We start from the raw sequence: 57,476 nt of genomic DNA, 5'->3' as shown, positions 1-57,476 counted from the left end.
CCGGACGCCGTCGCGGCGGCCGTGCGGTACGGCGCTGTCGTGCTCTCCCCCGTGGTCCGGATCCACTGCGCGGTGTCCCGGGTCCACTGCGACAGGGTGCGGACCCGGGCGGCGGCGTCGGCGAGGCGTTCCTCGGGGAGGTCGCCGGAGCGCACGGCGTGCACGAGGGCGTCGCGGAGGCGGAGGACGGTGTGCTCGTCGGCGAGGCCGCCGCCGACGCAGATGGCGTCGGCGCCCGCGGCGATGGCGAGCACGCTGCCGCGTTCGATGCCGTAGGTGGCGGCGATGGCCTGCATCTCGACGGCGTCGGTGACGATCAGGCCGTCGAAGCCGAGGCCGCCGGCCGCCGCGGGTGCGCGCAGCAGGCCGTGCAGGGCGGCCGGGCTGAGGGTGGCGGGCAGGTCGTCGTCGAGGGCCGGTACGAGGATGTGGGCGCTCATGACGGCCTTGGTGCCGGCGTCGACGGCGGCCTTGAAGGGCACGAGTTCGCGGGCGTGCAGGGTGTCCAGGCCGGCGTCGATGCGGGGCATGTCGTGGTGGGAGTCGACGGCGGTGTCGCCGTGCCCGGGGAAGTGCTTGGTGCAGGCGGCGACGCCGGCGGACTGCATGCCCCGGACGTAGGCGGCGGTGTGCCGGGCGACGAGGCCGGGGTCGGCGCCGAAGGACCGTACGCCGATGACGGGGTTGCCGGGGTTGGAGTTGACGTCGGCGCTGGGGGCCCAGTTGAGGTTGACGCCGCACTCCGCGAGGCGGCGGCCGAGTTCGCGGGCGACGGCCTGGGTGAGCGCTGGATCGTCGACGGCACCGAGGGCGAGGTTGCCGGGGAAGGAGGAGCCGCCGCGCACTTCCAGGCGGGTGACGTCGCCGCCTTCTTCGTCGATGGCGATGAGGATGCCGTCGGTCTCGGCGCGCAGGCGGGTGTTGAGGGCGGCGAGCTGTTCGGGGGTGTGGACGTTGCGTCCGAACAGGCCGACCGAGGTGAGGCCCTCGCCGAGGCGGCGCAGCAGCCAGTCCGGTGCCTCGGTGCCGGTGAAGCCGGGCTGGAGGACGGCCAGCGCGTCGCGGGTGAGGGTGTCGGCGGAGCGGGCGAGCGTCGTCATGGGGCGGCGTGTCCCTTCACTGCGCTGGGGCGAGCAGGCGGGCGGGCGGCGGTACGGCCGGGAGTGGCCCGTACAAGGCCGGTGGCGGCCTTCATCAGACCGCATTCGGGCGGGCGCGGGCCGGAGGTCGGCGGTATCGAGCCGTGCCACGCCGACGGCGGCGTACCCGGGAGGGCCGCCCTCGTCGGTGTGCCACGGTGCGGCGGGGTCGTTGCCCTCATCCCTTGACCGCGCCCGAGGTGAGTCCGCCGACCGCCTTGCGCTGGAGGAAGAGGAAGAGGATCAGGATGGGGAGGGCGAAGAGGGAGGCGGCGGCCATGGTGGCGCCCCAGTCGTCGCCGAAGTTCGTCTGGAAGCCGGAGAGCCAGAGGGGCAGGGTCTGCGCTTCGGTCTGCTTGTTGAGGATGAGGACGAGGGGGAACTCGTTCCAGGCGGTGATGAAGCCGAAGAGCGAGGTGGCCATCAGTCCGGGCGCGAGCAGCGGCAGGATGACCTTCACGAAGGCCTGCGGGCGGGAGCAGCCGTCGACCATGGCGGACTCCTCCAGCTCCTTGGGGACGGCGGCGATGTAGCCGCGGAGGGTGAGGATCGTGAAGGGCAGCACCATCACCATGTAGAAGAAGGTGAGCGGTACCAGGCTGTTCAGCATGGCGCCGTCCCGGACGATCATGTAGATCGCGATGACCATGACTTCCCAGGGCGCCATCTGGGCGATCATGAAAGTGATGATGACGCCACGGCGTCCCTTGAAGCGCATCCTGGCGATCGCGAACGACGCGAGCAGCGCGATGACGAGGGACATGCCGACGGCGAGGACGGTCACGGTGACGGAGTTGCCGACGTACGTCCAGAAGTGGGGCGCGGTGACGGCGGTCCGGAAGTGTTCCAGGGTCGGGCTGAGCGGGAACCACACGGGGTCCTCGCTGATGATGTCGCCGGTGGGCTTCAGCGCCGTACTGAACATCCAGTAGACGGGAAAGAGGAAGCCGACGGTCAGGAACAGGGCCGTGGCGTTGGGCCAGATGCGGCCGAAGAGGGTGCGCTTCATCGCTCGTCCTCCTCTTGTCGGAGCACGATGCGGAGGTAGTACGAGGTGAGCGCGAGCAGGATGACGATGGTCAGCAGGGAGATCGCCGCCCCCATGCCGTAGTGCTGGCCGCCCATGCCCTCGATGAAGGCGTAGACGGGGAGGATCTCGGTGAGCCGGTCGGGACCGCCCTCGTTGACGGCGAACACCTGGGTGAAGGCTTTGAACACCCAGATGACTTCGAGGAAGGTCGTCGCGTAGAGGAACGGCCTGATGAACGGCAGCGTGACCGAGGCGAAGCTCTTCCACACGCCGGCGCCGTCGAGGGCGGCGGCTTCGTAGAGCTCCTTGGGGATGGTGGTCGTCGCGGCGTAGAGGTTGATCGCGACGAAGGGGACGGACTGCCAGACGATCAGCACGATGATGACGAAGAAGGTGGAGAACTGGCTGCCGGTCCAGTTGAAGTCCGCCATACCGTGCCAGCCGAGGCGGTCCAGTACCCAGTTGACGACGCCGAACCGCTGGGCGAAGAGCCACTGGTAGACGGTGGTGGCGGCGATGGGCGGCATGGCCCAGGCGAGGACGAGGCCGAAGAGGAGCGTGAGCCGCATCCGGGGGCCGAGCCGGGCGAGAAGAAGTCCGACCAGGGTGCCGACGACCATGATGAGCAGGACGTTGGCGGCGGTGAAGAGGAGGGAGCGGCCGGTGACCCGCCAGAATTCGGCGCTGCCGAGGATCTGGCGGTAGTTGTCGACGCCGTTCCACTCCGTGACGTGCTGGATGAGCTGCCCCATGTTGAGGTTCTGGAAGGACAGCACGCCGTTGGTGACCATCGGATAACCGAGGAGGGCCACGGTGACGGCGAGGGCGGGGAGCAGCAGGAGGTACGGCGCACGACCGGCCGCCCACGCGCGGGGCCGGTGCGGTGGCCGGGGCGGGCCGCCGGCCTTCTCCTCACCGACGGTGCCGGGCGGTTCCCCGGTCCGTCTGCTCTGTACTGACATGGCTGCCATCTCGTTCGCGCCCTCCCCGGCGGTACACCTGCCGGGGGCGCGGTACGTCCCCGGCAGGTGTCGGTGCTTACTGCTGCTGGCTGAGCCGCTTGTTGAATTCGCCCTCGACCTGCTGGGCGGCGTCCTCGGGGCTCTTGCCGTTGAGGACGGCGGTCATGTACGTCCTGATCGGGTTGGGCGGGTTCTCCACCGCGCCCCATTCGGGGATGAGCGGGGTGGTACCGCCGCCCTCGACGGCGGGGGCCGCCGCCTCGCCCGCGAGGTTGCCCTTCAGAGCGGTCTGCAGCGACTCCTTGTTGGGCATGACGCCGCCTTCTTCGGCGAGCTGTCCCTCGAACTTGTCGGAGAGCGCGATCTTCAGGAACTCCTTGGCGAGGTCCTGCTTCCGGCTGCCGGCGGCGACGGCGAGGTTGGAGCCGCCGAGGAAGACGCCCTCGGGCTTGTCGACGGTCTCACCGGGGATGGTGAAGTAGCCGATGTCCTTCTCGATCTTCGGGTTGGCCTTGATCGCGATGGCGGATTCCCAGCCCATGCCGATGAACGCGCCGGTCTTGCCCTTCGCGAAGACCTCGCCCTGCTGCGGGGTGGCCTCGTCCTTGTCCTTGGGGGCCTTGCTGAAGGACTGGTACTGCTTGTAGATGTCCATGGCCTTGGAGACCTTGGGGTCGGCCAGGTTGGAGACCCACTTGCCGCCCTGCTTCTTGACCAGGTCGGCGTCGGTGCCGATGGTGAGGCCGTCGAAGAAGTACCAGTTCTGGCCGGGCAGGTAGAGCGGCTCGGCATCGGTCTTCTTTTCGATCTGCGCCAGGTCCTTGAAGAACTCGGTGCGGGTCTTCGGGGTGCCCTTGATGCCGGCGTCGGCCCAGATCTTCTTGTTGTAGATGACGACGCGGTTGGCGACGAACCAGGGGGCGGCGTACTGCTTGCCCTGGTAGACGGCCGACTTGTTGATGGACGGCGTCCAGTCGGCGCCGATGTCCTTCTTCAGGTCGTCCAGTTCCGCGAGCCCCTGGGTCTTGGCGTAACCGGCGGTCTGGGTGTTGCCGACCTCGATGACGTCCGGCGGGTTCTCCTCGGACAGCGCGGTGGTGATCTTCTGCTGGATCCCGTTCCACTTCTGGATCTCGATCTTCAGCTTCGCGCCGGTCTTCTTCTCGAAGGCCGCCTTGACGTCCTTCGTCCACCCCGCCGGTGTGGAGCCGTCCATGGCCCAGACGGTGAGCGTCTTGTCGTCCGCCCCCGCCGACCCGCCGGACCCGCAGGCCGCGACACTTACCAGCATTCCCGCGACAGCTGTCGCCGCGATCAGCCCACGCTTCACAGCACACTCCCCTAATGGCTGGGTGTGGTCTTTAATGGTTTAGACCAGTGCCCGAAGCTTGGCCTAGACCTTTAGGGGTGTCAAGAGGTGTATAAGGGTCGCAGTCGGCTCCGTTACCGGACCGACATCCGGCAGGCGCGGACCTGCGAGGGAGCATCGGCACCCCACCCGTGCCACCATGTGAGCCGCTACGTACGGAGGAGCCGGTGACGACAGCACGAGTGGAGTCGGAAGGGCGGGCCATGGAGACCGACGGGGCCGGAGCGGAGCCCGGCAGCGGAGCCGCACGCACCGCTCGCGTGCCCAAGTACTACCGGCTCAAGCGGCACTTGCTGGAAATCACCGAGACCCTGCCGCCGGGCACGCCGGTGCCGCCCGAGCGCACCCTCGCCGCCGAGTTCGACACCTCGCGGACGACCGTGCGGCAGGCCCTGCAGGAGCTGGTCGTCGAAGGACGGCTGGAGCGCATCCAGGGCAAGGGCACCTTCGTCGCCAAGCCCAAGGTCTCCCAGGCCCTGCAATTGACCTCCTACACCGAGGACATGCGGGCCCAGGGCCTGGAGCCCACCTCGCAGCTGCTGGACATCGGGTACGTCACCGCCGACGACCGGCTGGCCGGGCTGCTGGACATAGCGGCCGGCGGCCGGGTGCTGCGCATCGAACGGCTGCGACTGGCCAGCGGCGAACCGATGGCCATCGAGACCACGCACCTTTCGGCCAAGCGCTTCCCGGCGCTCCGCCGCAACCTGGTCAAGTACACCTCCCTCTACACCGCGCTCGCCGAGGTCTACGACGTCCGCCCGGCGGAGGCCGAGGAGACCATCGAGACCTCGCTGGCCACCCCGCGCGAGGCCGGCCTGCTGGCCACGGACGTCGGCCTGCCGATGCTGCTGCTCTCCCGGCACTCCCTGGACCACGAGGGGCGCCCGGTGGAGTGGGTGCGCTCGGTCTACCGCGGCGACCGGTACAAGTTCGTGGCCAGGCTCCAGCGGCCCACCGGCTGACCGGCACGGGCGGGGCGACGGCCACGGCCCGAGGCGGTGGCCGCCACCCCGCGGGCGCGGGGACATCGACGAACGGAGCGGAGACGCCGGCGAACGAAGCGGAGGAGCCGGCGACTGAAGTGGAGGAGCCGGCGACTGAAGTGGAGGCGTCGGCGACTGAAGCGGAGCGGACCCGGACGAAACGGAACCGCACATCCCCGTCACCCGGGTTTTCCACAGGGTGTAGCGCACGTCACATCCCCTGTCCTACGGTCCTTCCGTCACCGTCGGGACGGGAGGACGGCCAGTGCGTACGACATCCATCCGAACGATCGTCATCTGGACAGCCGTTGCGCTGATCGGCGCGACCGGCTGGACCCTCCTCGCGCTGAGCCGCGGCGAGGAGGTGTCGGCGGCCTGGATGGTCGCCGCAGCGCTCGGCACGTACGCCATCGGCTACCGCTTCTACTCCCGCTTCATCGCCACGCGCGTCCTGCGGGTCGACAAGACCCGCGCGACGCCGGCCGAGCGGCTGAACAACGGCATCGACTTCCACCCCACCGACCGCCGCGTGCTGCTCGGCCACCACTTCGCGGCGATCGCGGGCGCCGGGCCCCTGGTCGGGCCGGTGCTCGCCGCGCAGATGGGCTACCTCCCCGGCACGATCTGGATCATCGTCGGGGTGGTCTTCGCCGGGGCCGTGCAGGACATGGTGGTCCTCTTCTTCTCCACCCGGCGGGACGGCAAGTCGCTGGGGCAGATGGCGCGCGAGGAGATCGGCCCGTTCGGCGGTGCCGCGGCACTGCTCGCCGCCTTCGCCATCATGATCATCCTGCTCGGCGTGCTCGCGCTGGTGATCGTCAACGCGCTGGCCGCGTCCCCCTGGGGCACCTTCTCCATCGGCATGACGATTCCCATCGCCCTCCTCATGGGGATCTACCTGCGCTTCCTCCGTCCCGGCCGGATCACCGAGGTCTCCCTCATCGGCATCGCCCTCCTGCTCCTCGCCCTCGTCGGCGGTCGCTGGGTCGCGGAGTCCTCCTGGGCCGACACCTTCACCCTCCAGCCGAAAACCCTGGTGATCTGGCTGGTGGCGTACGGTTTCATCGCCTCGGTGCTGCCCGTCTGGACCCTGCTCGCGCCCCGTGACTACCTCTCCACCTTCATGAAGATCGGCACCATCGGCCTGCTGGCGCTGGGCGTGGTGGTCACCCTCCCGACGCTGAAGATGGACGCGGTGACGGACTTCGCGAGCCGCGGCGACGGCCCGGTCTTCGCCGGTTCCCTCTTCCCGTTCGCCTTCATCACCATCGCCTGCGGCGCCCTGTCCGGCTTCCATGCCCTGATCTCCTCGGGTACCACACCGAAGATGGTGCAGAAGGAGACCCAGATCCGGATGATCGGGTACGGCTCGATGCTCATGGAGTCGTTCGTCGCGGTGATGGCGCTGGTGGCGGCCTCCATCATCGACCCCGGCCTGTACTTCGCGATGAACGCGCCGGCCGGCGTCATCGGCGACACGGTCCAGTCCGCCTCGCACGCGGTCGCCCAGTTCGGCTACGCGATCTCCCCCGACCAGCTGACCGCCGCGGCCAAGGCCGTGGAGGAACAGACGCTGCTGTCCCGGACGGGCGGCGCGCCGACGCTCGCCGTCGGCGTGTCCGAGATCTTCTCCCAGGTGGTGGGCGGTTCCGGGATGAAGGCGTTCTGGTACCACTTCGCGATCATGTTCGAGGCGCTGTTCATCCTGACGGCACTGGACGCGGGCACCCGGGTCGGCCGCTTCATGCTCCAGGACATGCTGGGCAACGCCTGGAAACCGTTTCGCGACATCAGCTGGAAGCCGGGGCTGCTGCTGAGCAGCGCGGCCGTGGTCGGCCTGTGGGGGTACTTCCTGTGGGTGGGCGTCCATGAGCCGCTGGGCGGCATCAACCAGCTCTTTCCGATCTTCGGCATCTCCAACCAGCTGCTGGCGGCGGTCGCGCTGGCGGTGTGTACGACGCTGCTGGTGAAGTCGGGACGGGTGAAATGGGCCTGGATCACGGGCGTGCCGCTGGCCTGGGACGCGGTGGTCACGCTGACCGCGAGCTGGCAGAAGGTGTTCTCCGGTGACCCGAAGGTCGGGTTCTTCACGCAGCGCGCGGTCTACCAGGACGCGATCGACGCGGGAAAGGTGCTGCCGCCCGCGAAGTCGATGGACGACATGCACACGGTCGTCACCAACTCCACGGTGGACGGCGTGCTGTCGGCGGTGCTCGCCCTGCTGATCGTCGTCGTCATCGCCGACGCGACCCGCGTCTGCATACGTCACCTCCGCACCCCGGACGCGACCCCGCTGCACGAGGCCCCGTACGTCGCCTCCCGCCTCGTGGCCCCGGCCGGCCTGATCACCACACGCGAGGAGAAGACGGAACTCCTGGCGGCAGCGGGAGCGGGAGCGAGGACAGCGAGGACGGGGACGGGGACGGGCGACGACCGGAGCGAGGGGTGATCAGGTGAGGACACGAGGTGAGGACACGAGGGTGCAAGGGAAGACGAGGTGAGGTCGTGAGGCGGCGATGAGTGCGACACGGGCGGCAGGTGCGACGCGGAGGGTGCGGGCCATGGCGGCAGCACAGTCGGGAGGTACGGCGCACGGGGCGCGAGCCACCGGGGCGGCACAGGCGGGACGGGCCGCCCCCCGGAGTCCTCGGTGGGTGGCCGCGGTGGCGCGGTGGGGCCGTGGCATCCGATGGTACGTACGGGAGTTGACCGGCGAGTCGGCGTACGAACGGTATGTCGGCCACCTCCGTCGGCACGACCCGGACGCGCCGGTGCCCACGCGCCGCGAGTTCGAACGCCGCCGCACGGACGCCCAGGAGGGAGACCCCGGCGCGGGCTTCCGCTGCTGCTGACGGGACTCACCCCCGCACCCCCACCCCGCACCCAAACCGTGTCCGTACCGATATGCGGACGGTGGGTGACGGACGTCGCTCGGGGCGCTTAGATTCCTGGCCATTGCATAGGTGATCGCCAGGGATGGAGCAGCGGATATGACAGAGCCAGCCGAAACACCCCGGTCCGGGCCGATCGTCACGCCCACGCGTGTGGTGGCCGGCCTGTGCCTGTTCATTCCGTTCGTGGCCATGCTCTGGGTGAGTTCGTACGCGAAGGTCGAACCGACCCTGATCGGCATCCCGTTCTTCTACTGGTACCAGATGCTGTGGGTGCTGATCTCGACGGCGCTGACGATGACCGCGTACAAGCTCGTGCGGCGTGAGCAGCGTGCGCTGCGCGCCCGCAAGGACGGGGGCTCCCAGTGATGCCCCTGGCAATGCAGGCCCCGTCGGCGTCCGGGCACGTCCTCGCGGCCGACGCCTCCGGCGGCGTGAACGGCATCGCGCTCGCCGTCTTCATCTTCTTCTTCCTCGCCGTGACGGTCATGGGCTTCCTGGCCGCGCGCTGGCGCAAGGCCGAGCAGTCCGACAACCTCGACGAGTGGGGCCTGGGCGGCCGCAGCTTCGGCACGTGGGTGACGTGGTTCCTGCTCGGCGGCGACCTGTACACCGCGTACACCTTCGTCGCCGTGCCCGCGGCGATCTACGCGGCGGGCGCCGCCGGCTTCTTCGCCGTGCCGTACACGATCCTCGTGTACCCGTTGATCTTCACCTTCCTGCCGCGGCTGTGGTCGGTGTCGCACAAGCACGGGTACGTCACCACCTCGGACTTCGTGCGCGGCCGCTTCGGCTCCAAGGCCCTGTCGCTGGCGGTGGCGCTCACCGGCATCCTCGCCACGATGCCGTACATCGCGCTGCAGCTCGTCGGCATCCAGGCGGTGCTGGACGTGATGGGCGTCGGCGGCGGCGAGAGCACGAACTGGTTCATCAAGGACCTGCCGCTGCTGATCGCCTTCGGCGTGCTGGCCGCGTACACCTACTCCTCCGGCCTGCGCGCGCCCGCGCTGATCGCGTTCGTCAAGGACGGACTGATCTACATCGTCATCGCGGTGGCGATCATCTACATCCCGATCAAGCTGGGCGGGTTCGACCACATCTTCCACGTGGCGGGCGATGCGTTCGCGCAGACGAACCCGGCGACCGGGAAGCCGCGCGGCGAGCTGGCGAGCGGCCCGAACGCGCAGTGGGCGTACGCGACGCTGGCGCTGGGCTCGGCGCTGGCGCTGTTCATGTACCCGCACTCGATCACGGCGACGCTCTCCTCGCAGAGCCGCAACGTGATCCGCCGCAACACCACGATCCTGCCGCTGTACTCGCTGATGCTGGGCCTGCTCGCGCTGCTGGGCTTCATGGCGATCGCGGCCGGGATCAAGGTGCAGAACGGGCAGCTGGCGATTCCGCAGCTGTTCGAGAACATGTTCCCCGACTGGTTCACGGGCGTGGCGTTCGCTGCGATCGGCATCGGCGCGCTGGTGCCCGCGGCCATCATGTCGATCGCCGCGGCGAACCTCTTCACCCGCAACATCTACAAGGACTTCCTCAAGCCCGGCGCCACGCCCGCGCAGGAGCACAAGGTGGCCAAGTTGGTGTCGCTGCTGGTGAAGGTGGGTGCGCTGGTCTTCGTCCTGACGATGGACAAGACGGTGGCGATCAACTTCCAGCTGCTGGGCGGCATCTGGATCCTGCAGACCATGCCGGCGCTGGTGGGCGGCCTGTTCACCCGGTGGTTCCACCGCTGGGCACTGCTCGCCGGCTGGGCGGTCGGCATGGTGTACGGCACGGTCGCGGCGTACGGCGTGGCCAGTCCGACGCAGAAGCACTTCGGCGGTTCGAACGCGGAGATCCCCGGCATCGGCGAGATCGGCTACATCGGCCTGACCGCGTTCGTGTTGAACGTCCTGGTCACGGTCGTGCTGACGGTCGTGCTGCGGGCCGCGAAGGCGCCGGCCGGGGTCGACGAGACCTCGCCCGAGGACTACACGGCGGACGCCGGCGACAAGGGCGTCCAGGTGGAGCTGCCGCCGGCCACGGCGGGGTCCGTGCACTGAGTCACGGCTGAACCTCCCGCCCGACGGGCCGCCGGTGGGAAACCGGCGGCCCGTTGTCGTACCCCCGGTGCACACTGAGGGTCATGGACCCCATGGATGTCGTGATCAGACGGATACGCACGGAGGAGCACGCGCGGCTGGGTGAGATCACCGCACAGGCGTATCTCGGTGACGGGTTGCTGACGTTCGGGGAGGACGACGCTTACCTGCCGGTGCTGCGGGACGTGGCGCGGCGGGCCGCCGAGGCGGAGGTGCTGGTGGCCGTGGCGGACGGCGAGGTGCTGGGCGGGGTGACGTTCGTGCCGGCGGGCGGGGTGTGGGCGGACATCGCGCGGCCGGGTGAGGCGGAGTTCCGGATGCTGGCGGTCGCGAAGGAGGCACGCGGCCGCGGGGTGGGCGAGGCGTTGGTGCGCGCGTGCCTGGACCGTGCGCGGGAGACCGAGGGCTGTGTACGTGTCGTGCTGTCCTCGCAACCTTCGATGCACGGCGCGCAGCGGATCTACCGGCGGCTGGGCTTCAGGCGGACGCCGGAGCGCGACTGGTCCCCGGTACCGGGGCTGGCGGATCTGCTGACGTTCGCCCTGGAGCCGTTGTCCCGGGAGGCGCCCGGCAACTGACGCCCTGTGAGGGGGGCGGTGGGGGACGGGTGAGGGACGGTGGGGCCGATGGGCCCGGCGGCCTCCGGGGAAGGTGACCATCCGTGCGCAGGGCAGCACGTACCGCAGCCTGGCGACACTAGATATAGGGATGGTCGCGAGGGGCGGCACAAGATGTATGCTCGTCCTCGCTGTCGCCGCAGGGGAATCCGGTGCGAATCCGGAACTGTCCCGCAACGGTGTGCTGAGTAGGCATTTTCCGCCCGCTCGCGAGTCCGATGACCTGCCGACGGTACGCCCGCAGCCGTCCCGGTGCGGGCGTCGAGACGTCCGGGCTCCGTGGGTTGGGCCGGTGGACGCTGCGTGGTGTGTCCGCGTGCCCGGAAGATAGTCCGGCGCGGCTGCCCGTACGCCTCCGTCGCTCCTCCCCTGGCACCGGCCGAGTGAGGGAGAGCACAAGGTGACCATCGCGCCAGCCGAGTCAGCACAACAGGCGCAGTCGGCACAGGAGGCGCGGCCCGCAGTCGCGCAGACTCACGACGGTCCCGGTACGGCCCTGCTGCGCACGCTGACCGACCTCACCGCGGATCTGCCGGCCACCGACCCGGGCAAGGTCGCGGCGGCCGCGCTCCGCGGCCGCAACGCCCGTTCGGACGAGGCGGAGCTGCGCGAGCTGGCGATGGAGGCCGCGGCGGGGCTGATCGGCGACGAACCGCAGTACTCCAAGCTGGCCGCGCGGCTGCTGACGGCCGCGATCGCCGAGGAGGCCGCGAGCCAGGGCGCGACGGGCTTCGCCGCTTCGGTCGCCACGGGCCACCGTGAGGGCCTGATCGCGGACGGCACCGCGGAGTTCGTCCGCACCCACGCCGCCCGGCTGGACGCCCTGGTGGACGAGGCCCGCGCCGGCGGCGCCGACGACCGTTTCGGCTACTTCGGGCTGCGCACGGTGTACTCGCGCTACCTGCTGCGCCACCCACTCACCCGCAAGGTCATCGAGACCCCGCAGCACTTCCTGCTGCGGGTGGCGTGCGGCCTGGCCGAGGACCACTCCGAGCGGGCGCTCGCGGACGTCGCGGAGCTGTACGGGCTGACCAGCACGCTCTCCTACCTGCCGTCCTCCCCCACACTCTTCAACTCCGGCACCCGGCACCCGCAGATGTCCTCCTGCTATCTGCTGGACTCGCCGCTGGACGAGCTGGACTCGATCTACGACCGGTACCACCAGGTCGCGCGCCTCTCGAAGCACGCGGGCGGCATCGGCCTGTCGTACTCCCGGGTGCGCGCCCGCGGTTCGCTGATCCGCGGCACCAACGGGCACTCCAACGGCATCGTGCCGTTCCTGCGCACGCTGGACGCCTCGGTCGCCGCGGTGAACCAGGGCGGCCGTCGCAAGGGCGCGGCCTGCGTGTACCTGGAGACCTGGCACGCGGACATCGAAGAGTTCCTGGAGCTGCGCGACAACACGGGTGAGGAGGCGCGGCGTACGCACAACCTGAACATCGCGCACTGGATCCCGGACGAGTTCATGCGCCGGGTGGAGGCGGACGGGGACTGGTCGCTGTTCTCGCCGGCGGACGCGCCGGAGCTGGTGGACCTGTACGGCGAAGAGTTCGACGCCGCGTACCGGAAGGCGGAGGCCGAGGGGAAGGCCGTCAAGGCGGTGTCGGCGCGCACGCTGTACGCGCGGATGATGCGCACGCTCGCGCAGACCGGCAACGGCTGGATGACCTTCAAGGACGCCGCCAACCGCACCGCGAACCAGACCGCCGAGCCCGGCCGCGTCGTCCACTCCTCCAACCTTTGCACGGAGATCCTGGAGGTCACGGACGACAGCGAGACCGCCGTCTGTAACCTCGGCTCCGTCAACCTCGCCGCGCACCTCGGCGATGAGGCCGCCGGCTGGGAGGAGGCGATGGACTGGGACAAGCTGGACGCCACCGTCCGTACGGCCGTGACCTTCCTCGACCGCGTCGTGGACATCAACTTCTACCCGACCGAGCAGGCCGGCGCGTCCAACTCGCGCTGGCGCCCGGTGGGTCTGGGCCTGATGGGCCTCCAGGACGTCTTCTTCCGCCTCCGCCTGCCGTTCGACTCCCCCGAGGCGCGCGAGCTGTCCACCCGGATCTCCGAGCGGATCATGCTGGCCGCGTACGAGGCGTCCGCCGACCTCGCCGAGCGGCACGGACCGCACCCGAACTGGTCCGCGACCCGGACCGCCCGCGGGGTGCTGCACCCGGACCACTACCCGAACGCCGAGCCGCGCTGGACCGACCGCTGGGCCGCGCTGCGCACCCGTATCGCGGCGACCGGGATGCGAAACTCACTCCTCCTGGCGATCGCCCCCACCGCGACCATCGCCTCCATCGCGGGCGTGTACGAATGCATCGAGCCGCAGGTCTCCAACCTCTTCAAGCGGGAGACGCTGAGCGGGGAGTTCCTGCAGGTCAACGCGTACCTGGTGGAGGACCTGAAGAAGGCGGGCAGCTGGGACGCGCGCACCCGTGAGGCGCTGCGCGAGGGCAACGGCTCGGTGCAGGACGTGCCGTGGATCCCCGAGGAGATCCGGGCGCTGTACCGGACCGCCTGGGAGGTCCCGCAGCGCGCGCTGATCGACATGGCCGCCGACCGCACGCCGTACCTGGACCAGAGCCAGTCCCTGAACCTCTTCATGGCCGCGCCGACCATCGGCAAGCTCAGCTCGATGTACGCCTACGCCTGGAAGCGCGGCATCAAGACCACGTACTACCTGCGGTCGCGCCCGGCGACCCGGATCGCGCAGTCCGCGCGTGCCACGGGCGCCGCCAACACCCCCGTCCCCCAGCAGACGGCCGACCCCGAGGCGGTCGCCTGCTCCCTGGAAAACCCCGAATCCTGCGAGGCCTGCCAGTGACCACCGCCGCCGAAAAGACCACCGTCAGCACCGCTGCGGGAGCCGTCAAGAACCTCCTCGACCCCGGCTTCGAGCTGACCCTGCGGCCCATGCGGTACCCGGAGTTCTACGACCGCTACCGCGACGCGATCAAGAACACCTGGACCGTGGAGGAGGTCGACCTCCACTCGGACGTGGCCGACCTCGCCAAGCTCTCGCCGGGCGAGCAGCACATGATCGGCCGGCTGGTCGCCTTCTTCGCGACCGGCGACTCGATCGTGGCGAACAACCTCGTGCTGACGCTCTACAAGCACATCAACTCCCCGGAGGCGCGGCTGTACCTGAGCCGCCAGCTCTTCGAGGAGGCCGTGCACGTCCAGTTCTATCTGACGCTGCTGGACACCTACCTGCCCGACCCGGACGACCGCGCCGCCGCGTTCGCCGCCGTCGAGAACATCCCCTCCATCCGGGAGAAGGCGGAGTTCTGCTTCAAGTGGATGGACTCCGTCGAGCAGATCGACCGGCTGGAGTCCAAGGCCGACCGGCGCCGCTTCCTGCTGAACCTGATCTGCTTCGCGGCGTGTATCGAGGGCCTGTTCTTCTACGGCGCGTTCGCGTACGTGTACTGGTTCCGCTCGCGCGGTCTGCTGCACGGCCTGGCCACCGGCACCAACTGGGTGTTCCGCGACGAGACGGGCCACATGGACGCCGCGTTCGCAGTCGTCGACACCGTCCGCGAAGAAGAGCCCGACCTCTTCGATGCAGAGCTGGAGCAGCAGGTCACCGACATGCTGAAGGAGGCCGTGGAGGCGGAGTTGCAGTTCGCCCGCGACCTGTGCGGCGAGGGCCTGCCCGGCATGAACACCGAGTCGATGCGCGAGTACCTGCAGTGCGTCGCGGACCAGCGGCTCCAGCGGCTCGGCTTCGCTCCGGTGTACGGCTCGGAGAACCCCTTCTCCTTCATGGAGCTGCAGAACGTCCAGGAGCTGACCAACTTCTTCGAGCGACGTGCGTCCGCGTACCAGGTCGCGGTGGAGGGCTCGGTCTCCTTCGACGACGAGTTCTGAGTCGACGGATATCACGTCGTCGGATTCCGAGTCGACGGATTCCGAGTCGACGGATTCCGACGGCGCCGAGTTCCGGACCGGCTCTTCATGTCCGGCGAATCGGGACCGGATGTGATGAGTCGATGAGCCGCGTTTGATGAGTCGATGACAGCCCGCGGCGGTCGGAAACCCGGCCGCCGCAGGCCGGCTCTCCCCTGGCATGAAGGGCAGTGAGCAGCCAAGGAAACGGTTCATCGACTATCCGCGCCGCGGCCGGGGCCGGCTGCGGCGCTGGCTGCCGTCCTGGCGACAGCAGCTCGGCGCCGCCGTCGTCGGCGCGGCCGGCCTCGCCGGGCTCTTCGCCGTCGGATACGCGCAGGTCGGCATCCCGAACGAGAAGGACGCCGCGCGCCAGGAGGCCACCGTCTACTACTGGTCGGACGGCAGCCAGATGGTGAGCGAGGGCGCCGTCAACCGGCAGAACGTCCCCCTCTCGCAGGTGCCCGATTCCGTGGAACACGCCGTCATCGCCGCGGAGAACGCGAGTTTCTACTCCGATTCCGGGGTCTCGTTCTCCGGCATCGCCCGGGCCGCGGTGAACATGGTGAAGGGGCAGAATGCCCAGGGCGGTTCCACCATCACCCAGCAGTACGTGAAGAACACCTACCTCTCGCAGGACCAGACCCTGGAGCGCAAGGTGAAGGAGTTCTTCATCGCGCTGAAGCTGGACAACCGCAAGACCAAGCAGGAAATCCTGCAGGGGTATCTCAACACCAGCTTTTTCGGGCGGCATTCCTTCGGCATCCAGGCCGCCGCGAACGCGTATTACGGCGTTCCGGCCGAGCGCCTGAACCCCAGCCAGGGCGCGGCGCTGGCCGCGCTGCTCAAAGGCGCCGAACAGTACGACCCGGCGCTGAGCAGGGCCAACCACCGGCGCGCCGTGGCACGCTGGAAGTGGATCCTGGACCGTGAGGTGGAGAACGGCCTGATGAGCCGGGCGGAGCGCGCCCGCTGGACGACATACCCGGAGCCGCGGAAACCCACCACCCCGACCAGCCAGAAGGGGCAGACCGGCTATCTCGTCGATGCCGCGAAGAAATACCTGCGCAGCCGTACGGGCCTGACCGACCGCGATCTCGCCCGCGGCGGTTATCGCGTCCACACCACCTTCGAGAAGGACAAGGTGGCGCTGCTGGCGAAGGCGGTGGCGGACGAGCGTCGCCGCCGCATCGATCCGAAGAAGCGGGCCGCCGACTCGCATGTCGAATTCGGTGCCGCGTCCGTACGGCCCCGGGACGGCGCGATCGTCGCGCTCTACGGCGGCACGGACGCGACGAAGCACTTCGCGAACAACGCGGACACCGCGGGCGTGCCGGCCGGCTCCGCCTTCAAGCCGTTCGTGCTGGCCGCCGCGGTCCGCGAGCAGGGCAGCGCCCCGCCCACCGGGGACGTCACCGTGCCCGTCCCCACCTTCCCGGCCGAGCGGGCGGATGCGACGCTGCAGGCCCTGTACGAGGGCCTCGTGACCTCGGCCCATCCGCCGTTCGTCGCCGCGGGCCGGCGTCCGGGGCTGACGGCGATACGGGACCTGGCGCTCGACGCGGGCCTGCGCAAGGAGAGCCTGGCCCGCCTGGAGCCGACGTTTCCCCTCGGTACCTCCACACCCAGCGCGATCCGGCTGGCCGGCGCGTACTCGCTGTTCGGCAACGACGGCCGGCGGACCGAGCCGTACTCGGTGACGAAGGTGGTGCGCGACGGCAAGCCGCTGCCGGGGCTCACGCCGCCGGAACCACGCCGCGTGCTGACCCCGGAAGCGGCCCGCACCATCGATCGGGCGCTGGGCGCGTTCGCCGCGAAGACGCTGCCCCGGGAGATCACCGCGAAGCTGGCGCGCGGCGTCACCGCGGGCGGCACCGGCCCGCAGGACCGCATGCGGTCGTGCTGGTTCATCGGCAACGACGGCGCGCCCGGCGGCGGCCTGACCACCGCCGTCACCGTCTTCCGCACCGAGCCGGGGACGCCGCAGCTGCTGCCCATGGAGGGCGTGGGCGGCGACCACCGGTTCGGCAACGGCATCCCGCCCCGGATCTGGGGCGCGTACGCCATCGGCACGCAGCGGTGAGCGGGCGGCGGGTGCCGGCCGCGTCAGTCGTTGGCGACGACGGGGTAACGGGGCTCGCGCTCGGCCATCTGCTTGAGGACGTCCTTGCGGTCGCGCTTGGAGAGGCGGTCGATGTAGAGGTAGCCGTAGAGGTGGTCGGTCTCGTGCTGGAGGCAGCGCGCGAAGTAGCCGGTGCCCTGGACGGCGATGGGGTTGCCCTGCGCGTCCTGGCCGCGGACCACGGCGTAGTCGGGGCGGGCCAGCTCGGCGTACGCGCCGGGGACCGACAGGCAGCCCTCGTTGGAGTCGTCCAGCACCCGGCGCTCGGCGGGCAGCTCGTCCAGCACCGGGTTGCAGACCACGCCGACGTGGCGTACGCCCTGGTCGTCCATGCAGTCGTAGACGAAGACCTTCAGGTCGACGCCGATCTGGTTGGCGGCCAGGCCCACGCCCTCGGCGGTGCGCTGGGAGGCGAACATGTCGTCGATGAGCTTCGCCAGCTCGTCGTCGAACTCGGTGACGTCCTTGCACTCCTTGTGCAGCACCGGGTTGCCGACCACGGTGATCGGGCGCGACGTGCCGCGCTCGCGGTAGGCCGTCTCGCGCGCGTCCGCGTCGGTCACGTCGTCGATGAACTCGTCGTCCACCTGCTGCTCGCCGTCTTGATCAAACACCTGCTGCGCCATGTCCGCCGCACGCCTTCCGCGATTTTCCGCAAAGATTCTTCTTAGCTGCCCGTACAGGGTACGGGGGCCCGCCGGGCGCCCGTCGACGGAACCGCGCAGGACTCAGCAGACCTCTTCGAGGTCCCGCCACTCGCGGGTGTCCGGGCTGTCGGCCACCCAGCCGTCCAGCAGGCCCCGCACCAGGCCGGCGGGCGCGGCGATGCCGCACTCGCGCTCGGGTACCCACAGGGATCCGGAGCCGGCGGTGCGGTGCCCCAGCGGACCCGGATGGCCGGGCTCGCTGTGGTCGTGCGGGTCCAGATGCGCGCCGTCGCCCTCGTCGCTGGGCATCCGGCTCTCGGAGCACGTACGGCACAGCAGGCGGACGGAGGACGACCAGTCCTCGGCGGCGTACCCGGCGTCCGCCGCCAGCCGTTCCAGGGCGTCCCGGTCGGCCTCGCCCGCGGCCTCCAGCAGGACGACCCAGGTGGGCACCGGGGAGGGCGCCCACAGCTCGATCTCGTCGAAGACGGGATAGGAGGGTCCGGCGGTGGTGGTGCGCTCGCCGTGCGGGACGCCGTCGTGCAGGACGACCTCGCCCCAGCGGCGTCCGGAGGACGGCAGCGGGATGGAGAGCACCTCGATACGGGCCGGGTCCAGCCGGCGGCCCCAGACGACCTCGGCCTCGCCCTCGGGCGAGAGGCGGACCGCGGCGCTGCCCAGCTGCATGCCGCGGGGCTCCCCGGAGGGCGCGCCCTCGCCCGGCACGTGCAGGCCGTACGCCTGCCAGGCGCGGCGGGCCAGCGGCCAGTCCTGGAGGGCGGTGGCCGCGATGCCGACGTTCCACCAGTCGGGCGCCCCGCTCTCGCGCTCCAGCAGGGCCACGGCGCGCAGTCCTGCGGTACGGGCCTGCTCCCAGTCGTGCCGGAACTTGTGCAGCAGGGCGAGGTTGAACCACGACTCCGACAGCCACGGCTCCATGTCGGCGGCGCGGGTGAGCAGGGCACCCGCGTCCTCGTAACGGCCGTCGCCGATCAGCGTGAAAGCGCGGTCGGTCGCCTGCCGCCACGAGGCGGAGGGCCGGTGCCGTACCTTGCCGAAGATCCTCACGATTCCCGCCTGCCGATTGGTTCCTTGGTGCCGTCCGCCGGACGGCCGAGGGGCCTACTCGACAACCTGCCACAGTTTGCCGCCGGGCTCAGCCCGATGGCCGGTGCCCCCTGCTGCTCCTTGCCTTGTGCAGCCCCCCTGGACCCCGATTTTCGGGGCCCTCTTCGCATCCAACCATGCCCATATCCGGGGCCGCTCATTACCCATCGGTTCCATGACCTTGAACCGGTACCCCGAGACGCGACGGCTACCCCGGCGGCACCCGGCACTCGGGCGGCGCAACCGGTCAGAGCGCGCCGAAGGGCCGCGCGAGGACCCGGGCGAGCGCCTCCACCACACGGGGCTCGAAGTCCTGTGCGGTCGACAGGCGGAGCCGTTCCAGGGCGCGCAGCGTGCCCCCGGGGCCGCCGTCCCCGCCGGCGAGGTCGTCGTAGGCGTTGACGGTGCGCACGATGCGGGCGGGCAGCGGCTGGTCACGGAAGGGGTCGGCCTGCCGCTCGACGATCATCGCGACCTCGGCGGGCACCCCGGTCCGGCGGACGACGGCCCCGCCGAGCAGGGCGATCCTGCGCTGTTCGGCGGGCGGCAGGCCGGCGGTGGCACCGCCGGTCACCGGGTCCACCAGCGAGAGCTGTCCGATGTCGTGCATCAGCGCCGCGTACTCCAGGACGCTCAGGTCGGCCTCGCCCAGTCCCAGTTCCCGGCCCACCGCACGGCTGAGGACGGCGACCCGGCGGGCGTGCCCCTGCGGGGTGTAACCGGCGATCTCGGTGGCGCGGGCGAGCGAGGCGATGGTCTGCCGGTAGGTGGCGCGGACGGCGGCGTAACGGCGGAAGGAGAGCTGGGTGAGGAGCAGCGGCAGGCAGAAGACGGGCAGCGCCCAGAGCCCGGCGACGGCCGTGGCCAGCGCGATGACCAGGCCCGTCGCGCAGATCGCGGAGCCGATGCCGAGCAGGGAGCGCAGTTCGTCGCGGAGCAGCGGGCCGTACGGCCAGCCGGTGCGGGCCCTGGCGAGCGCCGCGGCGAGCACCGCGTCGCACAGGGCGGTGAGCGCGAGCAGGCCGAGGAGGTAGCAGATGTAGTAGCTGCCGTTGCCGATCCAGGCGGCCAGCCGGCCGGTGGTGTAGAGCGGCTGGAAGCAGGTGGCGGCGAAGCCGACGGTCAGGACGCGGCGGGCGATGTGGTCCAGCGCCGGGCCGCGGCCGAGCGCCACGTGGGGGACGAGGCCGACGAGGCCGGCCGCGACGACGACGGCGACGGCCTGCAGGACGCCGTGCGAGGTGGCGCGGCCGCCGACCTCGCCGAGCAGCGCGTAGGCCAGGGCTCCGGCGACGCCGAGCGGGGCGCTCTCGCGGTCGCCGGGCAGCGTGCCGGCACCGCCGCGCGCGGGCGGTGCCGAGCCCCCGCGGGCCAGCTCGCCGACCGCTATGAGGGCGCCGAACGCGAGGGCGATGCCGGGGTCGGAGAGGCCGCGCCAGAGGGTGTGCCCCAGCGCGAGGCAGGCGAGGGCGCCGGCGGCGGCATGGACGAGGACGACGGCGCGGGGTGTGCCGGTGCGGTACGGGACGGCGAGCGGGTCACCGGGCCCGTCGGCGCTCATCGCTCGCCCCCGGCGGGCCCGGGGTGGGGCGCCGTCGCGGTGCCGGGCAGGGCGGCCGTACCGGGGACGGGCCCGGCCTCCGGGGCGGGGTGCCGGTGGAGCGCGGGGCGGGGCGGCGGCACGGCGGGCCCCTCGGTGCCCGCGGTGACGACCTCGGGCTGCCAGCCGTGCCGTGCCAACGCGGCGACCAGGGCGCGGACCATGCGCGGGTCGAGCTGGGCGCCGGCGCTGCGGCGCAGCTCGGTGACGGCGGCGGCGACCGGGCGGGCGCGCCGGTAGGAGCGGGTGGAGGTCATCGCGTCGAAGGCGTCGGCGACGGCGACCACCCGGGCGGATTCGGGGATCTCGCGGCCCCGCAGACCGTAGGGGTAGCCCGTGCCGTCCATGCGTTCGTGGTGGTGCAGGATCGCGGCCCGGGCCTCGCCGAGGAAGCCGATGCCGCGGACGATCTCGTGGCCGTACTCCGGGTGCAGCTCGATGACGCGGCGCTCCTCGGGGGTGAGCGGGCCGTCCTTGCGCAGCAGCCGGGTGGGCACGCCGAGCTTGCCGACGTCGTGCAGGATGCCGGCGAAGCGGATCACGTCGAGGCGGTCCTCGGCCATGCCCAGCTCGCGGGCGATCATGACGGAGGCGCGGCCGACGCGTTCGCTGTGCCCGCGGGTGTAGCGGTCCTTGAGGTCGACGGCCTGGACGAGGGCGCGGATGGTGGCCTGGTGCGCCGCGCGTTCGCGGTGGTACTGCGCGAAGACCCAGCAGGAGATGTACATGGGCAGCAGCACGAGCAGGGCTGCGGGCGGCCCGTAGGAGCTGCGCCACAGGACGGCCATCATCAGCCCGGCCAGGCCGTGCACCAGGTGCGGGGCGAGGGAGCGGAGCAGCAGGCCGCGCCAGGCCGTGCGGGGCGGGTGCCGCTCGGCGGCGATCAGGACGCCGCCGTCCAGGGCGGCCAGTACGGCGCAGAAGACCGTGGTGGCGGCCGCCGCGGGCAGCAGCGCGTAGGGGAACTCCGGGGCGAGGACGGCACGGCTGCCGCCCGCGCCGAAGACCTCGGCGGCGGCCCGGGCGGCCAGGGCCAGTTCGGCGGCGTGCCAGACGCGGCGGGCGGTGGCCGCGCGCTCCTCGGTACGGGAGAGCAGCGCGCCGGGGAGGACGGCCAGGGCGGCCGCCGCGGGCGGCAGCAGGAAGACCCCGGCGAGCAGCACGGGACAGCCCCACCTGGGCGGCATGCCCTCGGCGTGGCCCGGGGCGCCGCCGGAGCGGGCGCCGCGGGCCAGCGCCCGGGACAGCGGGCAGCTCCGCATCCGCTCGCAGGCGGCGTAGAGCACGGCGAGCAGGCCCACGGTGGGCCAGGGGGTGGAGGCGGACGGCAGGGCGGCGGGGACGGCGCAGCCGACCGCCGCCAGCACGGCACATCCGATGTACGCGTACGCGGCCACGGACAGCTGCCGCATGGCGCCTCCTCCCCCACGGCTCCCGGATCCGGTGAGCTTAGAAGGCGTCGGCGGCGCGGTGCGGGCGCATCGGCGGATTGGGCGGGCTCTCGCGCCCGCCCTCACCCGATGGGGTGATCCGGCGCGCTATTCGGCGCGGGCGGCCTCGGTGGGTGCACCGGTGTCCGTCGGGCCGGCCTGGTGGCCGGGGCCCTCAGCGGCGGCGGACTCCTGTTGCGCCTGCTCCAGCACGCTCTTCTCGGGCACGGCCTCGCCGGCCCGGATGAGCTCGATCCGTCCCATGACCTTCGACCGCAGGTCGGTGGGGACGTCGTCGTGGCCGCAGCAGCGCTTCACGAGCTTCTTGACGGCCTGTTCGAGGCCGTACTTCTCCAGGCAGGGCGAGCACTCGTCGAAGTGCTCCTCGAACTTGGTGCACTCCCCGTCCGGCATCTCGCGGTCGAGGTACTCGTACAGGTGGTCCAGGACCTCGGAGCAATCCGTCTCGTGCGGGTCACCGCAGCTCATGATGAGGAGCCTTTCCGATCGTGCGGCTGCTTCGTCGAAGCCGCAGCGCCCGCGCCGGCCGGGACGAGCCCGCGGTCCCGGGCGTAGTCCTCCAGCATGCCGCGCAGCTGTCGGCGGCCACGATGCAGGCGGGACATCACCGTGCCGATGGGAGTTCCCATGATGTCGGCGATCTCCTTGTACGCAAAGCCCTCCACGTCCGCGAGGTAGACCGCTATGCGGAACTCCTCGGGAATCGCCTGCAGGGCCTCCTTCACGTCCGAGTCCGGCAGGTGGTCCAGCGCCTGTGACTCCGCGGAGCGCAGCCCCGTGGACATGTGTGACTCGGCGCGTGCCAGCTGCCAGTCCTCGATCTCCTCGGCCGCGCTGCGCTGCGGCTCCCGCTGCTTCTTGCGGTAGGAGTTGATGAAGGTGTTGGTCAGGATGCGGTACAGCCAGGCCTTGAGGTTGGTGCCCTCCCGGAACTGATGGAAGGACGCGTACGCCTTGGCGTACGTCTCCTGCACCAGGTCCTCCGCGTCCGCCGGATTGCGCGTCATGCGCAGCGCGGCGGAGTACATCTGGTCCAGGAAGGTCAGCGCGTCGCGCTCGAAGCGCGCGTTGCGCTCGGCCTCCGACTCACCCGTCGTCTGCGCGCGGGCAGCGTCCGCCTGGTCCTCGTTACGTGCTCGTGCCGTCCCGTCGGTCCCTGCGTCGGTACCGGTGACCGGACCCACCTCCTCCAACACCGTGCCGGACCCGGATGCGGATCCGCTCGAATCGGAGAATAGACGACGATCCGGTACCACCGCCGCTCCAGCCGTGACGTGGTGTCCCGCCTGGACCTGTGCTGGCTGCGGCATCGACCAGCCGGTCCCCTGCGGTCGGGCCGGGCATGCGATCCCCATGCGGTGGACTCCCATTCCTCGTGCGTACCAGTACGTGGCTGCTGCCTACGCCACCCACAACGAAGCGGGCCCGCCGTGCATTCCCGCCCCCGGTAGTCGGGGGCGGGCGGGTCAGTCGGGCAGCCCGACCAGCCACTCGGCGGCGGCCTCCACGATGAGCATCAGCGCCTCGTCCTGGCCGATGGGGGCCTTCTTCGGCACGGCGAAGCCGTGGTCGGCGTGCGGCACCTCGACGATTCCGGTGCCGTCGGGGAACTCCTCGGGGCGCCCGAAGGGGTCGCGGCCGCCCTGGATCACCAGGGTGGGCACGCCGGCGCCGGTGAGCTCGTCGGCGCGGGACTTCTCGGGCCTGCCCGGCGGGTGCAGCGGGAAGCTGAGGGCGAGAACGGCGTGCGCGCCGAGCTCCCGCGCCGTACGGCAGGCCACCCGCGCCCCGGCGCTGCGCCCGCCCGCGACCACCGGCAGGCCCGGCTTCCGCAGCGCGGGCCACAGCGCCGTCCAGGCGGCGTCCAGGGTCTTCGGGGCGGGCGCCAGCTTCTTGCCCGCCACCCGCCAGGGCTGCTCCACGAGGGCGACGGTGACGCCGCGCTCCGGGAGGGCCGCGGCCAGCGCCGCCAGGTCGCGGGCCTCGATGCCGCCGCCCGCGCCGTGGCTCACGGCGAGCACGGAGCGGGCCGTGCCCTGCGCCTCGTGCCAGGTGATCCGGGCGTCGCCCACGGGTGTGCCGACCGTCTCGCTCTCACTCATGGGCCCATCCTGCCCCGGCGGGCCCCGGGGCGGGCGGCCGGCCGGTCAGAAGAGCGTCTCCTCCTCCGGCACGGCCAGCTCCTTCACCAGCTCGGGGCTGTTGTTGCGGACGTTGCTGACCTCCGTGGAGACGGGGTACGCGCGCATCATGCCGGCGGGCGGCGGCGCGAGCAGGTCGCGCAGCCGGTCCAGGTCGGTGGTGCCCGGGTCGAGCCAGGCGTCCCAGCGGTCGGGCGGGAGGACCAGCGGCATCCGGGGGTGGATGTCGGCGAGCGACTGCGGGCCCGGGCCGCCGGTCGCGCCGGCCAGCGGCGTGGTCTCGGCGGCGGTGGTGACCACGGAGCAGGTAGCCCACCAGGCCTGCGGGTGGTCCGGGGGCAGCGTCGGGTCGCGCCAGAACTCGTACAGCCCGGCCATCGCCATCACCGCGCCCCCAGCCGGGGTGACGAAGTACGGCTGCTTGCGGGGCCGCTTCTTGCGTCCCTGCTCCTCCAGCTGCCGCTCCCCGGCGCCCGTGACCCACTCGAAATAGCCGTCGCCGGGCAGCAGGCAGCGGCGGGCCGCGAAGGGCTTGCGGAAGGACGGCTTCTCGTGGACCGTCTCCGCCCTGGCGTTGATCATCTTCACGCCGACGTCGGGTGATTTCGCCCACGACGGCACCAGACCCCACTTCAAAGGCCGCAGCTGGCGAACCGGACGACGGTCATCGGCGTCTTTGACGGGGCGTTCGAGCACCGCGTAGACGTTCTTGGTGGGTGCGACATTCCAGTCGGGAGCGAGGGTCTCCTCGGGCTCCCACTTCTCGACCTCGAAGATCCCCACCAGGTCCTCGGGCCGCCTGCTCGCCGCATACCGTCCGCACATGTATGCCACAGTGCCACGCCACAGCAAGGGGAGAGATGGACACCGATCACATCACAGACGTATGGGACCGGGTTTTCGCCACCCAGCCCGACCCGTCGGTCTGGCTGGTGGTGGCCACCGCCGTGGTCGCACTGGCGGTGGTGCTCCCCTACGGCGCCTGGCGGATGGCCCGTAACGCCATCACCATCGCGCACGAAGGCGGCCACGGCCTGGTGGCCCTGCTGACCGGCCGGAAACTGGACGGCATCCGGCTGCACTCCGACACCTCCGGGCTGACCGTCAGCCGCGGCAAGCCGCACGGACTCGGCATGATCCTGACCGCGGCGGCGGGCTACCTCGCCCCCTCGCTGCTCGGCCTGGCCGGCGCCGCGCTGCTCGCCGCGGGGCACATCACGGCCCTGCTGTGGGGCGCGACGGCCCTGCTGCTGGCGATGCTGGTGATGATCCGCAACGCGTACGGCGTGCTCACGGTGGTGCTCGCCGGCGCCGCGTTCCTCCTGGTCTCCTGGCTGACGAACGCGGACGTGCAGGCCGCGTTCGCGTACGCGGTGGTGTGGTTCCTGCTGCTGGGCGGGGTACGGCCGCCGTTCGAGATCCAGGGGAAGCGGCGGCGCTCCGGCGGCCGGGTGGACTCCGACCCCGACCAGCTCGCGCGGCTGACGAACGTGCCCGCCGCCGTCTGGCTGGGACTCTTCCACGTGGTGACGCTCTGCTCGCTGATCGGCGGCGGTCGATGGCTGCTGAACCTGTGAGGTGCGGGCCCGCCGAGCCGGGTGGTGCGGCACCGGTTCGCGCGCCGTTGCTTTACCAGTGCCATGTTTCGCGCAGGTTGCTACCCATTTGATCAAGATCTGCACCCCTGGTGAGCCATTAAAGTGAGCTACATGACCGAGAGCCCCGCACACTCCGCCCTCTGGCCAGCCCCCACCGCGCCCGGGGCGGTCGACGCGACCGTCACCGTGCCCGGGTCCAAGTCGGTCACCAACCGTGGCCTGGTTCTGGCCGCCCTCTCCTCCGAACCCGGCTGGCTGCGCCGCCCGTTGCGGTCCCGCGACACCCTCCTGATGGCGCAGGCGCTGCGCACCCTGGGCGTGGGGATCGACGAGACCGTCTCCTCCAGCTCCGCGCCGTCCGGCGAGACGGGCGGCGGTGAGGCCTGGCGCATCATCCCCGCCGGCCTGCGCGGCCCGGCCACCGTCGACGTCGGCAACGCCGGTACGGTCATGCGCTTCCTGCCGCCGGTCGCGGCGCTGGCCGACGGCCCGATCCGCTTCGACGGCGACCCCCGGTCGTACGAGCGTCCGCTGGGCGGCGTGATCGACGGCCTGCGCGCCCTGGGCGCACGCATCGACGACGACCACCGCGGCGCGCTCCCGATGACCGTGCACGGCAGCGGCGGCCTGGACGGCGGCCGGGTCGAGATCGACGCCTCGTCCTCCTCCCAGTTCGTCAGCGCCCTGCTGCTCTCCGCGCCGCGCTTCAACCAGGGCGTGGAGGTGCGGCACGTGGGCGACACGCTGCCGTCCATGCCGCACATCCGGATGACCGTGGACATGCTGCGGATCGCCGGCGCGCAGGTGGACACCCCGGAGGCCGGCGGTGAGCCGAACGTCTGGCGGGTCACCCCCGGCGCGCTGCTCGGCCGCGACCTGACCGTCGAGCCCGACCTGTCCAACGCGCAGCCGTTCCTGGCCGCCGCGCTGGTCACGGGCGGCCGCGTCACCATCCCCGACTGGCCCGAGCACACCACTCAGCCGGGCGACGCGCTGCGCGAGATCTTCACCGAAATGGGCGGTTCCTGCGAGCTGACCGAGCAGGGCCTGACCTTCACCGGCAGCGGCCGGATCCACGGCATCGACATCGACCTGAGCGAGGTCGGCGAGCTGACCCCGGGCATCGCGGCCGTCGCGGCGCTGGCGGACTCCGAGTCCGTGCTGCGCGGCGTGGCCCACCTGCGGCTGCACGAGACCGACCGGCTCGCGGCGCTCACCAAGGAGATCAACGGCCTCGGCGGCGACGTCACCGAGACCGCGGACGGCCTGCACATCCGGCCGCGTCCGCTGCGCGGCGGGGTGTTCCACACCTACGACGACCACCGCATGGCCACGGCCGGCGCGATCATCGGCCTGGCCGTCGAGGGGGTCCAGGTGGAGAACGTCGCCACCACGGCCAAGACGCTGCCCGACTTCCCCGAGATGTGGACGGACATGCTCGGTCCGGTGACGGCCACCGCCCGGAGAGCCTGAGAGTTCCGCCCGATGCGCCGCTACGGCAAGCACACCGACGAGGACGACGTCCGGGTCCGCCCGAACCGCAAGGGGAACCGGCCCCGTTCGAACATCCGGCCCAAGCACGAGGACGCCAGCGAGGGGCTGGTCCTCACGGTCGACCGGGGCCGCATCACCTGCCTGATCGAGGACCGCACGGTCACCGCGATGAAGGCACGTGAGCTGGGCCGCAAGGGAGTGGTGGTCGGCGACCGGGTGATGGTCGTCGGCGACCTCTCCGGTGCCAAGGACACCCTGGCCCGCATCGTCCGGGTCCAGCCGCGCAGTTCCGTGCTGCGGCGCACGGCCGACGACGACGACCCGTACGAGCGGGTGGTGGTCGCCAACGCGGACCAGCTGGCGATCGTCACCGCGCTCGCCGACCCCGAGCCGCGGCCCCGGCTGATCGACCGCTGCCTGGTCGCGGCGTACGACGCGGGCCTGGAGCCGCTGCTGGTGCTCACCAAGTCCGACCTGGCGCCGCCGGACACCCTGTTGGAGTCCTACGGCGCGCTGGGCGTCCCGTACGTCGTGACCAACCGCGAGGAACTGGCCGACGGCGCCGCCGCCGACCGGGTGCGCGAGCGGCTGACCGGGCGCATCACCGCCTTCGTCGGGCACTCCGGGGTGGGCAAGACCACGCTGGTCAACGCCCTGGTGCCGGAGCGGCGGCGGGCCACCGGGCACGTCAACGCGGTCACCGGGCGCGGCCGGCACACGACCACCTCGGCACTGGCCCTGCCGCTCGCGGCCGACGGGGGCTGGGTGATCGACACGCCCGGCGTGCGGTCCTTCGGACTGCACCACATCGACCCCTCGCGGGTCATCCACGCCTTCCCCGACCTGGAGCCGGGCACGGCCGACTGCCCGCGCGCGTGCAGCCACGACGAGCCGGACTGTGCGCTGGACCAATGGGTCGCCGAGGGCCACGCCGACCCGGCCCGGCTCTACTCGCTGCGCCGGCTGCTGGCCACCAGGGAGCGGCGCGAGGGCGACTGACGGGCCGTCGGTCCGGGCGACGGGCGGGCGGAAGATGGCTGCCGCGAACCGGTATCAACTGCATAATCACATCAGGCACGGGCTCTCAGAACGGGCGAAGCGGTCGCCGGACTGACGGAGGCAAACTGATGGCGTGGCTGCTCGTCGTGGTGGCTGGACTTCTGGAGACGGGCTTCGCGGTGTGCCTGAAGCTGTCGCACGGCTTCACCCGGCTGTGGCCCACGGTTGCCTTCTGCGCCTTCGCGCTCGGCAGCTTCGGACTGCTGACGCTGTCGCTGAAGAAGCTGGACGTGGGCCCGGCGTACGCGGTGTGGACCGGTCTCGGGGCTGCCGGTACGGCGGCCTACGGCATGATCTTCCTCGGCGACGTGGTGTCGACCGTCAAGATCGTCTCGATCACGCTCGTCATCGCCGGCGCGATCGGGCTGCAGTTCTCCGGCTCGGCGCACTGACCGGGCCGGGCGCCCGACCGCCGGCCCCGCACGCCGGGCTCAGTGCGCGACCGGGTGGCGCGGCAGCCCCGCGAACGCGCCGCGTACGAGCCGGCCGACCTCTTCGGGGTCGGCGGGTGCGACCACGCAGGACAGGGTGAGCCGGACCGCCGCCGTGCACGCGCTCCCCAGCTCGGTCAGCTCCTCCTTGGGCCAGTCCGCCTCCAGTGCGGCCACCGCGCGGTCGCTGAACCGGCCGACCAGCTCGCTCGGTCCGGGCAGCGGCGCCTCCACCGGCGGCGGCACCATGGGAAAGCCGGTACGGGCCCCCGGCACGGGCAACGGGAGCGACTGGTCGGCGGGCGACGGCAGCCGCTCGTTCCAGCAGCCGGTCAGCACGGCCCGTACGAGGGGGTTGGCGCGGGCGGTGCGCAGCGTCCAGTCGGCCGCGGCGGCCAGCCTGGCCTGCGCCTCCTCGGGGACGCCGGCCGGCCCGCCACGCTCGGCGGCGCTCTCCGGGTCCCGGCCTTCGGGCGGTGCGTCCGCGGCGGGCCGGGCAAGGATGCGCTCCACGCCCGCCAGGTAGCCCTCGGTCTCCCTTCGCACGAGGGCGCGCGCGAGCCCCTGTTTGCTGCCGAACTCGTTGTACAGGGTCTGCCGGGAGACGCCCGCCGCGGCGGCGACATCGACCATCCGGACGCCTGCCCAGGGCCGCACTTCGAGCGCCGCGTAGGCGGCGTCCAGTAAGGAATCACGCGCTGCGGGCATCGTCGCCTCCCAGGCCGTAGTGCCCATATGGCCTTGTGTGCGCACAGAATTGACGCCCCGCCAGGTGGTGTCAAGGGTCCGGAGCGAAGGCCTGCGGACGGGCCCGGGAAGGCCGGGCCGAGATCGCCACGCGCCCCGCGGCGCAGCACATGTTCATTGCGTCGCCAATGAAAAAGATAGTCTGCGCTCATGGCCGACTATCACGATGATCTCCGTCTCGCCCACGTCCTCGCGGACGCCGCGGACGCCGCGACCATGGAACGGTTCAAGGCGCTCGACCTGAAGGTCGAGACCAAACCGGACATGACGCCGGTGAGCGAGGCGGACAAGGCGGCCGAAGAGCTCATCCGCGGCCACCTCGCCCGCGCCAGGCCGCGGGACGCGGTGCTCGGCGAGGAGTTCGGCTCGGAGGGCTCGGGACCGCGCCGCTGGATCATCGACCCGATCGACGGCACGAAGAACTACGTGCGCGGCGTACCCGTGTGGGCCACCCTGATCGCGCTGATGGAGCGCGGCGAGGGGGGCGACCGCCCGGTCGTCGGCGTGGTCTCCGCGCCCGCGCTGCACCGCCGCTGGTGGGCCGCCGAGGGGCTCGGGGCCTACACCGGCCGCAGCCTGACCTCCGCTCAGCGTCTCCAGGTGTCGAGCGTGGGGCGTATGCAGGACGCGTCGTTCGCCTACTCCTCGCTCACCGGGTGGGAGGAGCGCGGCACGCTGGGCGGCTTCATGGACCTGTCGCGCGAGGTGTGGCGCACCCGCGCGTACGGCGACTTCTGGCCGTACATGATGGTGGCCGAGGGCTCCGTGGACATCTGCGCCGAGCCGGAGCTGTCGCTGTGGGACATGGCCGCCTGCGCCGTGGTCGTACAGGAGGCCGGCGGGCGCTTCACGGGCCTGGACGGGACGCCGGGCCCGCACAGCGGCAACGCGGCGGCCTCCAACGGGCTGCTCCACGAGGACCTGCTGAACTACCTGCGGGGCTGAGCGCCCGGCACACCGCCGCCGGCGGCTCCCCCGCCTCCCGCTCGCGGACCGTCAAACGGCGCCTTGGGGCGCGTGAACGGCAGACCAGCCTTCGCGCGCCCCTTGTCGCACACCACGGGGCATGTGAACATGAGAATCCCCCCGCTTGTGCATTTGTGAAATTTTTCTCCAGGCGCCTCCGGCGCAGGGAAGTCCTCCGGGGGTTCACCAAGGAGGTGGCTCCACTCCATGCCCATGTACGTCCGCGACGCCATGAGCACGGTGGTCCTCACCATCGGGCCCGCACACACGCTCCGGCAGGCAGCACATCTGATGGCGGCACGGCGCGTCGGCGCCGCCGTGGTCCTCGACACCGACGCCGAAGGGCTCGGCATCCTCACCGAACGCGACATCCTCAACTCCCTCGGCGCCGGCGAGAATCCCGACCACGAGACCGCACAGACCCACACCACCACCGACGTCGTCTTCGCCGCTCCGGACTGGACCCTGGAGGAAGCCGCCGCCGCGATGGTGCACGGCGGCTTCCGGCACCTGATCGTCCTGAACGAACGGGAGCCGGTCGGCGTGGTGTCCGTACGGGACATCATCCGCTGCCGCTCCGCCGTCCGGGAGCGGGCGACCACGGCCGTACCGGTCTGATCGGGGCGCGGACCGCGACGGCCCGCGCCCGGAACGCCGCGGAGGCCGGGCACCCTCGGGTGCCCGGTCTCCGCTGTCCGGGGTGAAGGGGCCCCGGACGACGCGGGCCGCTTCAGTGGCCGGTCAGCCGCGCAGGGCCTGGACCGCGACCTCCAGCCGCTTGCCGTAGTCCGCGTCCGCCTTGCGGAAGTTCTCGATGGCGCGCTGCGCGATGTCGTCGCGCGAGACCTTCGAGATGAAGCCCGCGAGGTTGTTGATCAGGCGGTCCTTCTCGTCCTCGGACATCAGGCGGTAGAGGTTGCCCGCCTGCACGAAGTCGTCGTCCTCGGCGTGCGAGGCCGCCGCCAGCTCACCGGTGGCACCGGACACGGTCACCGGCTGCCACAGCGCGCGGCCGGTCTCGGCCGGGCCACCGAAGCTGTTCGGCTCGTAGTTCTTCTGACCGCCGTGCCGGCCGTCGTACAGCGCGCCGTCCCGGCCGTGGCTGCGCGCCTCGGTGGCGTGCGGGCGGTTCACCGGCAGGTGGTCGGCGTTGATGCCGACGCGGTAGCGGTGGGCGTCGCCGTACGCGAAGAGGCGGCCCTGCAGCATCTTGTCGGGCGAGGGGCCGATGCCCGGCACGAAGTGGTGCGGGGAGAAGATCGACTGCTCGACCTCGGCGAAGATGTTCTGCGGATTGCGGTTCAGCTCCAGCTTGCCGATCTCGATGACCGGGTAGTCCGCGTGCGGCCACACCTTGGTCAGGTCGAACGGGTTGAAGCGGTAGTGCGCGGCCTCCGCGGCGGGCATGATCTGCACGCCGACGGTCCAGCTCGGGAACTCCCCGCGCTCGATCGCCTCGCGCAGGTCGCGCTGGTGGCTGTCGGGGTCCTTGCCCGCCAGCACCTCCGCTTCCTCGGTGGTCAGGCACTTGATGCCCTGGTCGGTCTTGAAGTGGTACTTGACCCAGAAGACCTCGCCGGCCTCGTTGTTCCACTGGAAGGTGTGCGAGCCGAAGCCGTCCATGTGGCGGTACGAGGCGGGGATGCCGCGGTCGCCGAACAGCCAGGTCACCTGGTGCGTCGACTCCGGCGACAGGCCCCAGAAGTCCCAGACGTTGTCCGCCTCCTGCGAGCCGGTGTACGGGTCGCGCTTCTGGGTGTGGATGAAGTCGGGGAACTTGATGGCGTCCTTGATGAAGAACACCGGGGTGTTGTTGCCGACGAGGTCGTAGTTGCCCTCTTCGGTGTAGAACTTCAGCGCGAAGCCGCGGGGGTCACGCACCGCGTCCGCCGCGCCGAGGTTGCCGGCCACGGTCGAGAAGCGCAGGAACGTCTCGGTCTGCTTGCCGACCTCGGAGAGGAACTTCGCGCGGGTGTACTTGGTCACATCGGCGGTGACGGTGAAGGTGCCGTACGCGCCGGCGCCGCGGGCGTGCACGATCCGCTCCGGGATCCGCTCACGGTTGAAGTGCGCGAGCTTCTCGATCAGCAGCTGGTCCTGGATCAGACCGGGACCGCCGATGCCGGCCGTCTCGCTGTTCTGGTTGTCCGCGACCGGAGCACCGGACTCCGTGGTCAGCGGTCCCGTGGTGCTTTCTACCGACACGTGCGCCTCCTGTGTGAAATACCTGCCCTTGGCTTGCGCCGTACTCGATCCTACATTGGACAAAGTCCAAGTCAAGAAGCTTATGAATTTCAGAAGGGTGCGACTTTCAGAAGAGAGCGAGACTCGCACGCGTTCCAGTGATGGACACCACTGGTACCCTGGCTCATATCTGACTGATGGGTGATTGCGATGAGTGACCTGCTCGAACGACTCCGGGGACGCGGCTGGCGGCTGACCGCCCAGCGCCGCGTCGTCGCCGAGGTCCTGGACGGGGACCACGTCCACTACACCGCCGACGAGGTGCACGCGCGGGCGACCGAGCGCCTGCCGGAGATCTCCCGCGCCACCGTCTACAACACGCTCGGCGAGCTCGTCTCGCTCGGTGAGGTGCTGGAGGTGAGCACGGACGGCCGCGCCAAGCGGTACGACCCCAACGCCCACCACGACCACCACCACCTCATCTGTTCGCAGTGCGGCACGATCCGCGACGTGCACATCGCGAGCGACCCGATGGCGGCCCTCCCCGAGCCGGAACGGTTCGGCTTCGCGGTGTCGGAGGTCTCGGTCACCTACCGCGGCGTCTGCCCGAACTGCGCGAGCGCCTGACGCGCGAGTCACCGCGCCCCACCCCTCGCCCGTCGCCGATCTTTTCAGCCCGCCGTCCCCACGGCGGGCTTTTCGGCATGCCCGCCTCCGCCGGGGTCGCCGACCAGCGGTTTTCGGCCTACCGCTGACGGCCGACACCTTTCCCCGGCCGCGGTCGCCCGGTGGACGACCGCACGCCTCCTCCCGTTTCTGGCGGTACGTCATATCGTGCGCGCCACCCCCACGGCTGTCCGGGACCGCCGCGGCGGCCCGCCCGCACTCCGCGAGGAGCACACCGTGGGAGAGCCGCACCCGCCGACCCCGTCCGCCGTCCCGCGCCCGGCCACCCCCGGGACGCCGCCCCCACCCGCCCTCCGCGCCAGGTCGCAGGGCGAACCGCTCGGCGGCGCCCTGTACGGCCCGAACCTGCTGCAGCGGGACCCGGACGCCGGCGTCGCCTTCCTCCGCGCGTACATCCGTACCGTCAACACCTACTTCCGCGGCGGCTACAAGGCCGACGGGGCGTTCGTCGCCGAGCTGGCGAAGCTGCTGAAGGTGGACGCCGACACGCTGACCGCGGTGCCGTCGCTGCGGATGGACTGGGAGATCCGCAAGGGCACAGCGGACCGGCTGCAGCGCGCCTACCGGGACGCGGGGGTCACCGAGGGACCGCCGGTCCCGGAGAACCGGCTCGTGGACCGCGCCTTCCACGCGGAGGCGGTCGGCCACCGGCCGTGACCGGCATCGCACGCGGGAAGCACCGCACACAGGACGAAGGCCCGGATCCTTGAGGATCCGGGCCTTCGCCTTCAGTAGCGGGGACAGGATTTGAACCTGCGACCTCTGGGTTATGAGCCCAGCGAGCTACCGAGCTGCTCCACCCCGCGCCGTTGTGTTCACAACTCTAACCCCAAGCCGACGACCAGCGCAAATTCGTATCCCGTGGCCCCGCGCGCCCGGTGTCCGGCCGGCCCTCGGGGGGCCGGCCGGACCTCACGCGCTCAGCTCTTCCTTGAGCGCTTCGCTCAGCCGCGAGGCACGCTGGGTGACCTCCGGCGGACCCAGCTCCACGGCCCGCGCACACCACCGCTGGCTCTCCGCGAGCGCGCCCCGGCGGGCCGCCAGCAGGGCGAGGCGCAGCGCCGCACGGCCGTGCCCGGCCTCGGCGGCCCGCGTCCACCACAGGGCGGCCTCCGGGAGGCTGCCCTCGCGCGCCAGCAGCAGCCCGAGGTTGAAGGCCGCGTTGCGGCTGCCGGCCTCGGCCGCCGCGCGGTACCAGTCGGCGGCCGCCACCGCGTCGCCCCGGGAGGCGGCGAGCATGCCCATCCGCACCTGGGCACCGCGGTGCCCCTGCTCGGCGGCGCGCTCGTACCACTCCTCGCTCTCGCTCCCCGACTCCTCCGGGCCGCGAGCCTCACGGTCCAGCAGCGCGGCGAGCCGGTAGGCCGCCTCGGCGCTGCCCGCGCCCGCGGCACGCCGCAGATGCCGCTCGGCGTCCTGCCACTCGCCCTCCTTCAGGAAGGAGAGGGCGGCCTGGAGCGCGGCCTCGGTGTGCCCGGCGTCGGCGGCCCGCTCGTACCACTTGCGGGAGGTACGGTCGGCGCCCCGGCCCGCGTGCAGGATGCCGAGGTTGAACGCGGCGTCCACGCTGCCGGCCTCGGCCGCCTTGGAGAACCACGGCTCGGCACCGGAAGCGTCGCCCCGCTGCAGCAGCAGTACGGCGAGCGCGTTGGACGCCTCCCGGTGCCCCGCGTAGGCGGCGCGGCGGTACCACTGCTCGCTGCGGCCGTCGCTGCCCTGCTGGGCGCAGAGCAGGCCGATGTTGTACGCGCCGTTGACGTCGCCGGCCTCCAGCGCGGCGCGGTACCAGCGCTCGGCGGTCTGCAGCTCGCCGCGGTCGGCGTGCAGCGCGCCCAGCGCGTTGGCGGCGTTGCCGTCGCCCTCCTGGGCCGCCCGGCGCCACCACTCGGCCGCGCTCTCCTCGTCGCCCGCGTCCTTGAGCAGGAAGCCGAGCGCGCACGCGGCGCGCGGCTCACCGTCCTTGGCCGCGATGAGGTACCAGCGCCCGGCCTCCTTCAACTCGCCGCGCTCCTCCAGCAGCGTGCCGAGGTGCAGCGCGGCCCGGCGGTGACCGCGGGCCGCGGCCTGGCGGTACCACTGCTCGGCTGCGGCCCGCGGTTCGGCGTGCTCGCCGTATGCGGTGCCGTCGACCTCCCGCTCGTCCAGGATGCGCGCGAGGCGGTACGCCGCTTCGCGGTGGCCGCGCTCGGCGGCGGCCACGAACCACTGCTCGGCGCCCTCCTCACCGCGGTGGTCCAGCAGGTCCGCCAGCGCGTACGCGCCCAGGCAGTGGCCGGACTCGGCGGCCTGCCGCAGCCAGTACTCGGCGGCGGGCTCGTCGCCGCGTTCGCGGTAGTGGCGGCCCAGTGCGTGCGCCGCGGCGGCGGAGCCGGCGACGGCGGCGATGCGCCACCAGCCGGCCGCCTCGTCGGCGTAACCGCGCTGGTGCAGCAGGACTCCGAGGTTGTTGGCCGCGGCCCGGTCGCCCGCGACGGTGGCGGTGCGCAGGCACGGTTCGGCACCGTCCAGGTCGCCGCGGCGCAACAGCATCGCACCGAGCATGCTCGCCGCCGCGGGATCGCCGGCGGCGGCCGCCTTGCGGTGCCCCACCTCGTCCAGGACCTCGACGGCCTCGGGCGGCTCAGCGGCCTCGGCCGCGTCCATCGCCTCGTCCGCGACCTGCGGCAGCTCGGATTCGCGCCCGTCGTCGGGCGCATGCACAAACGGTCCTGTCTCCAACAACCTTGCCTTGTCCCCCATAAGGGCCATCGTCGCACCACCCGAAGCCCGGGTACACCTGGTATACCGCAGCCAGTGAGGTCACTACAGCGTTTTGTCGACTTCCCGACACGACGACATGCCAAACGCTCGGAACACGAGTCTCCCCAATGCGAGTGGTTTAACGCGCACATAGGTGACCCCACACATGACGAAGGCCCGGATCCAAGAGGATCCGGGCCTTCGTTCTGCAGTAGCGGGGACAGGATTTGAACCTGCGACCTCTGGGTTATGAGCCCAGCGAGCTACCGAGCTGCTCCACCCCGCGCCGTTGTGTATCCAAGGTACCACGGCACGGAGGTGGAGCCGTAATCGACGGTCAGCCGCCCTGCTTGTCCCCCTTGTCCGAACCGCCCTTGTCCGACGAACCGGCCTTCTCGCCCGCCTTCTTCTCGGCGGCCGCCGCCCGGTCCAGCGCGGCCTTCAGCTTCTTCTGCGCCTCGCCGTAGCCGCTCCAGTCGCCGTCGATCCGGGCCTTCTCGCCGTCCTCGTAGGCCTGCTGGGCGTCGTCCAGGGCTTCCTGGACGCTCTGGTCGGAGGGCGGTGTCGTACTGCCCTCGTCCGGCGGCGTGGTCTCCCCGTCGCCGTCACCGATGTTCGGCGCCTTCTTGCCGAACACCACGTCCAGCGCCTCCCCGAGACTGTTCTCGAAGGCCGCCTTGTTCCCGTAGCTGACGAGCACCTTCTTGAGCAGCGGGTAGTTGGTGCCCGCGCCCCTCAGGTAGACCGGCTCGACGTACAGCAGGCCGCCGTCCAGGGGGACGGTGAGCAGATTGCCGTACTCGATCTCCGAGTCACCCTTCTTGAGGATGTTGAGCGTCTTGGCCACCGTGTCGTCGGAGTTGAACTTCGACTGCACCTGCTGCGGGCCCGGCACCGTGGTCTCGGACGGGAGTTTGAGGATTCTGATCTTCCCGTAGTCCGGACTCTTGGCGTTGGCGTCGACCGCCATGAACGCGCCCAGGTTGTCCCGCTTGTTCGGCGTGAACGTCGTCGTCAGCGAGAACGTCTGGTCCTTCTGGTCCGGCATCTTCATGCTGAGGTAGTACGGCGGGACCGCGGTCGCCGACTTGGTCGTCGGGTCGTTCGGGATCTGCCAGCGCTCGCTGCCGGTGTAGAAGGTGTTCGCGTCGGTGACGTGGTAGGTGGTCAGCAGCTGGCGCTGCACCTTGAACAGGTCCTGCGGGTACCGCAGGTGCTCCATCAGGTCGTTGCTGATCTTCGACTTCGGCTCGACCGTGCCGGGGAAGGACTTCATCCAGGTCTTGAGGACCGGGTCCTTCTCGTCCCACTGGTAGAGCTTGACGGAGCCGTCGTACGCGTCGACCGTCGCCTTCACGGAGTTGCGGATGTAGTTGACCTGGTTCTGCTGGGCCACCACCGCGCGCTGGCCGTCGGTCAGCGAGTCCGCCGTGGTGTCGCCGAGCGTGGTCCGCGAGGAGTACGGATAGCCGTTGCTCGTGGTGTAGGCGTCCACGATCCACTTGATGCGGCCGTCGACCACCGCCGGGTAGGCGTCGCCGTCGATGGTGAGCCACGGCGCGACCGACTCCACGCGCTCCTTGGGCGTGCGGTTGTAGAGGATGCGCGAGCCCTCGCCGATGGCACCCGAGTACAGGATCTGCGGCTCACCGAAGGCCACGGCGTACGCCGCCCGGTTGACCGGGTTGGCGAGGTTCACCCCGCTCTTGCCGGTGTAGCTGTAGCTCTTCTCGCCGCTGTCGTCGGAGTAGTCCAGCTCCTTCTGCGGACCGCCGACGATGGAGTACTGCGTGGTCTTCTCGCCGTAGTAGATGCGCTGCTGGTACTTGCCCAGGTGGCCCTTTGCCGGGAGGTTCTTCTCGGTGTAGTCCGGCTCGCCCTCGTTGACCGTGCCGGTCCCCTTGGCGGTGACCGCGCCGTATCCGTGGGTGTACTTGAAGTGGTCGTTGATCCAGTTGCGCTCGGGGATGCCGGCGATGTTCAGCTCGCGCAGGCCGATGACGGTGTCCTGCTCCTTGCCCTTGTCGTCCTTGTACCGGTCGACGTCGAGGGTGGCGGGGAACTGGTAGTAACCGCGGACCTGTTGCTGCTGCTGGAACGTGGGCGAGACGACGTTCGGGTCCAGCAGGCGCATGCTCGCCGTGGTGTCCGCGTCAGCGCGCAGCCGCTCGTTGTCCGTCTTGTTCTGGGGCTTGTAGTCGCCCTTGTAGCCGGTGACCTTGGAGCCGTCGATGCCGTAGGCGTCCCGGGTGGCCTGGATGTTCTCCTTGATGTACGGCGCTTCCTTGGCCTGCTCGTTCGGCTGGACCTGGAACTTCTGCACGATGGCCGGGTACAGCCCGCCGATCAGGACGGCGGAGAGCACCATCAGGCCGAAGCCGATGACCGGCAGCTGCCAGGTCCGCCGCCACAGGGTGGCGAAGAAGAGCACGGCGCAGATCGCCGCGATGAAGAACAGGATCGTCTTCGCCGGCAGGTACGCGTGCGCGTCGACGTACCGCAGGCCCGTCCAGCCCTCGGCGGACTTGAGCCCGCTGGACTTCACCGCGAGGCCGTACCGGTCCAGCCAGTACGCGATCGCCTTCAGCGACACGAAGATGCCCAGCAGCACCGAGAGGTGGCCGGTGGCCGCGGCCGTGGCCCGCGAACCCGGGCTCGTCACGCGGAGGCCGCCGTACAGGTAGTGCGTGAGCGCCGCGGCGATCAGGCACAGCACCACACAGGCGAACCCGAAGCTCAGCAGGAAGCGGAACCACGGCAGGTCGAACGCGTAGAACGAGATGTCCTCGTGGAACTGCGGGTCCTTCTGACCGAACGGCACCCCGTTGACCCACTGCAGCCAGGTGCGCCACTGACTGGAGGCGGACGCACCCGCGATCAGGCCGACCAGCGCGGTGACCGCGATCAGCACCCACTTCTTGTACGGCGCGATGCTCATCCGGTAGCGGTCCAGGCTCTGCTGCTCCAGCGACATGGCGCTGAGCGGCGGGCGGAGCCGGTGGGCCAGCCAGACGTTGACCGCGATGGCCACCGCCATCAGCACGCCGAAGAAGAAGAACAGACCGACCTTGGTCCACAGGGTCGTGGTGAAGACCGAGGAGTACCTCACCGACCGGTACCACAGCCAGTCGGTCCAGAACCCGGAGAACATCACGAAGAGCATGGCCAGCACGGCCAGCACGCCCAGGGTCAAAAGCCCGGTCCGCATCCGCCGGGACGGGCGGCCCACTCTCGTCCGTGGCCCCGAAGGGCCTGAGCCGCGGTCCGGCATCTGGAAAGCCAAGGTGCGCACCTCGAAGTTCGCTGTCGTATGAAGCGGGCCCGGCGATACTAGGACCCACTCTTGCAACTTACTAAGGCTTTACCCGGTTCCCGTTTTCCGGGAAGTTCAGGGCACGATATTCCACATGACCAACCTCCCCGTGGACGGCACCCCTCTCGCCGCCGACCCGCTGACCCGCGCCGTGCTCGAAATCGACGAGTACGCGGCCGGGATCGGCTGGGACCAGCCCGCCCGACTTTTCGCCCTCGTGGACACCGCGCGCCTGCGCGACGAGGAACCCGCGCTCGCCGCCCAGCTGGGCATCGACGAGACCGCCGACGCCTCCTTGACCCCTGTGGAGCAGGACGAGGTGCCCGCCACCGTTCCGCTCGACGAATTCCTCGCCACCATCGCCTGGCCCGACGCGGTGGCCGGCTGCGCCATGACCGTGGAGCGGCTGATGCTGCCGCCGTCCGCCGAGGAGTCCGTGCCGGCCGGCATGGACGAGGAGGCGCTCGCCAAGTGGGTCGCCGAGCACCCCGATCGCCAGGAGGTCCGGATGACCGTGGCGGTGCTTCGGGACGGCCGGCGCGAATCGGCGCTGCGGCTGCGGGAGAAGGACTCCACCGCCGAGGTGCTCACCGGCGCCGACCTCGTACCGGGACTGGCCGAGGCGCTGACGGCGACGTTCGAGGAGTAACCGCTCCGAGTTCGTTCGGGGCGCTGGGGCGTCCGGGGGGGGCGAGCTTATGGGGGGCTCGGGTACCTGGGGGGGCTTGGCACCGGGCGACGAGTGCCCGGATGCCCGGGTGCGGGGCGCTCCGGGTGCCGGGGGCGCTCCGGGTGCTGGTGGCGCTTCGGGCAACCGGGGCGCTCCGGGCTGCCGGGGCGAGCGCCTGGCAGGGCTCGGTGCTCGGTGACGTGGGCGCGCCGATGGTGCTTGCGCGCGCCCGGCGGGGCGCTCGGGGTGCGGCCCCGCCGGAGAGACCGTCCCCTCGTCAGGAGTGCGCGGCCGGCGTGCAGCTGGGCAGGTGCTCCGTGTCGCCCTTGCGGATCTTCGCGAGGGCCTTCGTCGCGTCGTGAATGGTGTTCACCTTGACGAGGCGGAGGCCGTCCGGGGTGTCCTTGGCCGCGGTCGCGCAGTTGTCCTTCGGCGTCAGGAAGTACTCGGCGCCCTTGTCGCGGGCCGCGACGATCTTCATGGAGATGCCGCCGATCGGCCCGACCACGCCCTTGTCGTCGATCGTGCCCGTACCGGCCACGAACTTCCCGCCGGTCAGATCGGTCGGCGTGAGCTTGTCGACGATCCCGAGGGCGAACATCAGGCCGGCGCTGGGGCCGCCCACGTCGGCGAGCTTGATGTCGATGTCGAACGGGAACGTGTGGTCGAGCCCGGCCTGGATGCCGACGATCGCCCGGCCGTCGGTGGCCTTCTTGGTCGTCACCGTGACCGCACGGCCGCCCGTGGGCTTCTTGCCCTTCTTCTCCGCCGCGGCCGCCTGCTTGGCCGGGATCAGCGTGAAGGTGACCTTCTCGCCCGCCTTGTGCTTCGTGACCATCCCGGCGACGTCGGCCGGCTGCTTCACGGCCTTGCCGTCCACCGCCTTGATCACGTCACCGGCGTGCAGCACGCCGTCGGCCGGGGTGTCCTTCATGACGGAGGCGACCACGACCTGCGCGTCGACCGGGATGTGCAGCTCCTTCAGGGCCGCCACCTTGGCGCTCTCCTGGGACTGGCTGAACTCCTCGGCGTTCTCCTGGTCGGCCTGCTCAGCGGTCTGGTTGTCCGGGTAGAGCGTCTTGTGCGGCACCACGGCGTTGTCGTGGGCCAGCCATCCGTACGCCGCCTCGAAGAGGTTCATGCGGTAGTCGGGGCCGGTGACGCGGACCGTCGTCATGTTCAGATGACCGGTCGTCGGATACGTCTTGCGGCCCTCGATCTGGAGCACCGGCTCGCCGGCGTGGTCGCCCAGGGTGTTGACCGTCGGCCCCGGCGTCATCTGCGCGTACGGCACGGGGATCAAGACCCCGGCGCACAGCAGCGCGATCAGCATGAGGGTCGAGGCGAGGAGCGTCGCGGTCCGGCGTGGCATGGAACGACAGTACGGGACGAGTATGACAAGCGACCCGCGGGGCCGTCCGTACGGGTCCCGCCGCGCTCCGGCGGCTCAGGCCGCGTCCGAATGCTCCCTGGGACGCTCGTCCTCGGACCGCTCCATCGCTTCGCGGAACCGGGCGTAACCGGCCAGCTCGGCCACATCACCGGTCTTGCGATTACGCGTCGTCCAACTGCTCCACACCGTGGCGGCCAGCGCGGCGAGAAGTGGAATCAGCAACCAGAGGAGCGCACCCATAGCGGCCTCCCGACCCCTTGTACAACCGCAACGACGAATAAGCAGATTAACCATCCGCCAGCTCAACGCTCAGGTCCGGGTGCGGGTTACGCAACCGGAGGACGGTGTCGGCTGTCCGGCTGATCAACGGGCGACTGCGGCGGGGCACCCGTGGAGGGCGCGTACCCACTTCACGCCGCCCCATCGCGCCCCTGCGCCCTATGAATGCGTCCTACACGCTTTCTTTACGCCATTCGGGGCGCGGCACTCCGACCGAGGCGGGGTTGGCTCCGACCTTCACCCCAGGACGGGCGCTACGCCCCCACCCATTCTTCGGTCCCGTCCGAGAAGGTCTGGTGCTTCCAGATCGGCACTTCGTGCTTGAGGTCGTCGATCAGCCGTCTGCACGCCTCGAAGGCCTCCGCCCGGTGCGGACAGGACACCGCGACGACGACCGCAAGGTCCCCGATGGCCAGGTCGCCCACCCGATGGACCGCGGCCAGTGCCCGTACGGGGAAGTCCGCCGCCACCTTCTCCGCGATCCGGCGGAGCTCCGCCTCGGCCGTCGGGTGGGCGGAGTAGCCGAGCCCGTCGACGTCCGAGCCGCCGTCGTGCGAGCGGACCGTGCCGACGAACAGGGCGGTCCCGCCGGACGCGGCGTCCCCCACGGCCGCGAAGACCTCGTCCACGGACAGCGGCGTGTCCCGGATGCCCAGCAGCCGGATCGGATCCGCCGCCCCCTGCTCACCGGGGTGGTCGGGATGTGTCGACGAGTGGTGGTTCGTACCTGGCATGCGCCCATCGTGCCCCACGGACGCGGCGCGAGGGAATGGCTGTTTCACCTGGTGTACGGACCGCCGTATGGAGGGTCCTACCAGACCGTAGGGGGACGGACGGCGGGTACGGACGACGCCTTCCCGCCGTCCGGAGGGAGCCACCGCTTCCGTACGGTTCCCGGAACCGGCGGAGCGCGCGTGACCCGAGGGGCGCCGACGCGTCACCGGCCGCCCGTATCGAAGGCGACGCCTCGCGCCCTCAGAGGCGCCGCCGCGCCTTGCGCGCGCGGCGCACGAGCGCAGCGGTGCCCAGGAGGGCGACGGTCGCGCCCGCGGCACCGGCGGCGGTGGCGTCCTTGCGGCCCAGCCGGCGCCCCGCCACGGTGTGCCGTCCGGCGACCTCCTCCAGGAGCTCGGCGAGCACCTCCTCATTGGTCCAGCGCGGCCGCCAGCCCGCCTCGTGCAGCCGGCTGCCGCTGACCACCCACGGGTGCATCGTGTACGCGAGGTCGCCGGCGGGCGACGGCGTGAGCCCGATGCGGTGCAGCCGGGCCGCGGCGCCCAGGGCGACCGAGGACGGCAGCTCCATCCTGCGGATGCCGGTGAGCTCCTCTACCTCCTCCTGCTCCAGCCAGCCGTCGCAGCCGACCGCGAGCTCGCCCTCGACCTTCTCCAGCGCCGCGTATTCGAGCGCGCTGACCAGGTCCTCCACGTGACAGAACTGCCACGTGGGGCGGGACCCGGCGACGACCAGGAGGCGCGGCGACTCGAAGTACCGGGTGAGTGCGGTGTCGGTGCCGCCCACGAGGACGGTGGGGCGCAGCACCGTGACGTTCAGTCCCGGGTGCGCACGCGGCGCCCGGTGGGCGAGGCGCTCGATCTCCAGGAGGTCGCCGACCCCTGTGGCGTCGGCGGTGGCACGGAGCTCGGCGTCCTCGGAGAGCGGGACGTCGTTGTCGGGCAGCGCCCCGTAGACCATCGCCGAGGTGCACAGCACGACGCGGTGCACGCCGGCCGCGGCGGCCGCCGTGAGGACGGTCTGGGTGCCGCGCACGTTGTACGCGGTGCGGGCGGCCGGGTCGGTCTCCAGGTCGAGGTCGAGCGCGAGGTGGACCACGACGTCGGCGCCCCGCAGCTTCTCGGCGATGGCGGGGTCGCGGACGTCCAGTACGTGCCAGTCGGCGCTCTCCTCGTCCCCGCGTCGCTCGTCGATGGCCACGACCCGCTTGACCTCGTCGGATTCCAGCAGGGCACGGGTCAGCAGCGTGCCGATGCCGGACGCGGCGCCGGTGACCGCCACGACAGGGCGGTGCTGCGGCGTGCCTGCCGCGGGGACGGTCGTCTCGGGCGTCTTCTCGGAGCCGGCAGCGTCGTTTCGCGCTGCGCGAACGGTCGGATCTGGGGAACTCACCGGGCGTCTCCAGCGGTTGTCTTCAGTACGTATGCGCACCGGCGCGTACGGACCAGCGTGCGTCCATCCTGCCGCAGGCACCCCGACAGCCAAGCACCCAGCCCCTGAGCGGCGCGGGGTGACACAAGGGTTCGGACCGTCTTCTCCGCGGCCGCGGAGAACGGCCGGCCACCCTCTAGGCTGGAAGGGAATGTCGGGCAGCCGCCGTCGGCCCGGGGCCGGCGGCCCTACGAGCCGAGGAAACCCGTGAGTGACAACCCATTCGGATTCGGCCTTCCGCCGGAGGAGCCGGAGGACGGCGACAACGGCAAGCAGAAGGGCGGCCAGGGAGGTGGCCAGGGCCCCGCGAATCCGTTCGGGTTCGGCGGCGGGAGCGGCGGCGCGGACAACCCGTTCGCGGCGCTCTTCGGCGGCATGGGCGGGCCCGGGGGCCAGATGAACCCCGGCGACCTCGGAGCCGCCTTCCAGAAGCTCGGCCAGATGCTCTCCTACGAGGGCGGCCCGGTGAACTGGGAGATGGCCAAGGACATCGCCCGGCAGACGGTGGCGCAGGGCGCCCAGGACGGCAGCAAGGACGCCAGCGTGGCGCCCGGCGAGCGGGCCGCGGTCGAGGAGGCCGTGCGCCTGGCCGACCTGTGGCTGGACGGCGCGACGTCGCTGCCGTCGGGTGCGGCCGGCGTGGTGGCCTGGAGCCGTGCCGAGTGGGTCGAGGAGACCCTCCCGGTGTGGCGGGAGCTGGTGGACCCGGTCGCCGAGCGCGTCGGCGCCGCGATGGGTGATGTGCTCCCCGAGGAGATGCAGGCCATGGCGGGCCCGCTGCTCGGGATGATGCGCTCCATGGGCGGCGCGATGTTCGGTACGCAGATCGGGCAGGCGCTCGGCACCCTGGCCGGCGAGGTCGTCGGCTCCACGGATGTCGGGCTGCCGCTGGGCCCGGCCGGCAAGGCCGCCCTGCTGCCGGGCAACGTCGAGGCGCTCGGTTCCGGCCTGGGCGTGCCGCCCGAGGAGGTGCGGCTGTACCTGGCCCTGCGCGAGGCCGCCCACCAGCGCCTCTTCGCTCACGTGCCGTGGCTGCGCTCGCACCTCTTCGGTGCGGTCGAGGGCTACGCACGCGGCATCAAGGTCGACACCAGCAAGCTGGAGGACGCGGTCGGCCAGCTCGACCCGGCCCACCCCGAGCAGCTGCAGGACGCGCTGCAGCAGGGCATGTTCCAGCCCGAGGACACCCCCGAGCAGAAGGCCGCGCTGGCCCGCCTGGAGACGGCGCTGGCGCTCGTCGAGGGCTGGGTGGACGCGGTGGTGCACGCCGCCGCCGCGCCGCACCTCCCGTCCGCCGACGCGCTGCGAGAAACGTTGCGGCGGCGCCGGGCGACCGGCGGTCCCGCCGAGCAAACCTTCGCCACCCTGATCGGCCTGGAGCTGCGCCCGCGGCGTCTGCGGGACGCCTCGCGGCTGTGGGCCTCGCTCACGGACGCGCGCGGCCTGGAGGGCCGGGACGCCCTGTGGTCGCACCCGGACATGCTGCCCACGGCGCAGGACCTGGACGACCCGGACGGCTTCGTGCACCGCGAGCAGCTGGACTTCTCCGAGCTCGACGCGATGCTCGGCGAGGCGGCGAAGGGCACCGAGGGCGGCAAGCCGGACCTGACCAAGCGCGAGGGTGCCGAGGGCGACACGGCCAAGGGCGAGGACGGCGACGAGGGCGACGGCGGCAAGTGACCGTGAGCCTTCATGAGGACGCGGCGCGGGTCCTGAAGGAGTGGCCCGCGCCCGCCCCCGACCAGGAGCAGCTGCGCCTGGCCTACCTGGACCACCTGGCCGCGCACCCCGACGGCATGTGGAAGCCCTGCGGCGACGGGCACATTACGGCGAGCGCCCTGGTGATCGACCCGTCGCGCGGCCGGGTGCTGCTCACGCTGCACAAGAAGCTGCGGATGTGGCTGCAGATGGGCGGCCACTGCGAGCCCGAGGACGCCACGCTGGCGGACGCGGCGCTGCGCGAGGCGCGTGAGGAGTCCGGCATCGCCCGGGGGCTGACGCTGCTGCCGGGCGGCCCGGTGCGCCTGGACCGCCATCACACGCCGTGCGCGTGGCATCTGGACGTGCAGTACGCCGCGCTGGCCCCCGAGGGCGCCACGGAGGCGATCAGCGACGAGTCGCTGGATCTGCGCTGGTTCCCGTACGACGAGGTGCCGGACGTGGCCGACGAGTCGGTGGTCCGGCTCGTGGAACGGACCAGGGCGCTGCTCTGAGACGGGACGAGAGGGCCCGGCACCGGGAAGGTGCCGGGCCCTCTCGCGTGTCCCTGGCGGGCGTCCAGCCGGTCCGGAGGAGGCGGCCAGGCGCCCTGTGCGGCCTCCCCGGCGGTACCCGGTCAGTTCGTGAAGATGTTGCCCTGGTTCTGGCCGCGGGCGCCGTGCTGGCCCATGCCGTACTGGGCGGCGAGGCCCTGCCCGATGACCGCGTTCTGCGGCGGCAGCAACTCGCTGGGCTGCACCAGGGCGTAGCCCTGTCCGAGGAAGCTGAGCTCCCAGCCTTCTCCGGTGCTGCCGCGGCGCCGCCACACCCCCGAGGAATGCGTCTGCGCCTGCATCTGCACGCGCAACGAGGTGGACCAGGCGACCACCGCGTCCGCGTCGGCGTTGACGTACTTGTCGGGCGTGACCTGCATCATCAGCGGCTGTCCTGAGGTCATCAGCGCGACCTTGCCCTGCCCTGAGATGTTGAGCTGGTACTTGCCGGTGCCCGAGATGCCGTACTGGCTGTCCACGGAGATGACCTCCCAGTGGAGCGTGGAGTCCAGTGCGAGCACGTAGTTGCTGTCGACGGTCAGCCCGTCGTGGTCGACGTCCACGAGGTGCACGTGCTGGGCGAGGTTGGCCAGGTAGACCGTGCCCTGCCCGGAGACGCGCATCAGGTCCAGGCCCTCACCGGCCCGGGCGCGCTGCCGGTGCTGGTTCGGGGTCTGGTACTCCCCGTCGAATTCGAGCAGCCCCTGGTAGGCGACCATCGTGCCCTTACGGGCGAGCAGGTCCTCGTGGCCGGTCAGCGCGACCCGCAGCAGCTGCGGGTTCTGCAGTGCGTACCGGTCCTGCGTCTGCGCCTCTGTGTAGGCGAAAAGCGGGCTCTGCATGGTTACGGAAGTCCTCCCCCTCAGCCCCGGGCCCGGAGCCGGTCGGCGCTGTCCTCGCTGGGCTGTACGACCACGAAGCCCTGGCCGGAGAAGCCGAGCTGGTACGCCTCGCCGCTGCCGCGCCCGATCATCGAGGACGCCTTGAAGCTGCGCTTGCCCTTCACGTTCAGGTTCGTCGACCAGGCCACGAGCGCGTCCGGGTCCACGTAGGTCTCGTCCTCGCCGCGGCCGCAGTCGACGACGATCGGAGTGCCGCGCGAGGTGAGCGCGACCCATCCGGAGCCGGCGATCCCCACGTTGAACAACCCTTGGCCGGCGAACTTCGCCATCCCCTTGACGCGCTGCACGCCCCACTGGAGGTGCGCGTCGAAGGCGAGCAGGTTGGTGCCGTTCACGGAGATCGCGTCATCGTTGAGGTTGAGGCACACGACGTCCGCGCCGTAGTCGGCGAGGTAGAGAAGACCGTCTCCGCCGGCCTTCATAAGAGGCGCGCCCTCGCCGGTCAGCCATTGGGAGGCCATCTGGCGGACGGCGGGCGGGTTCGGCTCGTACTGGACGAAGCCCTCGTAGGCGACCATCGAACCGGTGCGGCAGAAGACGTCCTGGCCGCTCTGCATGGCGATCTTCACCATCGCACTGCCGTGGTTCTCCATGCGGGCCGCGGGTGCGGTCGGGGCGTGGCCCGAAAGCTGCTGCTGAGTCATGACGGGCTCCCTCAGACCTCGTAGGGCTGGACGACGATGAAGTTGCCGGGGGCGCCCCGGAACTGGAGGTTCACGGTCTCGCCGGAGTGCCCGGGATACGCGTTGCGGCGCAGCCGCACCTGACTGGAGATGATCACCTGGGAACCGGCGGACCACGCGACGATGGCGTTGGCGTCCGCGAAAGTGGTCGGCGTGACGGGCAGTACCACCGGAGTGCCGGCGGTTTTCACCACGACCGTGCCGGTGCCCTGGAACTGCATGGTGAACAGCGCGCCTCCAGGGATGCCGTGTCCTTCGATGCGGCGCACCTCGTGCTGGAGCGACTCGTCGAAGGCCAGCACGCTCTCGGCGTTGACGCAGATCGCGTCGCCCTGGAGCTCGATGGGGTGCACGTGGGCGCTGTTCTCGGCGAAGAAGACCTGGCCCTGCCCGGAGCAGCGCATCAGCTGCATCTCCTGGCCGGTGGCGTTGCCCACGATGCGGCCGCGGAAGCCGGCTCCCTTGTAGCTGAAGTCGACCTTGCCCTGGTAGAGCACCATGCTGCCCTGCCGGGCCAGCACCGGCTGTCCGTCGATGCCGAGGTCGGCGCGGATCAGCTTCTCGCTCTGCGGCGTCCAGCGCTGCCCGGTGGCGGCCTCGCGGTACTTCTGCAGCGAGGCCTCCAGGCCCGCGCCCGGGCCCTGCTGCGGCACGGCGTACGCCCCGCTGCCCTGCGCGGCCGGCTGCCCGTAGGCGGGCGGCTGCTGGCCGTACGGTCCGGGCTGGGCGGGCGGCGGCACCGACTGCCCCGGGTGCGCGCCGGGCGCTCCGTAGGGAGCGGGCTGGGGTTGCGCTCCATAGGGGGCCGGCGGCGGGGGCGCGGCGGCGGGCGGTGCCAGGGGCGCGGCGATGGTCGGCGCCGCGTGCATCTGTGCCTGCTGGTCCAAGTGCGGGGCACCGGGCGGCTGGGGAGCCGGCTGCGGCACGTCGGGCTGCTGGGCCACGGGCTCCGGCTGCGTGGGGGGCTGCGGCGCGGGCGCCGGGGCAGGGGCGGCCTGCTGGGACGGGACGCCGAAGCCCGGGGGCGGGGCCGGGGCGGGTTCGGGAGCGGCGGGCGGCCCGAAGGCAGGCGGCGCTTCGGAGGCCGTGGGCGGCGCGAACCCCGGCGCGGCGTCCGCCTGCGGCGCGGCCTCGGCCTCCTCGGCGACCTCGCCGCCGAAGTTCCTCAGCAGCGCTTCCAGTCCGCCGTCGAAGCCCTGCCCGACGGCGGCGAAGCGCCACACGTCCTTCATGTAGAAGTCGCCGAGCATGACAGCCCGCTCCGTGCTGAACTCCGACCCCGTGAAGGAGTAGCGCGCGACTTCCTGCCCGCCGGCGACGATCCGGATGTACCCCGGACCGATCTGCGACATCTGGCCCGCGCCGTCGATGGCCGCGGTGAAGGACAGCTTCTGGATGTGCTGCGGGATCCGGTCGAGCGTGACCCGGAAGGACTCGGTGTCGCCGGCCTGCGGGCCGAGTTGCTGGAGGGACTCCTCGGGCGACTTCGGCTGGTTGAAGAAGATGAAGTACCGGTCGTCGGACAGCCGTTCATCGGCGTCCAGGCCGAAACAGCTGATGTCGAAAGTCAGACCGGGAGCGGCGATCTGTACGCCCACGTACAGATCGGTCCCCGCGGTCAGATCACTGATCCTGGCCTTGTGGCCACGTTGGAATTCCCTGGCCATACGTAACGACCGTCCCCCATCCGAGCTTGCTTGATTGCGTTGCGCGTCAGGCTAACGGCTGGCCCGGACCCGGCACGATGCCGGGGCTCGACGGTTCGGTCACGAAATATCCGCGTCGGCCGGCGGCACGGCCGAACGGTTCATTCGCTGCGCGCGGCAGGCAGATGCGGCAGCCTGGGGGCGGCGACCACGCCTTCGAGATAGCCGCGCGCTCGCTCCGTACGGGGGTAGGCCGTCAACAGCTCCCAGAAACTGGGGCCGTGTCCCGGAACGAGCAGATGGGCCAGCTCGTGCAACAGCACGTAGTCGATGACGTACTCCGGCATGCCCTGCAGCCGGTGCGAGAGCCGGATGCTGCCCTCGGCCGGAGTGCACGACCCCCAGCGGGTGTTCTGGTTGGTGACCCAGCGCACCGAAGCGGGGCGCGCCCGGCCGCCCAGGTACTGCGCCGACAGCCGCTCGGCACGCTCGGCGAGCTCGTCGTCGCCCAGTATCCGCTTGCTCTCCTGCGCGGCCAGCTTGTCCAGCATGACCGTCACCCAGCGGCGCTCCTCGGCCTCGGACATCCGGGCCGGGATCAGGACGACCGTCCGGTCACCCTCTCTGTACGCCGAGACGGTGCGCCGCCTGCGTGAGCTTCTGCGGACCTCGACCGCGCTGGTCGCGGCGCCGCTGCCCTGCGGGCTCGCGGCGTTCCGGCGCTGCGGGTCGGCGGCACGGTGCAGTGGGTCGGCGGGCACGCCCCGACGTTACCTGTTGGCGGCGGGCGAAGTCCCGTCCCCGAGCCGGGTTGCCGGCGAATCCCTCCATGACGAGTACGCGAGCGCCCGGCACTGGTACACAGAGACGCTCGGCGTTCATACGACTAACTCCGCCACCTGTGGATAAGTCCGGATGCCGGTACCGGCTCCTGCCGCATGCTCGATCCGTGCGACGGATCCGGGCCTCAGCGAACGACCGGCACAGAGCTCAGTGAGTCCCGCGTCGCACGGCACCACCGCCCGGTCATGCACCGACCAGCACCACACCAACGGGGGACGACATGCGACACCCACACCAGACCACGCCAGCCCCTTCTCCTCCCCCCTCGCGTCCGGCTCCCCGCCCCGGTCCACGTCCGATGATCAAGCCGGCCCTGCGGCGCGGCTGGCGGGACAGGTCCACCGTGCGCTTCGGCGTCGCCCCCGCCCATTCCCTGGTGCTGGGGCCGGTGGACAGTGCGACCGGCAGCCTGCTGAGTCTGCTCGACGGCACCCGCAGCATGGAGCAGTTGGAACGCGAGGCCACTTCCGCGCTGCAGCTTCCCCCTGAGCACACCAGGGAGGTCGTGAGCCGACTGGACAAGGCCGGACTCCTGAACACCCCTACCCCTGCGTCCGACCCACCGGCCGACGAAACGCTCCCCACCGACCTCCCCGCGTTCGACCGGTTACGCCCGGACCTGGCCGGGCTGTCGGTACACCATCGCGACAGGACGGGTGCGGACGCACGGATGTGGGCACGCCGCTCGGCGCGGGTCCGCGTGCGCGGTACCGGCCGGGTGGGCGCGTCGATCGCGGCGCTGCTCTCCGCGGCGGGCGTCGGGCACGTGGAAGTGCTGGACGGCGGCCGGGTCGAACCGTGGGACGTGCTGCCCGCCGGCTTCTCCGCCGACCGCGTCGGCACCCGCCGGGACGTCTCCGCGCGACATCTGGTCAACGCATGCTCCCCATGGACCAAGCGCCCCCGCTCGTCCCCCGCAGCCGAGCCGCCCGGAACCGCGCCGGCCGTCCGCCCCGCCCGGCCTGCCGCGCCCCCTCGACCTGCCGGTTCCCCCCGACCTGTGCCGAACGAGCCGGTCCTCGCCCTCACGGTGCTCGCGCCGCGCGACGGTCTGGCCGCCTACGCCCCCGATCCCCGGCTCGTCGAGCCGCTCCTCACCTCCGGCATACCGCATCTGTACGCAGGCGTGATCGAGGCGACCGGCGTGGTGGGGCCCCTGGTGCTCCCTGGTGACACGGCCTGCGCCGGCTGCTGGGAGTTGCGCCGTACGGAGGCCGAGCCGGCCTGGCCCCGGCTGCTGGCCCAGTGGCGTTCCGGCCGCGTCGCCCCGGCCGTACCCGCGTGTGACGCGGCGCTGGCGACGACGGTGGCAGGGCTCGCCGCGACACAGGTCCTGACCTTCCTCGACGGGTATCTGCCACCCTGTACGGGCGCACGGACGGAGCTTGCGCTCCCCTGTACGAGCTGGGACATCGATCGGATCGAGGCGCATCCCGAGTGCGCCTGTGGCGCGGCGCGCTCCTCTACCACCGCAGCCGCCTCGGATCCTCGTCCCCGACGCGCAACAATGACCGAGTAACCCCACAGGGGACCGGAGCGAGTGGGAGGGAAGCATGGCGGCACGACACCGACCCGACGAGCCCGCCGTCGTCCCTCGACCGACCGATCGGCTCCGCCGGCTCGCCCCGGTCGACCGATGCACCCCCTTCACCCCCTTCACCCCCCTTCACCCCGTTCAACCGATCCGATTGATCCGAGCACTGACCTGACACGTGGGAACGACGCGCCCCGCCGGAGCGGGGACCTTGGGAGGACGCGCACATGTCTGATCTGCCGCGCAAGGCCGTCGTGCGGACGGCCAAGCTCGCCGCCCTCCCCCTGGGCTTCGCCGGGCGTACCGCACTCGGTCTGGGCAAGCGCATCGGTGGACGGCCGGCGGAGATGATCGCCACCGAGCTCCAGCAACGCACCGCCGAGCAGCTGTTCGCGACGCTGGGCCAGCTCAAGGGCGGCGCCATGAAGTTCGGGCAGGCGCTGTCGGTGTTTGAATCGGCGCTGCCGGAGGAGATCGCCGGACCCTACCGCGCCGCGTTGACCAAGCTGCAGGAGGCGGCCCCACCGCTGCCCTCCGCCACCGTCCACACGGTCCTCGCCCAGCGCCTGGGCGAAAACTGGCGGGAGCTGTTCGCGCAGTTCGACGACAAGCCCTCGGCCGCGGCGTCGATCGGGCAGGTGCACCGGGCGATCTGGCACGACGGCCGCGAGGTCGCGGTGAAGGTGCAGTACCCGGGCGCCGGCGAGGCGTTGCTCTCCGACCTCGCCCAACTGGGACGGTTCGCCCGCCTACTGGGCCCGCTGGTGCCCGGCATGGACGTCAAGCCGCTGATCACCGAGTTGCGCGACCGGGTCTCGGAGGAGTTGGACTACGCCCTGGAGGCGGCGGCCCAGCGCACGTACGCCGAGGAGTTCGCCGGCGACCCGGACGTCGTCGTGCCGGCCGTCGTCCATCAAGGTGACGAGGTGCTGGTCACGGAGTGGATGGAGGGAATCCCGCTTTCCCAGATCATCTCGCACGGCACGCCCGAACAGCGGAACCGTGCCGGCCAGCTGCTGGCCCGCTTCCTCTTCGCCGGCACCGCCCGTACGGGCCTGCTGCACGCCGACCCGCATCCCGGCAACTTCCGTCTGTTGACCGGTGACGCGCCCGACGGCCCTCCGGAGGAGTGGCGGCTGGGGGTGCTGGACTTCGGAACGGTCGACCGGCTGCCCGACGGGCTGCCGCCCACGATCGGTACGTCGCTGCGCATGACGCTGGACGACCGGGCGGATGACGTCTATGAGCTGCTGTGCGAGGAGGGGTTCGTCAAGGACTCCATCGAGCTGGAGCCGGACGCGGTGCTGAACTACCTGCTTCCGATCATCGAGCCGGCCCAGGCCGAGGAGTTCACCTTCACCCGCGGCTGGATGCGCAACCAGGCCGCCCGGATCGCCGATCCCCGCTCCCCCGCCCACCAGCTGGGCAAGCAGCTGAACCTCCCGCCGTCGTACCTCCTCATACACCGGGTGACGCTGAGCACGATCGGGGTCCTGTGTCAGCTGGGCGCGACGGTCCGGCTCCGGGACGAACTCATCACCTGGCTCCCGGGTTTCGTTCACCCCGCCCCGGTCCCCGTGCCGGATCCCGAGTACGCCCCGCTCCCCGCCCAGACCACCCGCGACACCAACCTCGAGGCCACGAAGGAGGAGGAAGAAGAAGACACCGCCGAGGAATCATCCGCCTGAGCCGCCTCACCGCTCGCTCCGCATCACACTGCACCGACCTTCGCTCGCCCCGTCCTGGTGGTCACCGTGCGGGCGGCGCCTCGTGGCACAACGCTCCGGCCGTCAGCCTGCGGAAGCCGGAGCAGTGCCCCAGCATGCGCAAGCCGGAGCAATGCCTCCAAGCGACCGGAGCGACGCCTCTGAGCGACCCCAGGAAGGCGTGTGAGGTAAAGCGCACCACGAAACGGTGGGTGCGGGGCATGGTCGTGGCGGCACGGGGGCCGACGGCTCCGTACCAAGTGGCCTTCGGGGAGCGGCATCGCACCGCCGTTCCGGAGCGCCTGCGCCGCTCCCCGCCCCGGCCGATCGCCCTGGGCAAGGGCTCCGCTGCACGCCCCTGCCGTCTGCCTGACAGGGGGAGCGGGGTTACCACCAGGCCGAGTCCAGGCGGGATTCGATGGCACGGAGGTGGGTCCGGGCACAGGTATCACAGAAGTAACGGCGGGTGCTGTTCTCGACGGAACAGGTCCAGGTCGCCGGCGCGCCCTCGGCCACCACGCCGCAACGGGCACAGACCGTGGTCTCGTCAGGTCCAAACGTTTCGCCGCTGTCGGGCGCGAGGTGCGTCCCGACGTGCGGGCCCGTCGTTCGGGGGTGTGCGTCGGTTCTGAGGGTGCCGCCCTCCCGGTCGGTGGTGCCGGTCAACTCCGCCCGCTCATGCGTATCGTCGTCCACTGCCCGACGATATCTCCGCCAAGGCCGACAATACGTACAGAAGGCACTGGTAATGCGGATCGTGTCGGAGCACGGGTCCGCCTTTCCGGCGCACGGCCCGGTCGACCCGGCGCACAGTTCGACCATCGGGCGCATGTGTCATCCAACGGGTGCACGAAAACGGCGGCCCCGGCGCACGTATCGCGCTTTCCGCTCCCGCGCCCCGACCGCCCTCCCCTCCCGCCGCGCGAAAAGCGCATAGCGCGCCGCACCGCCCGGGAAGGCGTGGGGCGCGCTATGGATCGAACGGTTCGGGGACGGTCACTGCATGACGGCCATGGCGAGGGCGCGGCGGGCGCGGAGGGAGACACGTTCGGCGCGCCGCTGCATACGGCGGGCCGTGGCGAGCCGGTGGGCTCTGCGGTCCCGCTCGGCCTCGCGCAACCTCTCATGGATATGCGCGCGAGCCAGGGCTTCTGGGATGAGTTGCATTTCGCGGGTCCTGTTCTGGCGACGCTCGTTCGCGCCGGAGTTCGCGGGGGTGGGCATGTCGGTGAGGGATGGGTTCATCGTCGGGTCCTGCTTCTGGGGGTCCCGGGTGGCGGGACGGTCGATCGTTCCTGTGCCGATGGTGTTCATGCCGCGACCGGGTTCTTGCGCGGACGGCCACGCGGGCGCTTCCGGGGGACGACGACGCCCTGGACGAACAGCTCGCCGCCCCAGACACCCCAGGGCTCACGGCGGTCCTTGGCGCCGGCCAGGCAGGCCTCGCGCACCGGGCAGGTCTGGCACAGCGACTTGGCGTACTCGACGTCGGCCGGGGACTCGGCGAAGAAGACCTCCGGGTCGTAGGTGCGACACGGGACGGCGGCGCCGAGGCGGTCGATCTCGTCGTCGAGCTCGGTGAGGGGCAGCAAGGAGTTCTCCTGGGGGTCGGGCGGAGGAATCAGGTCGGTGGCGACGGACGGGGTGTGCGTCTGGAGTTGCACGGTGGTGTGTTCCTCGTCTGTTCGGCCCGGCTCGTGGCTGGGCTGTCGTATGGCGCCCTCCGCCGGCTGCGAAGGACAAACAAAAGGGCCGCGGATCCCGGTGTGGGTTCCGCGGCCCTGGAAGGTGCCGACCTGATCTCGCCGATCAGGCTGGATCACTCCAGGGTTCGAGCCCGCGGAAGGCCCACATGTCGTTCTGCTGCGTGTACTGGGTCGTGGCGTACTGCGTCCGGGATTCGGCACCATTGGCCGCCGCAAAGGCATGTGCATTCGCCGCTGCTGCTACCTCAGGTGCCTTGGTCGGTCGCTCGCTGCGCTCGCGAATCGGAAGAATCGCGAGGGACGCGGGACGCGCGGCCGCGACGCCGGACAGGCGGACGGAACCGGACAGGCCGGCTCCGGACAGACCGGTGCCACGGAGCGAAGAGCCGAGCGGGCAGGTGGCGACGACCGAGAGATCGGTCATTTTCTGGGTCTCGATGAAGCTGATCACTGGTCTCGCCTCCTTTCGGCGTCTTCGGGGGCCGGTGCGAACCGGTCCAGGTTGTTCAGTACAGCACGAATCCAACGGTTCTCGGAAGGCCCGTTGTCTCCGTGCTTCCGAAGGCTATGGGGATGCGCTCCGCGCGCGCAAACTATTTTTCCGACGACTTTTCCGCGTCATCGGAGACGTTCTCCGGAAGCCTTCATTCCGCAGCGTCCTCGTCACCTTCGGCCCGGCCCGCCACGAGTTCTCCACCCGGGAGTTCTTCCCCCGCGCACAGGGCCAGGACGTCGGCACCGAATCTGCCGAGCTTGCGCCTCACTACTCCAGGGATGCCCGCCAGCTCCTGTTCGGTTCCCGGAACCGCCTCGGCAATCGCCATGAGCGTCTTGTCGGTGAAGACGCAGAATGCCGGCTGGCCCAGCGCGGCGGCCTGCGCCTCACGCCAGTCCCGCAGCCGTTCGTACAGCCCCTCGTCCAGCTCGGAGGGGCAGTCCTCGCAGCGCATCAGCTTGATCTCGCCGCCGTCGGAGAGCACCCGGCCGCACACCCGGCAGCGGATCGGACCGCGCCGCTTGCGGCGGACCGACTCGCGTTCCTCGCCCCGGGCGGCAGCCGTGCCGCCGATGCCGCGCTCGATGCCGCCGCCCCCGCCGGGCGAGCGGTGCCCCGCGGTCCCTGAGCCCGGCCGCAGGCCCTTCAGGAAGCGGCTCGGGCTCCGGTGGGCGCGGCCGCCGGGAGAGCGCGAGAGGGCCCACGAGAGGCTCAGGTGGCGCCGCGCGCGGGTGATGCCGACGTACAGCAGGCGGCGCTCCTCCTCCAGCTGCTCGTCCGTCTTCGCGTACGTGATCGGCAGCATGCCGTCGGTGAGGCCGACCAGGAAGACCGCGTCCCACTCCAGGCCCTTGGCGGCGTGCAGTGAGGCGAGCGTCACACCGTCGACCGTCGGGGCGTGCTGGGCACCGGCCCGCTCGTCCAGCTCGGTGACCAGGTCGGCGAGGGTGGCCTCGGGACGCGCCTTGGCGAAGTCCTCGGCGAGCCGGACCAGGGCGGCCAGCGACTCCCAGCGGTCGCGCACGGCGCCCGACCCTGCCGGCGGCAGGTCGCCCCAGCCCATCTCGCTCAGTACGGCCCGCACCTCGGAGGGCAGGTCCTGGGCGTCGTCCAGCAGCGCGTCGTTCCCCCCGAAGCGGGCCGCTGCGCGCAGCTTGTGCCCGGCCTCGCGCACCTCGGGGCGCTCGAAGAACCGCTCGGCCCCGCGGAGCTGGTACGGCACGCCCGCGTCGGCCAGCGCCTGCTCGTAGACCTCGGACTGGGCGTTGATCCGGAAGAGGACGGCTATCTCGCCGGCGGGCACGCCGGCGGCGATCAGGTCGCGGATGCGGCGCGCGGTGCCCTCCGCCTCGGCGGGCTCGTCGCCGTACTCGACGTGGACCGGGTCCGGGCCCGCGTCGCGCTGGGAGATCAGCTCCAGGCGGTGCTCGGCGGCGCGGCCCCGGGCCTGGGCGAGGAGGCCGTTGGCGAGATGGACGATCTGAGGGCTGGAGCGGTAGTCGCGGACCAGCTTGACGACGGTCGCACCGGGGTGGCGGGTGCGGAAGTTCAGCAGGTGGTCGGGGGTGGCGCCGGTGAAGCTGTAGATCGTCTGGCTGGCGTCGCCGACCACGCAGAGGCTGTCGCGGTCGCCGAGCCACAGGTCCAGGAGACGCTGCTGCAGGGGGCTGACGTCCTGGTACTCGTCGACGACGAAGTGCTGGTACTGGGCGCGGACCTGCTCGGCGATGTCCGGGCGCTCCTGGAGCACGCCGACGGTGAGCAGCAGTACGTCCTCGAAGTCGATGACCCCGCGATCCCGCTTGAGGTCCTCGTAGGTGCGGTAGATCTGGGCGATCTCGGCGGGGTCGCGGGGGGCTTCGCGGGTGGCCTTCACGACGGCGGCGGGGTAGTCGGCGGGCACGGTCTGGGTCACCTTGGACCATTCGATCTCGCC

Annotated in this window: 49 protein-coding genes, 2 tRNA genes, 1 pseudogene and 1 riboswitch (2 of these 53 cut by a window edge); of the genes and pseudogenes, 22 read left to right on the top strand and 30 right to left on the bottom strand. The window is 71.3% G+C overall.

The genetic code is table 11. From position 1 onward, the window contains the following. The 4 genes from IF20_RS26075 to IF20_RS26060 all read right to left on the bottom strand — a co-directional run. Positions 1–1,100 carry the 5' portion of a glycoside hydrolase family 3 protein gene (locus IF20_RS26075; protein ID WP_052867779.1) on the bottom strand. The gene continues 496 nt to the left of window position 1, outside the view, so only the first 1,100 of its 1,596 coding nucleotides appear in the window; it begins with the start codon at positions 1,098–1,100; the stop codon falls past the left edge of the window. Between the two features lie 217 nt (positions 1,101–1,317). Then, on the bottom strand, positions 1,318–2,148 hold the full coding sequence (locus IF20_RS26070) for a carbohydrate ABC transporter permease (protein WP_052867778.1): 831 nt from the start codon (positions 2,146–2,148) through the stop codon (positions 1,318–1,320). Further along, the gene (locus IF20_RS26065) at positions 2,145–3,131 is read right to left on the bottom strand and encodes a carbohydrate ABC transporter permease (protein WP_052867777.1); all 987 of its coding nucleotides are present in this window, start codon (positions 3,129–3,131) and stop codon (positions 2,145–2,147) included. Before IF20_RS26065 ends, IF20_RS26070 begins: the two co-directional genes overlap by 4 nt. Positions 3,132–3,207: 76 nt before the next feature. Continuing rightward, positions 3,208–4,461 carry an extracellular solute-binding protein gene (locus tag IF20_RS26060; protein WP_052867775.1) on the bottom strand — a complete coding sequence of 418 codons (1,254 nt, stop codon included), beginning with the start codon at positions 4,459–4,461 and terminating at the stop codon, positions 3,208–3,210. Positions 4,462–4,703: 242 nt separating this feature from the next. Here IF20_RS26060 and IF20_RS26055 point away from each other — a divergent pair, with 242 nt between their 5' ends. The 9 genes from IF20_RS26055 to IF20_RS26015 all read left to right on the top strand — a co-directional run bounded on the left by IF20_RS26055 (position 4,704) and on the right by IF20_RS26015 (position 17,061). Then, positions 4,704–5,465, top strand: coding sequence for a GntR family transcriptional regulator (locus IF20_RS26055; protein ID WP_052867773.1), 762 nt, complete (start codon positions 4,704–4,706; stop codon positions 5,463–5,465). A 286-nt stretch (positions 5,466–5,751) separates the two neighbouring features. After that, positions 5,752–7,935: a carbon starvation CstA family protein gene (locus tag IF20_RS26050; protein ID WP_052867772.1), complete on the top strand. Its 2,184-nt coding sequence runs from the start codon at positions 5,752–5,754 to the stop codon at positions 7,933–7,935. A gap of 205 nt (positions 7,936–8,140) precedes the next feature. Further along, positions 8,141–8,338, top strand: a complete 198-nt coding sequence (locus tag IF20_RS26045) for a YbdD/YjiX family protein (protein WP_052867768.1) — start codon at positions 8,141–8,143, stop codon at positions 8,336–8,338. Between the two features lie 138 nt (positions 8,339–8,476). Further along, entirely contained in the window at positions 8,477–8,746 is a 270-nt protein-coding gene (locus IF20_RS26040; protein ID WP_052867767.1) for a DUF3311 domain-containing protein, read from the top strand. Between the two features lie 11 nt (positions 8,747–8,757). After that, positions 8,758–10,428 carry a monocarboxylate uptake permease MctP gene (gene mctP, locus IF20_RS26035; protein WP_052867766.1) on the top strand — a complete coding sequence of 557 codons (1,671 nt, stop codon included), beginning with the start codon at positions 8,758–8,760 and terminating at the stop codon, positions 10,426–10,428. Positions 10,429–10,520: 92 nt separating this feature from the next. Continuing rightward, positions 10,521–11,045 (top strand): GNAT family N-acetyltransferase, encoded by a 525-nt coding sequence (locus tag IF20_RS26030; protein WP_052867833.1) that lies wholly within the window; start codon positions 10,521–10,523, stop codon positions 11,043–11,045. 151 nt (positions 11,046–11,196) lie between these two features. Continuing rightward, positions 11,197–11,329, top strand: a riboswitch (cobalamin riboswitch). Between the two features lie 155 nt (positions 11,330–11,484). Further along, entirely contained in the window at positions 11,485–13,914 is a 2,430-nt protein-coding gene (locus IF20_RS26025; RefSeq protein WP_052867765.1) for a ribonucleoside-diphosphate reductase subunit alpha, read from the top strand. Beyond that, positions 13,911–14,960 carry a ribonucleotide-diphosphate reductase subunit beta gene (locus IF20_RS26020; protein WP_052867764.1) on the top strand — a complete coding sequence of 350 codons (1,050 nt, stop codon included), beginning with the start codon at positions 13,911–13,913 and terminating at the stop codon, positions 14,958–14,960. Before IF20_RS26025 ends, IF20_RS26020 begins: the two co-directional genes overlap by 4 nt. A 199-nt stretch (positions 14,961–15,159) precedes the next feature. Further along, on the top strand, positions 15,160–17,061 hold the full coding sequence (locus IF20_RS26015; protein WP_052867763.1) for a transglycosylase domain-containing protein: 1,902 nt from the start codon (positions 15,160–15,162) through the stop codon (positions 17,059–17,061). A 23-nt stretch (positions 17,062–17,084) separates the two neighbouring features. Here the strand turns inward: IF20_RS26015 and def are convergent, their stop codons facing one another. The 8 genes from def to IF20_RS25975 all read right to left on the bottom strand — a co-directional run bounded on the left by def (position 17,085) and on the right by IF20_RS25975 (position 24,871). Further along, positions 17,085–17,726 carry a peptide deformylase gene (def, locus tag IF20_RS26010; RefSeq protein WP_052867761.1) on the bottom strand — a complete coding sequence of 214 codons (642 nt, stop codon included), beginning with the start codon at positions 17,724–17,726 and terminating at the stop codon, positions 17,085–17,087. Positions 17,727–17,828: 102 nt separating this feature from the next. Next, positions 17,829–18,815, bottom strand: coding sequence for a tetratricopeptide repeat protein (locus IF20_RS26005; protein WP_052867758.1), 987 nt, complete (start codon positions 18,813–18,815; stop codon positions 17,829–17,831). 286 nt (positions 18,816–19,101) lie between these two features. Then, the gene (locus IF20_RS26000) at positions 19,102–20,415 is read right to left on the bottom strand and encodes an HD-GYP domain-containing protein (RefSeq protein ID WP_052867755.1); all 1,314 of its coding nucleotides are present in this window, start codon (positions 20,413–20,415) and stop codon (positions 19,102–19,104) included. Further along, positions 20,412–21,866, bottom strand: coding sequence for an HD-GYP domain-containing protein (locus tag IF20_RS25995; protein WP_110944548.1), 1,455 nt, complete (start codon positions 21,864–21,866; stop codon positions 20,412–20,414). Before IF20_RS25995 ends, IF20_RS26000 begins: the two co-directional genes overlap by 4 nt. 126 nt (positions 21,867–21,992) lie before the next feature. Beyond that, entirely contained in the window at positions 21,993–22,373 is a 381-nt protein-coding gene (rsrA, locus tag IF20_RS25990; protein WP_052867752.1) for a mycothiol system anti-sigma-R factor, read from the bottom strand. Further along, positions 22,370–23,089 carry a sigma-70 family RNA polymerase sigma factor gene (locus IF20_RS25985; protein ID WP_052867751.1) on the bottom strand — a complete coding sequence of 240 codons (720 nt, stop codon included), beginning with the start codon at positions 23,087–23,089 and terminating at the stop codon, positions 22,370–22,372. The genes rsrA and IF20_RS25985 overlap by 4 nt, the downstream gene beginning before the upstream one ends. Before the next feature lie 282 nt (positions 23,090–23,371). Then, positions 23,372–24,007: an alpha/beta hydrolase family protein gene (locus tag IF20_RS25980; protein WP_052867750.1), complete on the bottom strand. Its 636-nt coding sequence runs from the start codon at positions 24,005–24,007 to the stop codon at positions 23,372–23,374. A 45-nt stretch (positions 24,008–24,052) separates the two neighbouring features. Next, positions 24,053–24,871, bottom strand: a complete 819-nt coding sequence (locus IF20_RS25975; RefSeq protein ID WP_052867749.1) for an SOS response-associated peptidase — start codon at positions 24,869–24,871, stop codon at positions 24,053–24,055. A gap of 35 nt (positions 24,872–24,906) precedes the next feature. Between IF20_RS25975 and IF20_RS25970 the strand changes: the two genes are divergently transcribed. From IF20_RS25970 to IF20_RS25955, 4 genes are all read left to right on the top strand, one after another. Beyond that, a complete protein-coding gene (locus IF20_RS25970; protein WP_052867748.1) occupies positions 24,907–25,623 on the top strand; it encodes a M50 family metallopeptidase in 717 nt (238 codons plus the stop codon). 132 nt (positions 25,624–25,755) lie between these two features. Next, positions 25,756–27,117, top strand: coding sequence for a 3-phosphoshikimate 1-carboxyvinyltransferase (gene aroA, locus IF20_RS25965; protein ID WP_052867747.1), 1,362 nt, complete (start codon positions 25,756–25,758; stop codon positions 27,115–27,117). 12 nt (positions 27,118–27,129) lie between these two features. Continuing rightward, positions 27,130–28,137 carry a ribosome small subunit-dependent GTPase A gene (gene rsgA, locus IF20_RS25960; protein ID WP_052867746.1) on the top strand — a complete coding sequence of 336 codons (1,008 nt, stop codon included), beginning with the start codon at positions 27,130–27,132 and terminating at the stop codon, positions 28,135–28,137. A gap of 128 nt (positions 28,138–28,265) precedes the next feature. Then, positions 28,266–28,589 (top strand): DMT family transporter, encoded by a 324-nt coding sequence (locus tag IF20_RS25955; RefSeq protein WP_052867745.1) that lies wholly within the window; start codon positions 28,266–28,268, stop codon positions 28,587–28,589. 39 nt (positions 28,590–28,628) lie between these two features. Here IF20_RS25955 and IF20_RS25950 read toward each other — a convergent pair whose 3' ends face one another. After that, positions 28,629–29,336: a TetR/AcrR family transcriptional regulator gene (locus IF20_RS25950; protein ID WP_052867744.1), complete on the bottom strand. Its 708-nt coding sequence runs from the start codon at positions 29,334–29,336 to the stop codon at positions 28,629–28,631. A gap of 189 nt (positions 29,337–29,525) precedes the next feature. Here IF20_RS25950 and hisN point away from each other — a divergent pair, with 189 nt between their 5' ends. Together hisN and IF20_RS25940 are read left to right on the top strand one after the other, a co-directional pair. After that, positions 29,526–30,320: a histidinol-phosphatase gene (hisN, locus tag IF20_RS25945; protein ID WP_052867743.1), complete on the top strand. Its 795-nt coding sequence runs from the start codon at positions 29,526–29,528 to the stop codon at positions 30,318–30,320. A 234-nt stretch (positions 30,321–30,554) separates the two neighbouring features. Continuing rightward, the gene (locus tag IF20_RS25940; RefSeq protein ID WP_052867832.1) at positions 30,555–30,959 is read left to right on the top strand and encodes a CBS domain-containing protein; all 405 of its coding nucleotides are present in this window, start codon (positions 30,555–30,557) and stop codon (positions 30,957–30,959) included. A 123-nt stretch (positions 30,960–31,082) separates the two neighbouring features. On the opposite strand, the gene IF20_RS25935 is transcribed toward IF20_RS25940, so the two are convergent. Then, on the bottom strand, positions 31,083–32,546 hold the full coding sequence (locus tag IF20_RS25935) for a catalase (protein ID WP_052867742.1): 1,464 nt from the start codon (positions 32,544–32,546) through the stop codon (positions 31,083–31,085). A 189-nt stretch (positions 32,547–32,735) separates the two neighbouring features. On the opposite strand from IF20_RS25935, the gene IF20_RS25930 reads away from it, so the two are divergent. Both IF20_RS25930 and IF20_RS25925 read left to right on the top strand, forming a co-directional pair. Next, a complete protein-coding gene (locus tag IF20_RS25930) occupies positions 32,736–33,152 on the top strand; it encodes a Fur family transcriptional regulator (RefSeq protein WP_052867741.1) in 417 nt (138 codons plus the stop codon). Between the two features lie 366 nt (positions 33,153–33,518). Continuing rightward, positions 33,519–33,869, top strand: a pseudogene (locus IF20_RS25925) (ABC transporter substrate-binding protein); the annotation flags it as partial. Positions 33,870–33,944: 75 nt separating this feature from the next. Here IF20_RS25925 and IF20_RS25920 read toward each other — a convergent pair. From IF20_RS25920 to IF20_RS25905, 4 genes are all read right to left on the bottom strand, one after another. Next, positions 33,945–34,018: transfer RNA gene (locus tag IF20_RS25920), tRNA-Met, on the bottom strand. Positions 34,019–34,124: 106 nt separating this feature from the next. Further along, positions 34,125–35,960, bottom strand: coding sequence for a tetratricopeptide repeat protein (locus tag IF20_RS25915; RefSeq protein ID WP_199896741.1), 1,836 nt, complete (start codon positions 35,958–35,960; stop codon positions 34,125–34,127). A 203-nt stretch (positions 35,961–36,163) separates the two neighbouring features. Further along, positions 36,164–36,237: transfer RNA gene (locus IF20_RS25910), tRNA-Met, on the bottom strand. Positions 36,238–36,288: 51 nt separating this feature from the next. Further along, positions 36,289–39,222 (bottom strand): UPF0182 family membrane protein, encoded by a 2,934-nt coding sequence (locus tag IF20_RS25905; RefSeq protein ID WP_110944546.1) that lies wholly within the window; start codon positions 39,220–39,222, stop codon positions 36,289–36,291. Positions 39,223–39,358: 136 nt separating this feature from the next. On the opposite strand from IF20_RS25905, the gene IF20_RS25900 reads away from it, so the two are divergent. Next, positions 39,359–39,913: a PPA1309 family protein gene (locus IF20_RS25900; protein WP_052867737.1), complete on the top strand. Its 555-nt coding sequence runs from the start codon at positions 39,359–39,361 to the stop codon at positions 39,911–39,913. Between the two features lie 298 nt (positions 39,914–40,211). On the opposite strand, the gene IF20_RS25895 is transcribed toward IF20_RS25900, so the two are convergent. The 4 genes from IF20_RS25895 to IF20_RS25880 all read right to left on the bottom strand — a co-directional run bounded on the left by IF20_RS25895 (position 40,212) and on the right by IF20_RS25880 (position 43,733). Further along, positions 40,212–41,306, bottom strand: coding sequence for a YlbL family protein (locus IF20_RS25895; protein WP_052867736.1), 1,095 nt, complete (start codon positions 41,304–41,306; stop codon positions 40,212–40,214). 75 nt (positions 41,307–41,381) lie between these two features. Then, entirely contained in the window at positions 41,382–41,567 is a 186-nt protein-coding gene (locus IF20_RS25890) for a hypothetical protein (protein WP_052867735.1), read from the bottom strand. A gap of 293 nt (positions 41,568–41,860) precedes the next feature. Beyond that, positions 41,861–42,340, bottom strand: coding sequence for a molybdenum cofactor biosynthesis protein MoaE (locus IF20_RS25885; protein WP_052867734.1), 480 nt, complete (start codon positions 42,338–42,340; stop codon positions 41,861–41,863). A gap of 241 nt (positions 42,341–42,581) precedes the next feature. After that, positions 42,582–43,733, bottom strand: coding sequence for an SDR family oxidoreductase (locus IF20_RS25880; RefSeq protein WP_052867733.1), 1,152 nt, complete (start codon positions 43,731–43,733; stop codon positions 42,582–42,584). Positions 43,734–43,979: 246 nt separating this feature from the next. Here IF20_RS25880 and IF20_RS25875 point away from each other — a divergent pair, with 246 nt between their 5' ends. Both IF20_RS25875 and IF20_RS25870 read left to right on the top strand, forming a co-directional pair. Beyond that, a complete protein-coding gene (locus tag IF20_RS25875; protein WP_052867732.1) occupies positions 43,980–45,452 on the top strand; it encodes a zinc-dependent metalloprotease in 1,473 nt (490 codons plus the stop codon). Positions 45,453–45,454: 2 nt separating this feature from the next. Continuing rightward, positions 45,455–45,985 (top strand): NUDIX hydrolase, encoded by a 531-nt coding sequence (locus IF20_RS25870; RefSeq protein ID WP_052867831.1) that lies wholly within the window; start codon positions 45,455–45,457, stop codon positions 45,983–45,985. A 122-nt stretch (positions 45,986–46,107) separates the two neighbouring features. On the opposite strand, the gene IF20_RS25865 is transcribed toward IF20_RS25870, so the two are convergent. From IF20_RS25865 to IF20_RS25850, 4 genes are all read right to left on the bottom strand, one after another. Then, on the bottom strand, positions 46,108–46,866 hold the full coding sequence (locus IF20_RS25865) for an AIM24 family protein (protein WP_052867731.1): 759 nt from the start codon (positions 46,864–46,866) through the stop codon (positions 46,108–46,110). Between the two features lie 20 nt (positions 46,867–46,886). Further along, positions 46,887–47,570 (bottom strand): AIM24 family protein, encoded by a 684-nt coding sequence (locus tag IF20_RS25860; protein WP_052867730.1) that lies wholly within the window; start codon positions 47,568–47,570, stop codon positions 46,887–46,889. Between the two features lie 11 nt (positions 47,571–47,581). Continuing rightward, positions 47,582–49,276: a TerD family protein gene (locus IF20_RS25855; RefSeq protein ID WP_052867729.1), complete on the bottom strand. Its 1,695-nt coding sequence runs from the start codon at positions 49,274–49,276 to the stop codon at positions 47,582–47,584. A 140-nt stretch (positions 49,277–49,416) separates the two neighbouring features. Beyond that, complete coding sequence (locus tag IF20_RS25850) at positions 49,417–50,016, bottom strand: M48 metallopeptidase family protein (protein ID WP_052867728.1); 600 nt, start codon at positions 50,014–50,016, stop codon at positions 49,417–49,419. 380 nt (positions 50,017–50,396) lie between these two features. Between IF20_RS25850 and IF20_RS25845 the strand changes: the two genes are divergently transcribed. Both IF20_RS25845 and IF20_RS25840 read left to right on the top strand, forming a co-directional pair. Then, the gene (locus IF20_RS25845; protein WP_052867727.1) at positions 50,397–51,617 is read left to right on the top strand and encodes a ThiF family adenylyltransferase; all 1,221 of its coding nucleotides are present in this window, start codon (positions 50,397–50,399) and stop codon (positions 51,615–51,617) included. 242 nt (positions 51,618–51,859) lie between these two features. After that, positions 51,860–53,320: an ABC1 kinase family protein gene (locus tag IF20_RS25840; RefSeq protein WP_052867726.1), complete on the top strand. Its 1,461-nt coding sequence runs from the start codon at positions 51,860–51,862 to the stop codon at positions 53,318–53,320. 1,014 nt (positions 53,321–54,334) lie between these two features. On the opposite strand, the gene IF20_RS25830 is transcribed toward IF20_RS25840, so the two are convergent. From IF20_RS25830 to IF20_RS25815, 4 genes are all read right to left on the bottom strand, one after another. Next, complete coding sequence (locus IF20_RS25830) at positions 54,335–54,652, bottom strand: hypothetical protein (protein ID WP_052867724.1); 318 nt, start codon at positions 54,650–54,652, stop codon at positions 54,335–54,337. Then, positions 54,649–55,002 (bottom strand): WhiB family transcriptional regulator, encoded by a 354-nt coding sequence (locus IF20_RS25825; protein ID WP_052867723.1) that lies wholly within the window; start codon positions 55,000–55,002, stop codon positions 54,649–54,651. The genes IF20_RS25830 and IF20_RS25825 overlap by 4 nt, the downstream gene beginning before the upstream one ends. A gap of 145 nt (positions 55,003–55,147) precedes the next feature. Continuing rightward, complete coding sequence (locus IF20_RS25820; protein ID WP_052867722.1) at positions 55,148–55,495, bottom strand: hypothetical protein; 348 nt, start codon at positions 55,493–55,495, stop codon at positions 55,148–55,150. A 193-nt stretch (positions 55,496–55,688) separates the two neighbouring features. Continuing rightward, positions 55,689–57,476 carry the 3' portion of an ATP-dependent DNA helicase UvrD2 gene (locus IF20_RS25815; RefSeq protein ID WP_110944563.1) on the bottom strand. 555 nt of this gene lie beyond the right edge of the window, so 1,788 of the gene's 2,343 nt are visible here — the last part of the coding sequence; its start codon lies beyond the right edge, outside the window — the gene reads right to left on this strand; it ends in the stop codon at positions 55,689–55,691.

Source organism: Streptomyces niger (assembly GCF_000718305.1).
GTDB lineage: Bacteria > Actinomycetota > Actinomycetes > Streptomycetales > Streptomycetaceae > Streptomyces > Streptomyces niger.
This window is presented reverse-complemented; position numbering and strand designations above follow the sequence as displayed.

Bases quoted from the DNA above. Each gene is read 5' to 3' on its own strand.
- IF20_RS26070 (WP_052867778.1), bottom strand. From the start codon at position 2,148: ATGAAGCGCACCCTCTTCGGCCGCATCTGGCCCAACGCCACGGCCCTG.
- IF20_RS26065 (WP_052867777.1), bottom strand. From the start codon at position 3,131: ATGTCAGTACAGAGCAGACGGACCGGGGAACCGCCCGGCACCGTCGGT.
- IF20_RS26055 (WP_052867773.1), top strand. From the start codon at position 4,704: ATGGAGACCGACGGGGCCGGAGCGGAGCCCGGCAGCGGAGCCGCACGC.
- IF20_RS26040 (WP_052867767.1), top strand. From the start codon at position 8,477: ATGACAGAGCCAGCCGAAACACCCCGGTCCGGGCCGATCGTCACGCCC.
- mctP (WP_052867766.1), top strand. From the start codon at position 8,758: ATGCAGGCCCCGTCGGCGTCCGGGCACGTCCTCGCGGCCGACGCCTCC.
- IF20_RS26030 (WP_052867833.1), top strand. From the start codon at position 10,521: ATGGATGTCGTGATCAGACGGATACGCACGGAGGAGCACGCGCGGCTG.
- IF20_RS26015 (WP_052867763.1), top strand. From the start codon at position 15,160: ATGAAGGGCAGTGAGCAGCCAAGGAAACGGTTCATCGACTATCCGCGC.
- def (WP_052867761.1), bottom strand. From the start codon at position 17,726: ATGGCGCAGCAGGTGTTTGATCAAGACGGCGAGCAGCAGGTGGACGAC.
- IF20_RS26000 (WP_052867755.1), bottom strand. From the start codon at position 20,415: ATGAGCGCCGACGGGCCCGGTGACCCGCTCGCCGTCCCGTACCGCACC.
- IF20_RS25995 (WP_110944548.1), bottom strand. From the start codon at position 21,866: ATGCGGCAGCTGTCCGTGGCCGCGTACGCGTACATCGGATGTGCCGTG.
- rsrA (WP_052867752.1), bottom strand. From the start codon at position 22,373: ATGAGCTGCGGTGACCCGCACGAGACGGATTGCTCCGAGGTCCTGGAC.
- IF20_RS25980 (WP_052867750.1), bottom strand. From the start codon at position 24,007: ATGAGTGAGAGCGAGACGGTCGGCACACCCGTGGGCGACGCCCGGATC.
- IF20_RS25975 (WP_052867749.1), bottom strand. From the start codon at position 24,871: ATGTGCGGACGGTATGCGGCGAGCAGGCGGCCCGAGGACCTGGTGGGG.
- IF20_RS25970 (WP_052867748.1), top strand. From the start codon at position 24,907: ATGGACACCGATCACATCACAGACGTATGGGACCGGGTTTTCGCCACC.
- aroA (WP_052867747.1), top strand. From the start codon at position 25,756: ATGACCGAGAGCCCCGCACACTCCGCCCTCTGGCCAGCCCCCACCGCG.
- rsgA (WP_052867746.1), top strand. From the start codon at position 27,130: ATGCGCCGCTACGGCAAGCACACCGACGAGGACGACGTCCGGGTCCGC.
- IF20_RS25955 (WP_052867745.1), top strand. From the start codon at position 28,266: ATGGCGTGGCTGCTCGTCGTGGTGGCTGGACTTCTGGAGACGGGCTTC.
- IF20_RS25950 (WP_052867744.1), bottom strand. From the start codon at position 29,336: ATGCCCGCAGCGCGTGATTCCTTACTGGACGCCGCCTACGCGGCGCTC.
- hisN (WP_052867743.1), top strand. From the start codon at position 29,526: ATGGCCGACTATCACGATGATCTCCGTCTCGCCCACGTCCTCGCGGAC.
- IF20_RS25940 (WP_052867832.1), top strand. From the start codon at position 30,555: ATGTACGTCCGCGACGCCATGAGCACGGTGGTCCTCACCATCGGGCCC.
- IF20_RS25930 (WP_052867741.1), top strand. From the start codon at position 32,736: ATGAGTGACCTGCTCGAACGACTCCGGGGACGCGGCTGGCGGCTGACC.
- IF20_RS25915 (WP_199896741.1), bottom strand. From the start codon at position 35,960: ATGGCCCTTATGGGGGACAAGGCAAGGTTGTTGGAGACAGGACCGTTT.
- IF20_RS25905 (WP_110944546.1), bottom strand. From the start codon at position 39,222: ATGCCGGACCGCGGCTCAGGCCCTTCGGGGCCACGGACGAGAGTGGGC.
- IF20_RS25900 (WP_052867737.1), top strand. From the start codon at position 39,359: ATGACCAACCTCCCCGTGGACGGCACCCCTCTCGCCGCCGACCCGCTG.
- IF20_RS25895 (WP_052867736.1), bottom strand. From the start codon at position 41,306: ATGCCACGCCGGACCGCGACGCTCCTCGCCTCGACCCTCATGCTGATC.
- IF20_RS25890 (WP_052867735.1), bottom strand. From the start codon at position 41,567: ATGGGTGCGCTCCTCTGGTTGCTGATTCCACTTCTCGCCGCGCTGGCC.
- IF20_RS25885 (WP_052867734.1), bottom strand. From the start codon at position 42,340: ATGCCAGGTACGAACCACCACTCGTCGACACATCCCGACCACCCCGGT.
- IF20_RS25865 (WP_052867731.1), bottom strand. From the start codon at position 46,866: ATGCAGAGCCCGCTTTTCGCCTACACAGAGGCGCAGACGCAGGACCGG.
- IF20_RS25860 (WP_052867730.1), bottom strand. From the start codon at position 47,570: ATGACTCAGCAGCAGCTTTCGGGCCACGCCCCGACCGCACCCGCGGCC.
- IF20_RS25855 (WP_052867729.1), bottom strand. From the start codon at position 49,276: ATGGCCAGGGAATTCCAACGTGGCCACAAGGCCAGGATCAGTGATCTG.
- IF20_RS25845 (WP_052867727.1), top strand. From the start codon at position 50,397: ATGATCAAGCCGGCCCTGCGGCGCGGCTGGCGGGACAGGTCCACCGTG.
- IF20_RS25840 (WP_052867726.1), top strand. From the start codon at position 51,860: ATGTCTGATCTGCCGCGCAAGGCCGTCGTGCGGACGGCCAAGCTCGCC.
- IF20_RS25830 (WP_052867724.1), bottom strand. From the start codon at position 54,652: ATGAACACCATCGGCACAGGAACGATCGACCGTCCCGCCACCCGGGAC.